This window comes from Novosphingobium sp. ERW19 (genome assembly GCF_012641315.1).
In the GTDB taxonomy this organism is placed as follows: Bacteria; Pseudomonadota; Alphaproteobacteria; order Sphingomonadales; family Sphingomonadaceae; genus Novosphingobium.
Map to the genome: position 1 here is coordinate 1 of NZ_JABAIC010000004.1, position 55,558 is coordinate 55,558.

Sequence of the window (55,558 nt, forward strand, 5' to 3'; positions counted from 1 at the left end):
GGGTTCATGCTCATCTTCACGTTCGCAAGATCAACCCCCGAACCATCCGCCTTCACACGAGGCTTCACGTTGTAGTCAATCACGCGCTTCACGCAGACCAGGGCTTTCATGGGCCTAAGCGTCCTTTCCTTGATTCCGTGGGTCTCGGCATAATTCGCGCTTACGTAAACGTCAACTGCACAAGTGGGCGACGGGACAGGCAAATGAAAAGGGGCGCCGGTTGCCCGACGCCCCTTGATCAAACCGCAGTCCGTCGAAGGATCAGGCGACCTTCCGGACTTCAGCGACGATCTTCTTGGCGGCATCGCCAAGGTCGTTTGCGGGGACGATGGGCAGGCCCGAATTGGCGAGGATGTCCTTGCCCTGCTGGACGTTGGTGCCTTCGAGGCGGACGACGAGGGGAACCTGCAGGTTCACTTCCTTGGCCGCGGCGACGATGCCGTCGGCGATGATGTCGCACTTCATGATCCCGCCGAAGATGTTGACGAGAATGCCCTTCACCGCCGGGTCCTTGAGGATGATCTTGAACGCCGCGGTGACCTTCTCGGTCGTCGCGCCGCCGCCCACGTCGAGGAAGTTCGCCGGGAATTCGCCGTTCAGCTTGATGATGTCCATCGTCGCCATGGCAAGGCCGGCGCCGTTGACCATGCAGCCGATGTTGCCGTCGAGCTTGATGTAGGCAAGGTCGTACTTGCTCGCTTCGATCTCGGCCGGGTCTTCCTCGGTCTCGTCGCGCAGCGCCATCACGTCGGGGTGGCGGTAGAGCGAGTTCGAATCGAAGCTCATCTTGGTGTCGAGGACGAGGAGGTTACCGTCCTTGGTTTCCACCAGCGGGTTGATCTCGAGCATGTCGCAATCCAGCGCGACGAAGGCGTTGTAGAGCTGCTCGGCGATCTTGCCGGCCTGCTTGTTGAGATCGCCGGTGAGCTTGAGCGCATAGCCGACAGCGCGGCCGTGGTGCGGCATGAAGCCTTCGGCCGGATCGATCGTGATCGTGGCGATCTTTTCCGGCGTCGAGTGAGCGACTTCTTCGATGTCCATGCCGCCCTCGGTCGAGACGATCATGGCAACGCGGCTCGACGCGCGGTCAACCACCATCGACAGGTAGTATTCCTTCGCGATATCAACGCCATCGGTGATGTAGAGGCGATTGACCTGCTTGCCCGCCTCGCCGGTCTGCACCGTCACGAGGGTGTTGCCGAGCATCTCCTTGGCAAAGGCTTCGACTTCCTCGATGCTCTTGGCCAGGCGCACGCCGCCCTTGGCATCAGCCGGCAGTTCCTTGAACTTGCCCTTGCCGCGACCGCCCGCATGGATCTGCGCCTTCACGACATAAAGCGGCCCGGGAAGCTGCTTGGCCGCAGCAACCGCTTCCTCAACCGTCAGCGCCGCAATCCCCGCCGGAATGCCGACACCAAACTTCGCAAGCAGTTCCTTCGCCTGGTACTCATGGACGTTCATGCGTTATCCCCGTTTCGAACAGGCGCGCCGCACTGGCGCAAAGGTATACGCCGCCATTGGCGCTTGACTCGGAATGCCTTAAGCACAGAGCGGGGAGCTTGAAAAGGAGCGTAAATGCGAGACTCGAAGCTATCTTTGATAACGTCTCGCAATTGCACGATACTATGCTCACCACTGTGCACGGAGGCGCGGAATGATCGACTATGACCGCCTCCACCAGATCGTCCGCGCTGCCGGGGACATGGCGCTGGGCCTATGGCCTGGACATGGCCACGCCCCCCAAGTGTGGGAAAAAACGCCGGGCAGCCCGGTATGCGATGCAGACCTTGCGGTCGATGCTTTCCTGAAGCGCGAACTGGGCGCCCTCCTCCCCTCGGCAGGCTGGCTATCCGAAGAAACGGTGGATCACCCCGAACGGCTGGAACGCGGCCTGTGCTGGCTGGTCGATCCGGTCGATGGCACGCGCGACTTCGTGCGCGGCCGGCCGGGCTGGTCGGTTTCGGTTGCGCTGGTGAGCGAGGGGCGGCCGCTGATCGGGGCGCTGAGCGCGCCCGCCCGGGGCGAGTACTGGTCCGCAGTGGCGGGCCAGGGAGCGGAGCGGAATGGCAGCAAGCTTTACGCCAGCACGCGCACCGTGCTGGCGGGATCGCGCGTTCCGGCCGACAGCCTGCCCAAGGCCGACGCCGATCTGGTGACCGTGGACAAGCCCAACTCGATCGCGCTGCGCATCGCGATGGTCGGCGCCAACGAGGCGGACCTGCTGGCAACGCTGCGCTGGGGTTTCGAGTGGGACATCGCGGCAGCCACGCTGATCGCGCGCGAAGCGGGGGCGGTCGTGTCCGATGCATTCGGCAAGCCGCTTGATTACAACAAGCGCGACCCCCGCGCCTTCGGCCTGCTGGTCACCGCGCCCGCCATCCACGCAGCTGCAGTCGAGCGGCTGGCCGACAGGGCGGCGAAACTGGCTTAGGCGAAGTCCTCGGTGTCAATTGTCGGGAGCATGACGCCGGCATAGCGATGGCCGGACACGGTCTGCTGGTTGATGAGATCATCGACCTCTGCGGCAACCGACGCGGGAATTTCCCAGTCCCAGCGCGCGATGTTTTCTTCAAGATGGGCGATCTTGCCGGTGCCGGGAATGGCGACGACATGGTCGCCACGCGAAAGCACCCACGCCAGCGACAGTTGTGCAGGGGTCACGCCTTCGCGGGCGGCAATGGCATTGAAGGCATCGACCAGCGCGAGGTTCTTTTCCCAATTCTCGCCGGTGAAACGCGGCATGGCTTTGCGAATATCGCCATCGGGCAAGCCTTGCGGATCGCGTACGCCATTGGCCAGCACCCCGCGTGCGACCGGGGAGAAGGCAACGAAGGTGGTGCCGAGTTCCTTGCATGCCTCGAGCACGGCGATTTCGGCTTGCCGGGTCCAAGGCGAGTATTCGGTCTGCATTGCGGCAATGGGGTGGACGGCCGCTGCCTTGCGCAAGGTTTCGGCCGACATCTCGGACAGGCCGATCCCGCCGATCTTGCCCTCTTTCACGAGGTCCGCCATCGCGCCCACCGAATCCTCGATCGGCACTTTGAAGTCCCGCCGGTGCATGTAGTAAAGATCGATGTGATCGGTCTTGAGCAGCTTGAGCGACACTTCGAGCTCGCTGCGGATCGTATCGGGATGGCAATCGATGCCGCGCCTCTCGCCGCTGGCGAAGATGCCCATCTTGGAGGCGAGGAAGACCTTGTCGCGGCGGCCCTCGAGCGCAATGCCGACCTGCGTTTCGTTATGGCCGAGGCCATAGAGGCGCGCAGTGTCGAAGTGATCGTAGCCGATGTCGACCGCGTGCTGAAGCAGGCGGATGCCATCCTCCTCACTGGGACGGCCCGCATAGGCCCAGCTCAATGACATGCAGCCCAGACCGATCGGGTTGGTTTCGCGGCCATTGATGGTGCGGCGCTGAATCGGCATCGAACTGGTCTCCTTTGCCAGAGCCGATGCCAGCCTCGGCCCGCACCGGTCAACGCCCAATCGTATGTTCCACATAGCAAACGGCGCCGCCCGTGTGGGCGACGCCGCTGGCTTGATTCTAAGCGTTTACTGGCCGGAGCGAGCGCGATTCACGTCATCCTGGCTGATCGGCACGATCTTGATTTCGACGCGGCGATTGGCCTGACGGCCCTGCTCGGTGTCGTTCGAAGCGATCGGCTGCGACTCACCGAAGCCTTGGCTGCGGATACGGGCATAGCCGACGCCGCGCGACGTCAGGTAATCCGCGACGGCACGGGCGCGGCGTTCGGACAGGGCCTGATTGTAGGCATCCGAACCGGTGGAATCGGTGTGACCATAGACGTCGATCAGCGAGTTCGGATACTGGACCAGCGACTGGGCGACGCGATCAAGCGTGGCGCCGAAAGCCGGCTTCACGGTCGAGCTGTCGACGTCGAACGTCACGCCATTGGGCAGGTTTACCAGAATGGCATTGCCGCCATCGGTTTCGGTCACATCCACCCCGGTGCCTGCGGTCTGTTCGCGCAGTTCCTTGATCTGCTTGTCCTTCTGGTAGCCGATCACGCCACCGGCGACGCCACCGATGCCTGCGCCGACGATACGGCCAGTCTTGCCGCCGATGAGGCCACCGAGCAGGGCGCCACCCAGCGCACCGCCGATGCCGCCGATGGCCGTGCGCGAAACCTTCTTTTCGCCGGTGTTGGGATCGGTGACGCAGGCCGACAAGCTGACCAGCGAAACCGCGCACAGGCTCGACATAAGAACACGACGGATTTTCATTTCCTGTCCCCTTTTACCAGCATCCGGACACGAGCTTAGCGCCGCAATGCCGCTTTGACAGGGTGAAATACGCCCACTTCGACTGAACGGTTCCCGAACGGGAACCCAGGCGAAGCGATCCTCAGGAACAATCCATGCGCTATTCGCCTTTTGTCCTAAATCTGTTAGGGGCCTTCGCGTGACACCTTTTCCATGGTCTGACGTCTTCGTGATCCTGGGCCTCGTTGTGCTCAACGGCCTGTTTTCCATGTCGGAACTGGCGATTGTCTCAGCACGTCCTGCCCGCCTGAAGGTGGCTGCGGAAGACGGCAGCAAGGGCGCGAAGGTTGCTCTTGCGCTGGCCGCCGACCCCGGAAAATTTTTATCGACCGTGCAGATCGGCATTACCCTGGTGGGCATCATCGCCGGTGCCTATTCGGGATCGAGCCTTGGCGGCCCGATGGCCGAGCGGCTGCAAGCATGGGGCTTTCCGGCGCAATATGCCGACGATGCCGGTTTCGTTGTCGTCATTGCGATCACCACATATCTCAGCCTCGTGGTTGGCGAACTGGTGCCCAAGCAACTGGCGCTGCGCGCGGCGGAGCCCATCGCCAAGCTGGCGGCGCCGGCCATGGCTCTGATGTCGAAGATCACCGCGCCGTTCGTGTGGCTGCTCGACAATTCCTCAAGCGCGATCATCCGCCTGCTCGGGCTGAAGCAAGGGACCGAGCAGGAGGTAACCGCCGAGGAACTCCACATGATCTTCGCCGAGGCCACCCGATCGGGCGTGATCGAGGAGGACGAGCGGGCGATCATGACCGGGATCATGCGCCTTGCCGAACGGCCGGTGCGCGAGGTGATGACGCCGCGCACCGAACTGCACTGGATCGAGCGCAAGGCGAGCGAAGCGGAACTGCGTGAAGCGATAGACGACAGTCCCCACTCGTTGCTGCTGGTGGCGGACGGGTCGGTCGATCGCATTGTCGGCGTGGTGAAGGTGCGCGACGTGTTCTCGACGTTGCTGCGCGGGCGCAAGGTGCAGCTCGGGCGCCTGATGAAGAAACCGGCGATCGTGCCCGATCAGCTCGACACGATGGATGCGCTCGGCATGATCCAGCAGGCCGAAGTGGCGATTGCGCTGGTCCATGACGAATATGGCCACCTTGAGGGCATCGTCACGCCCGCCGATCTGCTGGAGGCCATTGCAGGCAACTTTGTCGGCCATTCCGATGCCGGTGACGAACCGATGGTGGTCGAGCGCGAGGACGGGTCGTTGCTGATCTCGGGCGCCCTGCCCGCCGATGCACTGGCCGACCGGCTCGGGCTGGACCTGCCTGACGACCGCGAATTTGCAACCACGGCCGGGTACTGTCTGTCGGTGCTCAAGAAGCTACCCAACGAGGGCGAGCATTTCCACGATCAGGGCTGGCGATTCGAGGTTGTCGACATGGACGGTCGCAAGATCGACAAGCTGCTGGTGTGCCGCACAAAAGCCATGCCTGCGGTTGCGCCCGAAGGCGACGGCTGAAACCCAACGGAAAAGGGCGCCCTTGCGGACGCCCCTTCCCTTTTTCGGCAATGGCTTGCGATCAGCGCGGCAGTTCGCTCACGCCCATCAGCGCTTCGTCGACGGCGCGGGCGCACTGGCGACCTTCGCGGATTGCCCAGACGACGAGGCTCTGACCGCGGCGCATGTCGCCGCAGGCAAAGACGTTGTCGACGCTGGTCTTGTAATCAACGACGTTGCCCTTGACGTTGCCGCGCGGGTCCAGCTCTACGCCGGCCTGTTCGAGCAGGCCCTGCTTGCGCGGACCGACGAAGCCCATGGCGAGCAGGATAAGGTCGGCCTTGAGCACGAATTCGCTGCCCGGCACTTCCTGCATCTGGCCATTGACCCACTCGACGCGAACACATTCGAGGCCGGCAACGTCGTTTTCACCGACGACGCGCTTGGTCAGCACGGCAAACTCGCGTTCGCAGCCTTCCTCGTGGCTCGACGAAGTGCGCAGCTTGAGCGGCCAGTTCGGCCAGCTCAATGCCTTGTCTTCCTTCTCGGGCGGCTTGGGCATGATCTCGAGCTGGGTGACCGAAGCGGCGCCCTGGCGGTTCGAGGTGCCGACGCAGTCCGAGCCGGTGTCACCGCCGCCGATCACGACGACATGCTTGCCGGTGGCCGTGAGCGACCCGCGCGGCGCGGCACGCAATTCGTCGTCGCCGGCGTTGCGCTTGTTCTGCTGGGTCAGGAATTCCATTGCCATGCGCACGCTGGGAAGTTCGGCGCCGGGGATGTTGAGGCCGCGCGGATCTTCCGCACCGCCTGCGAGCACGACGGCATCGAAGTTTTCCTGCAAGCTCGCGAAGGAGACCGTCACGCCAACTTCCACGCTGGTGCGGAACTGGACGCCTTCGGCCTCCATCTGCATCGCGCGGCGATTGATGTGGGTCTTTTCCATCTTGAAGTCAGGAATACCGTAGCGCAGCAGGCCGCCGATACGGTCGTTCTTCTCGAACACCGTCACCGAGTGACCGGCGCGGGCCAGCTGCTGGGCAGCCGCCATGCCGGCCGGGCCGGAGCCGACGACAGCGACGGACTTGCCGGACTTCTTCGCAGGCACCTGCGGCTCGATCCAGCCTTCCTTCCATCCGCGATCGACGATGGCACATTCGATCGACTTGATGGTGACCGGCTGGTCCACGATGTTCAGCGTGCACGCCGCCTCGCACGGGGCGGGGCAGATGCGGCCGGTGAACTCGGGGAAGTTGTTGGTCGAATGGAGATTGGTCAGCGCTTCGCGCCAGTCGTTCTCGTAGACCAGGTGGTTCCAGTCGGGGATCTGGTTGTTCACCGGACAGCCATTGTGGCAGTACGGAATGCCGCAGTTCATGCACCGCGATGCCTGGCCCTTGAGGCCGGCATCGTCGTGCGGGATCACGAACTCGCGATAGTGCTTCAGGCGTTCGGCAGGCGCATCGTACTTGCGGTCCTGACGATCGATTTCGAGAAAGCCGGTTGCCTTACCCATTGTAATCTAACCCTTACTCAGCCGCGACCGAGGCGGCTTCGAGGCGCTCGGCCTCCATCTGACGGAGCGCCCGCGCATAGTCGCGCGGCATGACCTTGACGAACTTGCCCAAAGCCTCGGCCCAGTTGTCGAGGATTTCGCGAGCGCGCTTGCTGCCGGTGTAGAGGTGGTGCCGTTCCACCAGCACCCGCAGGCGTTCGGCATCGTGACGCAGCATGTCGCCCATGCCGTAGTCGTAGACGTCGACCCCGCGCTGTTGCGGACGGCCCGCACCGTCTTCCTCGTCACGCTCTGCCGAGATCGGCAGGACGTCGACCATCGCGCCGTTGACGAGCTGGGCGAAGTTGCCGTCGACGTCATAGACATAGGCAACACCGCCCGACATGCCTGCCGCGAAGTTGCGCCCGGTCTTGCCGAGAACGACGACGACACCGCCGGTCATGTATTCGCAACCGTGGTCACCGGTGCCTTCGACCACCGCGACGGCGCCCGAATTGCGCACCGCGAAGCGTTCACCGCCGACGCCGTTGAAATAGGCCTCACCAGCGATCGCACCGTAGAGCACGGTGTTGCCGACGATGATGTTCTCGGTGGGGTCACGATCGACATGGCTCGGCTGACGCACGATCACGCGACCGCCCGACAGGCCCTTGCCGACGTAGTCATTGGCATCGCCGACGAGATCGAGCGTTACGCCGTGGGCGAGGAACGCGCCGAACGACTGGCCTGCCACACCCTTGAACGAGATGTGGATGGTGTTGTCGGCCAGGCCCTTGTGCCCGTACTTCTTGGCCACTTCGCCCGAGAGCATCGCGCCGACCGTGCGGTTGACGTTGATGACCTTGCGCTCAAGCCGGACCGGCTCGCCCTTGTCGAGTGCCGGGGCACTGGCAGCGATCAGGTCCTTGTCGAGCGCGGCTTCGAGGCCGTGATCCTGCGTCTCGCTCCAGTTCAGGGTCGTGCCTTCGACCGGCTCGACCTTGTGCAGCAGCTTCGACAGATCGACGCCCTGCGCCTTCCAGTGCGAGACAGCCTTTTTCACGTCGAGGCGATCCACGCGGCCGACCATCTCGGCAACCGTGCGGAAGCCCATTTCGGCCATGATCGCGCGCAGCTCTTCGGCGACGAAGAAGAAGTAGTTGATCACGTGCTCGGGCTGGCCGGTGAAGCGCGCACGCAGGACCGGGTCCTGGGTGGCGACGCCTACCGGGCAGGTGTTGAGATGGCACTTGCGCATCATGATGCATCCGGCCGCGATCAGCGGCGCGGTAGCGAAGCCGAACTCGTCAGCGCCGAGCAGCGCGGCAACCGCGACGTCACGGCCCGTACGCAGGCCACCGTCGGCCTGCACGCAGATGCGGCTGCGCAGGTTGTTGAGCAGCAGGGTCTGCTGGGTTTCGGCAAGGCCGATTTCCCACGGAGAGCCGGCGTGCGTCAGCGAGGTCAGCGGCGAAGCGCCGGTGCCGCCTTCGTAGCCCGAGATCGTCACATGGTCGGCACGTGCCTTGGACACGCCCGCGGCCACGGTGCCGACACCCACTTCCGAGACCAGCTTGACCGAGATGCGCGCGCCGGTGTTCACGTTCTTGAGATCGTGAATGAGCTGGGCAAGGTCTTCGATCGAGTAGATGTCGTGGTGCGGCGGCGGCGAGATCAGGCCGACGCCCGGGGTCGAGTGACGGGTCTTGCCGATGGTCTTGTCGACCTTGTCACCCGGCAGCTGACCGCCTTCGCCGGGCTTTGCGCCCTGCGCCATCTTGATCTGCACGTCGTCGGCATTGACGAGGTATTCAGCGGTCACGCCGAAGCGGCCGGACGCCACCTGCTTGATCGCCGAACGCATCGAATCGCCATTGGCGAGCGGCTTGAAGCGCGCCGGGTCTTCGCCGCCCTCACCCGTGTTCGACTTGCCGCCAATGCGGTTCATCGCCACGGCGAGCGTGGTGTGCGCCTCCCACGAGATCGAGCCGTAGCTCATCGCGCCGGTGGCGAAGCGCTTGACGATCTCGCTCGCCGGTTCGACTTCATCGATGGAAATGGCCTGATCGGCCTTCTTCAGCTCCATCAGGCCACGGATGGTGAGCATCCGTTCCGACTGGTCGTTGATCGACTGGGCGAACTCGCGATACTTCTCAGGCGTGTTGCCCCGGACCGCGTGCTGCAGATTGGCGATGTTCGACGCCGTCCAGGCGTGCTCCTCGCCGCGCAGGCGCAGCTGGTACATGCCGCCCACATCGAGCATCTTCTTGTAGATCGGGTTGTCGCCATAAGCCGTGGCGTGACGGCGCACGGTTTCTTCCGCGATTTCCTTGAGCCCGACGCCTTCGATCGTCGTCGCGGTGCCGGTGAAATAGGCATTCACGAAGTCGGTCGACAGGCCGACAGCGTCGAAGATCTGGGCACCGCAATAGGACTGGTAGGTCGAGATGCCCATCTTGGACATGACCTTGAGGATGCCCTTGCCGATGGCCTTGATGTAGTTCTTCTTGACGTCCTTGGGCTCGAGCGGGAGCTCCTTGGCCACGCGGATCTGCTCCAGCGTTTCAAACGCCAGATAGGGGTTGATCGCTTCGGCGCCATAGCCCGCCAGCACGCAGAAGTGGTGCACTTCGCGCGCTTCACCAGTTTCGACGACAAGGCCGGTCTGCATGCGCAGGCCCTGACGGACGAGGTGCTGGTGCACCGCAGCCGTTGCCAGCGCAGCCGGCATCGGGATGCGCGATTCACACTGGGCACGGTCCGACAGGATCAGGATGTTCTTGTCGGCCAGCACCGCTTCGGTCGCCGCCCAGCACATTTCCTTGATGGCCATTTCGAGGCCATCGGCGCCGGTGGCGGCATCCCATGTCGTGTCGATGGTGCCGGTGCGGAAAGCGCCGTCGAGCGCGGCTTCGACCGAGCGGATCTTGGCGACGTCCTCGTTCGTCAGGATCGGCTGATCAACTTCCAGACGCTTGTGAGTGCCGGCATCGCGGCCGAGCAGGTTCGGGCGCGGCCCGATCATGCTGACCAGCGACATGACCAGTTCCTCGCGGATCGGGTCGATCGGCGGATTGGTGACCTGCGCGAAGTTCTGCTTGAAGTAATCAAACAGCAGGCGCGAGCGGTTCGAAAGCACCGCGATTGGCGTGTCGGTGCCCATCGATCCGATCGGATCATCGCCGGCAACGCCCATCGGTTCGAGGAACTTGGTGACGTCTTCCTGCGTGTAACCGAAGGCCTGCTGACGATCGAGCAGCGAGGTGGTTTCCACCGGCAGCGCAGCCAGCTCAGGCTCGATCACGTCGAGTTCCTTGAGCTTGTACTGCGCCTGGTCGAGCCATTCTTCGTATGGCTCGGCATTGGCCAGCTCGGCCTTGATTTCCTCGTCCTCGATGATCTTGCCCTGCTCCATGTCGATCAGGAGCATGCGGCCGGGCTGGAGGCGCCACTTGCGGACGATGTCTTCCTCGCGGAAGGGCAGCACGCCGCTTTCCGAAGCCATGCAGATCAGGTCGTCACGGGTGATCGAGAAACGTGCGGGACGCAGGCCGTTGCGATCGAGCGTTGCGCCGATCTGGCGACCATCGGTGAAGGCGACGGCAGCGGGTCCGTCCCAGGGTTCCATCAGGGCGGCGTGGTATTCGTAGAAGGCACGACGCTTGGAATCCATCAGCGGGTTGCCGGCCCACGCCTCGGGCACGAGCATCATCACCGCGTGGGCAAGGCTGTAGCCACCGGCGAGCAGCAGTTCGAGCGCGTTGTCGAGGCTGGCGGTGTCAGACTGGCCGTGCGGGATCAGCGGCCACATCTTGTCGAGATCCGGGCCGAGCAGCTCGGATTCCATGGTGCGGCGGCGCGCGTTCATCCAGTTCACATTGCCGCGAACAGTGTTGATCTCACCGTTGTGGGCGATGAAGCGGAACGGGTGTGCCAGCTTCCAGCTCGGGAAGGTGTTGGTCGAGAAGCGCTGGTGCACGAGGCCCAGAGCCGAAACGCAGTCCGGATCGCGCAGATCGTCGTAGAACGAGCCGACCTGCGTTGCCAGCAGCAGCCCTTTGTAGACGATCGTACGGGTCGAGAAGCTCGGCATATAGAGCTGCGTGACGCCCGGCAGGTTGTGCTTCTCGGCCATGGCGGCGAGCGGGTTCTGCGTCTGCTTGCGGATGGCGAGCAGCTTGCGCTCGAACGCGTCCTGATCGGGCGTGTTCGCCCCGCGCTTGATGAAGCACTGGCGGATCACCGGCATCGATTCGACGACAGCCTTGCCAAGGCCATCCTGCGTGGTCGGCACATCGCGCCAGCCGATCAGTTCCTGGCCTTCCTTGGCGATGAACTTCTCGAAGAATTCCGTCACGAACAGGCGAGCGGCTTCTTCCTGCGGCAGGAAGCACATGGCCACGGCGTAATCGCCCGGCTGCGGCAGGTCCTTGCCTTCGGAAGCGGCCCACTTGCGGAACAGCTGGTCGGGAAGCTGGATCAGGATGCCGGCGCCATCGCCCAGCAGCGGGTCGGCGCCGACGGCACCGCGATGGTCAAGATTGTGCAGAATTTCCAGCGCCTGGTCCACAATCGCATGGCTTTTCTGGCCTTTGATGTGGGCAATAAAGCCCACGCCACAGGCGTCATGCTCATTACGCGGATCGTACAGGCCCTGAAGCGGCGGAAATCCCATCTCGATGATCGTCCTACATCCAATAAGGCAATGGCCAAAAAGGCAGCGGCGCGCGAATCACCCTCGCGGAAAAGCGACGAAAATTGCGCGAAGTGCCCCCATGACTGCAGGAAAGTTATTTTGCAACCGCGCAAGGGCATCAAGCGCGCGGTTAATGCCGTAAATACGGTTGCGACATGGCAGAAAGTGCGGCTTCGCCGGGTCTTTCTGCCCGAAAGTGCCGCCAGGGACGTGGAAAACTATCCCTGAGCAGTCATCCGCTGAAGTGTTGCCAGTGCGGCGCGAAGCGCGCGATCGGCCTCTTCCGGATCAGCGAGCGCGCCGGACGCAGCGGGCGATGCATCGGGCAGGACTTCTGCCGGGGTCGAGGGTGCAGCCTGCCCCGGCGCAGCCAGGGGCGAGCCCTGGACCGGCAGGATCGAAGGCCGTTCAAACCGGCGCAGGCCACCTTGCAGCGCAGAAACCTGCCCGGGGAACACCACGGTCGGTTCAACATCTGAAGCGTCCGCTTCCTCGTCCAGCGCAAGGCCATCGTCAATGCGGGGCGAGTGCTGGCGGAGCGAGGCAGGACCCATGTCGAGCAGCGAGGGGTAGCGCTCCTCGGCAACCTCGGGCTCGGCCGGATCATCGGTCGTGGGCACGGACGCCTCCGGCGTGGCGACAGCCGGTGCGCGCAGGAAGCGGGCAAGCTGCGCGACACCCTCCTGCTCTTCGTCTTCGTCAAGCGGCGGCGCAATATCGACCGCGAGCGGACGCAGCCGGACGACGCGCAGATCGTCACGGACTTCATCAACTTGTACGGGTTGAGCAGCCACCACGTTTTCGACAGGAGCAGGGCTTTCCGGAGCAGCGGGGGCCGCATAGGCGGAGGTTTCAAGCGGCGCCGCATCGCGCACCGGCGGCGCGTGACGGGCTATCGCAACAGCCAGACGTTCGACAAGCTGGACCATGCCAAGGCCATCAAGCGGCGCACGCTCGATCGGAGTCACCTGTGCAGCCGGGGCCTGAAGCAGGGGCTTGGGTGCCAGAACCGAAGCAGCAGGCGCAGGCTCTGTGGGCCGTGTGAAATCGGGTTCGGCGTCGCCAGCAGCAAACGGCGCTTCAGGTTCCTGCGTGAAGGCAGCGGGAGGCGCAAAGGCAGCGATCTGCTCTTCATCTGACTTGGCAGGGGCGGAGAATGGCCCAGCCCCGACGGAGACCTCGGCAGCGCCTGCAGCCTCTTCAAGCAGACCTTCGAGGGCGAGCGGATCTTCATCACGAGCGACTGCGGCATAGGCCGGGGAAGCATTCTCCCAAGGCAGGAAGCCGGGGAGCGGCGCGTCCTGAGCCGGGACCAGCGGCTGCGCTTCATCGGTCAACGACAGTGCCCGCCGACGCAGCGGGGCGACCTGATCATCGCCAGGCGCATCAAGCGGCTCGCCAAGGTCCTCAGCCGGGTTCAATACGCGGCGAGGTTCGTCGAAACGATCGGCAGTCTCGTCAGAGCGCTGCCTGCGGGCGGCGGACATGTCGCGGCGGCGCACCGGGGCGGCCTCCTTCGGTGCGAGCTTGCGTCCCACCGCGAAGCCGATGAGCGCGCCCAGCAACAGCAGGCCAAGCGCCAGCAGCACACGCGCGGTAAAGCCGAGTGGCGGAGCGGCCGCAGGGACGATGGCCGGAATGCCCAGCGCAACGACCGGGCCTTCAAGCAGAGAGGGTGCAACGGCAAAGCTGCCGAGCCCGAAGAACGCCGCAAACCACAGGGACGTCACGACCGGAAACATCGGATGCGCGGTGATGGGCTTTGGCTTGCGCTTTGTCGCAGTCACGGGGGCGTCGTCCTGTCTGTTTCGGTCATCCTGCCGCCACCGGAATCGCGGGTTACGCCGCGACTGATGGCAGTTCGTGATTCGGTAACAGGGCTTGGTAAACAGGTAGATAACGCCTGACGTTGCTAGCCCAGTCGTGGCTATCACGGACGAACGCCCTGGCAACGTCGCGCTGGGTGTCCCAACCGGCGCGGGATCCGAGCAGATCGGCAAGCGCCGTGGCAAGCCCGGCCGGATCATCAGGCGGGAACAGGGTTCCGGTCCTGCCGTGCTGGATCAGCTCGCGATGTCCGCCGACGTCCGAAGCGCTGACCAGCTTGCCCTGCGCCATGGCCTCGAGCGGCTTCAGCGGCGTAACGAGATCGGTCAGCCGCATCGCCTTGCGCGGATAGCAGACAACGTCGACCAGCGAATAGTAGCGGTCCACCTCGTGATGCGGTACGCGGCCTACGAAACGGATCGCATCTGCCACCGCAGAGGCCTGTGCCTGCGCGCGCAAGTCCGCTTCGGCAGGGCCGCCGCCCACCATCAGCAGGCGCGCGTCGGGCACGCGGGCGACGATGGCCGGCATGGCTGCGATCAGGTCGTCGAGGCCTTCGTAAGGGTAGAAGCTGCCGAGGAAGCCGATCACCGGCCCCTCCCCCAGCCCGAGTTCGGTTGCCAGCCCGGCATCGCGCGGCAGAGCTTCGCCGAACAGGTCAAGGTCGACGCCGTTGGGCATGATCGACAGCTTTTCCGGCGCAAAGCCGCGCGCGGCAAGGTCGGCACGCAGACCCTCGCAAATCGTCACGACGCGGTCGGCGCCACTGACGACATCGTTCTCCAGCACGCGCGTCAGCCAGTATTTGGCCGAGCCTTCGCGCCCCGTTCCATTGCCAACCGCAGCGTCCTCCCAGAACGCGCGAATCTCGTACACCACCGGAATGCCGAGCTTGCGCCCGGCCCGCAGTGCCGCGAGGCCGCATAGCGCCGGCGAGTGCGCATGAAGCACGTCGGGCCGCCATTCACGCGCGATGGCGACGATACGCTCGGCCAGCGTCGCAACTTCCGACCATTCGCGCACCAGCGGAAGGCCGCCCGCAATGCCGCCAGCGCGGTAAAAGGTCAGGCCATCGACGACCTCGGGATCGCTCGGCATGGGCGCAGTGTGGCGCTGCCCGGTCACCGCGCGCACTTCCAGCCCCATCGCCGCCTGCGCCTTGAGGATGGCGCGAGTGCGGAAGGTGTAGCCGCTGTGCATCGGCAGCGAATGGTCGAGAACGTGGAGCACGCGTGTCATGGGCAACGCTCTGCCATGGAAGGCTTAACGCCGCGTCAACCTCGATCGGCTAGCGCAAGCCTGCAATGATCGACAAGTTCACGATAATCCTGCCGCACGTGCTGATGGCGATTGCCATCTGGCGCTTGCTGCATCGTGAAGATCTCAACGACGACCCATCCCTGCCGAGCCGCAAGACGCCATTCCGCAAGCGCCGCGAGCAGGCGCCGGGCGGTGGCGATGCTTGACCTGTTCCTGCTGTCCTGCGTGCTCGCCTTCATCGGCGCGGGCTTCCGCAAGCCGTTCATCTTTGTGCTGGCCTACAGCTACATTGACATCGTCGCGCCGCAGAAGGTCAGCTGGGGCATCCTCAGCCACATTCCGGTTTCGCTGATCGCGTTCCTCTGCGCGTTCCTCTCGTGGTTCGTGGCCGAGGACAAGAACGGTATCCGCATTTCCCTGCGCCAGTTCCTGCTGCTGACCCTGCTGGTCTACTGCGGGTTGACGACTCAGGCCGCCGACTTTCCGGTGGAAGCTGCGGAGAAGTGGGCCTGGGTGTGGAAGGCGCTGCTGTGGGCACTGTTCCTGCCCCTTACCCTGCGGACCCGCTTGAGAATCGAGGCCATCACGCTGATCCTGGCCCTGTCGATCGGGGTGATCGTGATCGGTGGCGGGATCAAGACGGCGGCAGGCGGTGGCGGCTATGGCGAATTGCGCCTGCTGGTGAACGACAATACCGGCCTTTACGAAGGCTCGATCATCTCGGCGGTGGCCATCGCGGTGATCCCTCTGGCGCTGTGGCTGTCGCGCTATGGCACGATCTTTCCGCCCGACTGGCGGGTGAAGATCTTTGCCTGGGCGCTGTGCTTTGCCTGCGCGCTGATGCCGATCGGTACGGGCGCGCGCACCGGCCTGGTCTGCGTCGTCGTTCTGGCAGCCATGATCCTGCGCACGGCCAGGCGACGCCTGCTGATCGTCTCGGTCATGGCCGCCGGCGCGCTGATCGCGGTCCCGCTCCTGCCCAAGGAGTTCACCGACCGGATGAGCACGATCAAGAACCACCAGTCCGATCAATCCGCCTCGACGCGCGTGGCGGTGTGGAAGTGGACGATCGAGTTCGCCAAGCGCCATCCCTTCGGCGGCGGCTTCGAGGCCTATCGCCAGAACAAGCTGACCTACGACACCGTCAAGGCGGACTACGCCGGCGACAACAATGCCGCGCTCGAATACCAGCCGATCGTCGAGGAAGGCCGCGCCTACCATTCGAGCTACTTCGAGATGCTGGGCGAGCAGGGCTACCCCGGTCTGGCGCTATGGCTGTCGCTGCACCTTCTGGGCGTGTGGCAGATGGAAGTCCTGCGACGACGCTATCGCAAGGAGACCTCGGAAGAATTCCGCTGGGTCGCGCCGCTGGCCGAAGCATTGCAACAGGCGCAGGTCATCTATCTGGTGGGCTCGACCTTCGTCGGCATCGCGTTCCAGCCGTTCTGCTACATGCTGGTCGGGCTGCAATGCGGATTGTGGGCCTATATCAAGCGTGTACGGACGGCACAGCCGCAACCTTTCCGCAAGCCCGCGCCCCAGCCGGCACCGCACCCGGCCACCGCTTAACCACCCAATTAAACGCGCTTGCTCCGCGTCCGGCTTGCCGCCATTGTATCGGCCAAGAGACATGAGCAGGAGAGCACATCGCCATGACGACATTCCTTCCGCCCGAGGAAATCAAGGCCCGGATCGGCCAGGTAGTCGGCACCTCGAACTGGGTCGAGATCACGCAGGAGCGCGTGAACAAGTTTGCCGAGGCAACCGGCGATTTCCAGTTCATCCACGTTGACCCGGAAAAGGCGAAGCTGACTCCGTTCGGCGGCCCGATCGCCCACGGGTTCCTGACGCTGTCGCTGATCCCGCTGCTGACCATGGAAAGCGATTGCCCGCGGCCCGAACATATCAAGATGGGCGTCAACTACGGCGGCAACCGCACGCGCTTCCTCGCCCCCGTGCGCGTCGGCAAGCGCGTGCGCGGCGTTTTCAAGCTGCTCGAGATGGACGAGAAGCGCCCCGGTCAGTGGCAGCAGACGATGGAAATCACCATCGAGATCGAGGGCGAGGCCAAGCCCGCGCTGCAGTGCGAATGGATCACGCAGTTCTTTGTCTGAGGCCGGCAAGGCTGGCGGAGATTGCGCGCCCCAGATGAAATAACAGGTGTCGCGCAATCGCCGGGGCCTTGGCCAGACTAAGCCCGGGGCGCGCCTTGCAGGCCTGCCACAGCATGCCCAGCCGCGCGTCGAGGCGGCTGGCGAGGCCGTGCTCCATCAGCACCCGCGCCCGCAGGCCGGCATCGTCCACCGCAGCAAGTTCGCGCCGGATGATCTGGCCAACGAGGCGATGAATCCTGAGCGCGCGAGTATCGGTCAGGCTGCCTTCATGGCGGCGGTAGAGGTAGAGGTCCTCATCCAGTGTGACAAAGTGGAACCTGCGCGCTGCCCGCAGCCAGAAGTCGTAGTCCTCGACGCCGAACAGCGCGGTGTCATACCCGCCGAGCGATTCGGTCACTTCCGCGCGATAGAGAAACGCCGCACCGATGCGGTTGCCGAACAGGATTTCCGAGGCTGGCCCCACTTTCTGGAAGCCGATCACGCGGCCCTGCCCGTCGATCACGCTGTAGTTGGCGTGGGCAATCGCCGCATCGGGGTTGGCGTCGAGCGTCTGGACCAGCCGTTCCAGCATATGAGGACGCGCGATGTTGTCGTCCGATGTCCAGGTGTGCAGTGGCCCGCGCGCGGCTGCGAAACCGGTATTGAGGGCGCCGGGCAGGCCCTTGTTCGGCCGGTTGGTGATGATGCGGATGCGATCGTCGGCTGCTGCATAACGCGCGAGGATCGCCGGCGTGGCGTCGGTAGAGCCGTCATCAACGCAGATCAGCTCGAAATCGGCGAAAGTCTGGCCGAGGACCGATTGCATCGCTTCATCGAGGAACGCAGCGCCATTGTGCACCGGCAGCACGATGCTGACGCGAGGCGATGCTCCACATCCCGGTTCAGTGGTACGATGCGCTTCCTTGTCCACAAGGCCACCTCTGCCAGTTCAAGGCATCCGCGATCTTGCCGGAAAGTTGCGCATTGTTGCAGAGACGTGGAAAGCCGACCTGTGCCGGATTGGCACGGTCGGCTTCGCAAGGTTTCTAACCAGTTTTTGCCGCTGTTCAGGCGACGACGCTGAGCTTGCGACCCTTGGCCTTCTTCTCGAACTTGCCGATCCACTGTTCGACCACCGGGGCGATCGACGCGCGCCAGCGCGAACCGTTGAAGATGCCGTAGTGGCCGACTTCGGGGGCGAGCAGATACTGCTTCATGTCCTCGGGCAGGTTCGGCGTGACCTTGAGCGCAGCCTTGGTCTGGCCGATGCCGGAAATGTCGTCACGCTCGCCCTCGATGCACAGGATTGCGGTGTCGGTAATTGCGCCAAGGTCTACGGCTTGACCACGGTGGATGAACTCGCCCTTGGGCAGGGCGTGGCGCTGGAACACGACATCCACCGTCTGCAGGTAGAACTCGGCCGGAAGGTCGCACACGGCGCGGTATTCATCGTAGAACGCCTTGGTGGCATCGGCGCTTTCGTCGGCCCCGGCGTTCATGTGCTGGAACAGCTTGTAGTGGCTCATCATGTGGCTGCCGAGGTTCATCGACATGAAGCTGGCCAGCTGCACGAAGCCCGGATAGACGCGGCGCCCCTCGCCCGGATAGTTGGTCGGCACAGTGGTGATCACATTGTGCTTGAACCAGACATAGGGCTTGGTGATCGCGTGGTCGTTGACCGCGGTCGGGCTCTCGCGGGTATCGATCGGCCCGCCCATCATCGTCAGGGTTACCGGGCGGCAGGGGTGCTTGTTGGCGCCCATGATCGCCGTCGCGGCAAAGGCCGGGACCGACGGCTGGCACACCGCCATCATGTGCGCACCTTCGCCGATGTGTTCGAGGAAGCCGGTCAGGTAATCGATGTAATCATCAAGGTCGAAGGTGCCTTCGGCAAGCGGCACATACTTCGCATCGGCCCAGTCGGTGATGTAGACAACGCAGCGCTCGAGCATGCGTTCGACCGTGCCGCGCAGCAGCGTGGCGTAGTGCCCGCTCATCGGTGCGACGATCAGCAGGCGCGGCGCGTTCTTGGGCAGGCCATCATGGGTGAACATCTTGAGGTCACCGAACGGACGCGTGACCACTGTGGTTTCCTTCACGGCGTGGGCGGTGCCGTCGACGTGGATGACCTTGAGACCGAAGGCCGGCTTGCCGCGCGGCGCTGCTGCATGCGCGAACACGTCAAGCGCGTTGGCGATGGTCTGCGAGGGGCCGACGCCGGCCCAGGGATTGCGCGGATCGGTCAGCGCGTCGGCCATCATGGAGGCCCAGGCGCTGCCCGCATTCATCAGCGAGCGCTGTATTTCGTAAGCCTTGTAGAGCACTGCGAACACCTTTTGATTATGGCCTGCCCGATGGGCGGGAGTCGTTTGTATACAGATTGCCGCGATTCGATCGTTTGTGCAACGCAACAAATATCCGGTCATCTTGCGGGTTCCCTAACCGCCCCCTTTCGGTAATCCCCGCCATCGGCTAGGCACGCGGCCATGGACGAGGAAACCCGGAACCCGCCGCCCGCTACCGAGCCCGCACCCAAGGCCAAGACCCTCGGGCCGCTGCGCATGATCTGGCGCGAGGCGCTGAAGTATCCCCGCCAACTGGTATTCGCCGCGCTGGCACTGCTGACGACCTCGGCGGCCACGCTTGCCATTCCATCCGGCTTCCGCCTGATCATCGACAAGGGCTTTGCCGCCGGCGCCAATGTCGATGATCTGGGGCGCTGGTTCCAGTATCTGCTGCTGATCGTGCTGGTGCTGGCGATCGGTACGGCGTGCCGCTTCTATTTCGTATCCTGGCTGGGTGAGCGCGTCGTTGCCGACATCCGCCTGCGCGTGCAGGAAAACCTGTTGCGCCTGCCGCCGTCCTTCTTCGAAACCAACAGCCCGAAGGAAATCTCCTCGCGGATGACCTCGGACACCGCGATCATCGAGCAGGTCGTCGGAACGACGGTCTCGGTCGCGTTGCGCAACACGATCACCGCAATCGGCGGCCTTGGTTACCTGTTCTATCTGGCGCCAAAACTGACGGCGATCCTGATGGTCGGCATCCCGCTGGTCGTCGGCCCGATCGTGTTCTTCGGGAGGCGCGTCCGCAATGTTTCCCGGTCGAGCCAGGATCGCGTGGCGGGCATCGGCGTCATCGTGGCCGAAGTGCTCGGCGCGATGAAGATCGTGCAGGCCTTCGGACAGGAGAAGCGTGAACTCGAGCGCTTCGGTGAGCGCGTCGAGGCAACCTTCCAGACCGCACTTCGCCGCATCAGCCTGCGCGCGGTGATGACTGCGATCGTCATCCTGCTGGTGTTCGGCGGGATCACCATGCTGGTGTGGGAAGGCGCGGTCGGCGTTGCCCAGGGCACGATCAGCGGCGGCACGATCTTTGCCATCGTCATTACCGCAGGCCTTGTCGCCGGTGCCGCAGGGGCATTGTCGGAAGTCTATGGCGATCTGCTGCGCGGCGCGGGAGCCGCCGGACGGCTCAACGAACTGCTGCGCGAGGAGCCGGAAATCTCGCCCCCCGCCCGCCCCACGGCCCTGCCCGTGCCGCCGCGCGGCCAGATCGCGTTCCAGAACGTGACCTTTCGCTACCCCTCGCGGCCCGAAGTCCTCGCGCTGGAAGACTTCTCGCTGACGGTCGAACCCGGCGAGACGGTGGCCATCGTCGGCCCCTCTGGCGCGGGCAAGTCGACCCTGTTCCTCCTCGCCCAGCGCTTCTACGATCCGCACGGCGGCACGATCCGCGTTGACGGCGTGCCGCTGACCAGCGCCGACCCGGCCGAAATCCGCGCCCGCACCGCACTAGTGCCGCAGGACGCAACGCTGTTCGCCGCCTCGGCGCGCGACAATCTGCGCTATGGCAACTGGCAGGCCAGCGACGAGCAGATCTGGGAAGCGGCCCGCGCCGCCAATGCCGAACAGTTCCTGCGCGATCTGCCGCAAGGCCTCGACACGTTCCTTGGCGAGGACGGCGCCCGCCTTTCGGGCGGCCAGCGCCAGCGCATCGCCATTGCGCGCGCCGTGCTGCGCAATTCCCCGATCCTTCTGCTCGATGAAGCGACCTCCGCGCTCGATGCCGAAAGCGAGCGGCTGGTGCAGGAAGCGCTCGACCGCCTGATGCAGGACCGCACCACGCTGGTCATTGCCCACCGCCTTGCCACGATCCGCGCGGCCGACCGCATTGTCGTCATGGATGCCGGCAGGATCGTGGAACAGGGCACCCATGCCAGCCTGACGGCGGCGGACGGGCTCTATGCGCGGCTCGCCCGCCTGCAGTTCGAAGGGCTTGCCGCCTAACGCCTTGACTTGATGCTGCGCTGCGGCAATCGCTTGGGACATCATGGACACGATCGTCACCGCCATCCTGCTCGGCATTGTCGAGGGCCTCACCGAGTTCCTGCCGGTCTCCTCGACCGGACACCTCATCCTTGCCACCGAGCTGTTCGGCTATGACGCGCACCAGTGGGCGATGTTCAATGTCGTGATCCAGCTGGGCGCGATCCTCGCCGTGGTGGTGCAGTACTGGCGCACGTTCTGGGCCGTGGGCATGGGCCTGCTCAAGCTTAACCCGATGTCATTGCGGTTCCTGCGCAATCTGCTGGCGGCGTTCGTTCCGTCCGCAATTCTCGGCCTTGCCCTCAAAGACTACATCGACGTGCTGCTGGGAAGCCCTGCCGTGGTGTGCTGGGCACTGATCGTGGGCGGGGTGGCGATCCTGCTGATCGAACGCAGCGCGAAGACAGGCGAACTGACCGGCATCGGCGAACTGCCGCTGCGCCAGGCCCTCGGCGTAGGTGCCGCGCAGTGCCTGGCGATGGTGCCCGGCGTCAGCCGTTCCGGCGCGACGATCATGGGCGCGCTCGCCATGGGCATCGAACGGCGCACGGCTGCCGAATTCAGCTTCTTCCTGGCCATCCCGACAATGCTCGGCGCAACCGCGCTTGAACTGCTCGACAATCGTCAGGCCTTGATGGACGGGACGATGGGCGTGGGCTGGACGGAAATCGCCATCGGCTTTGCCGTGTCCTTCGTGGTCGCGCTTGCCGTGATCCGCTTCTTTGTTGCCTATGTCAGCCGCTCGGGATTCAAGCCCTTCGCCTGGTACCGCATCGTGGCCGGCGCTGTCGCACTCGTGTGGCTCGGAACGCGCTGATCCCCCGATAGGCCCACAACGCCCCGCCGCATTTGCGGAACCAAGTTCGTCGTCGGGATTTTAACCGACAACTGAACTTCAAAGGGGTACTTACCATGGGCCTTATCATTCTTCTCGTCGTCGGCGGCATTCTTGGCTGGCTCGCCAGCATCGTCATGCGCACCGATGCGCAGCAGGGCATTTTCCTCAACATCGTCGTTGGCATCGTCGGCGCGCTGCTCGGTGGCTTCCTGCTTGCTCCGCTGATTGGCGGCGGTTCCATTACCGACGGCATTTCGGCCGGCACGCTGATCGTTTCGTTCCTCGGCGCCCTGATCCTGCTGGCGATCGTGAACCTCGTTCGTCGCGGTTCGGTTCGCTAAGCCGCGATTTTCTGACTTTCAACCCGAAGGCGGTCGCTCTGGCCGCCTTCTCCATACCTGAAGGGGACTGACATGAAGGCAATTTTCAAGGGCGCGATGATGGCGTCTGTAGTGGCGATGGGCCTTGGCCTTTCGGCTTGCGACAGCGCGCAGGAAAACGCCGCCGAGGATCAGGCTGGCGCCGTGCGTGAATCGTCGGAAGCAGCTGCCGACGCCATGGAAGACAAGGCTGACGCCATGGGCGGCGCTTCGGAAGACGCCATGGAAGCCAAGGCTGACGCCGTCCGCAATGCTGGCGAAGCCAAGGCTGACGCCATGGAAGATCAGGCCGACAAGATGGACAAGACCCCGGGCTGATCCCGTCGTCTGACCGCCTTAACGGCCTAGGAAAGCCCGGCGCACCCTGGAAGGCGCCGGGCTTTTTCGTATCTGTCAGACGGGCGTCGCGCCCGATCCCCGGCCCCCGCGCAGGTGGTATTCCAGCGTCCCACGGTGCAACACGTCGTCGATATCGATCACCGCCGTGTTGGCATAAGTGAAGCCCGCCCCAAGCCCGCGATAGAGCCGATCGAAATCACGCTCCACGGTCTGGTGATAGAGGTCCGCGAAGCTTTCGATCACGAAGTAGGTCGGCTGCAGATCATCGATCACGTAATCGGTCCGCATCACCCGATCGACATTCAGCATGATCCGGTTGGGCGATTGCCCTTCAAGTGCGAATACCGCCTCTGTCGGCCCCGACAGAATACCTGCGCCATAGACCTTGGGCGCACCGTCCTCCATCACCAGCCCGAATTCCACGGTATACCAGTAGAGCGCGCCAAGCGACTTGAGCCGGTTGTAGCGCATCGCCTTCCACCCGGCGCGACCGTACTCCTGCATGTAGTCGGCGTAAGTCGGGTCGGTCAGCATCGGCACGTGGCCGAACACGTCGTGGAAGACGTCCGGCTCCTGAATATAATCGAACGTCTCACGCGTGCGGATGAAGTTGCCTGCCGGGAAGCGGCGGTTGGCGAGGTGCCAGAAGAACACGTGGTCGGGGATCAGCATCGGCACCGGCACGACGCTCCACCCCGTCAGCGCGCCGAGTTCTTCCGAAAGGCGGCCGAAGTCCGGTACACCACCCCGGCCGAGGTCCAGCCGCTGGAGCCCCTGCAGGAAGGCCCTGCACGCCCTCCCCGGCAGCACCTCCATCTGACGAGCATAGAGTTCGTCCCAAATGGTGTGCTCGTCTGCCGTGTAGGCGTGCTGTGCCGGCTCAAGCCAGTCCTCGCCCACGCGCGCGGGGCGCTTGAGCGGCGCGGTGTAGACGCCGTCGGGCATCTCGGGCAGGCTGGCAAAGTCCGTGGCAAGGTTGGCAGGAGCAGTCATCGTCTCTCAATCTGGTTTCTTATGCAACCATTAGCACGAGGCGCCCGTTCCGGCAAATCTCGCTGTCGGTCTGTCCTCGCTTGACTTTGCCCTGATTCTCCCCCAACGGCCCCACCCTGTGACGGCGGCGTGGAAACGCGCCGCCACATTCGTTTTCAGTTTCGCGCGCGAAAGTTCAGGATAGAGCCATGGCAAAGCCCACCACCGTCAAGATCCGTCTGGTCTCGACCGCTGACACCGGCTTCTTCTACGTGACCAAGAAGAATCCCCGCAACACGACCGAGAAGATGACCTTCCGCAAGTACGACCCGGTCGTGCGCAAGCACGTCGAGTTCAAGGAAGCGAAGATCAAGTAATCAGCGCATCTGCGCTTTACCCGTGAAGCCCGTCCCGCCATTTTCGGAACCGGGACGGTTCACGGCGAGTTCAACGCCGACACTGCAAGGAACGGCGATGAACAATACAATCTTCTCGATTCGCAAGATGGGCCGCCCGGTAACCTATTCCGCTGCGGCCCTTTCGCTTGCCTTCGCTGCGGCCACGCCCGCAATGCTTCTCGCGCCCACCGTGGCGCAGGCGCAAGCCTCCGACATCGATCGCGCGGTCTCTGCGCTGCGCGGCATCACCACGCTGCGCGCAAACTTCACGCAGACCGATCGTTCGGGCCAGAGCGTTTCGGGCGTGCTGACGATGAAGCAGCCCGGCAAGATCCGCTTCCAGTATCAGAAGGGCGTGCCCCTGCTGATCGTGGGCGACGGCCGGGCGCTGACCATGATCGACTACGAAGTCCGTCAGGTTCAGCGCTGGCCGATCGGCAACAGCCCGCTGGGCGCGCTGCTCGATCCCAGGAAGGACGTGGCGCGCTTTGCCAAGCAACTGCCCACCGGCGATCCGGGCGTGATCAGCCTCCAGGTGCGCGACCCCAAGCATCCCGAATACGGCACGATCACCATGATCTTCGTGCGCAAAGCCGGCGCGCCCGGTGGCCTGCAGCTCGATTCGTGGGTCGCCCTCGATTCGCAGAACAAGCGCACCACCGTCCGCCTCTCGGGCCATCAGTACGGCGTGGCGGTGAACGACAGCACCTTCCGCTGGACAGATCCGCGCCGTCCCGTGACGCGCTGATCTAGCGAAACATCCACCCTCACTTCGTCATCCCGGGCTTGGCCCGGGATCCCGCTTCCTGAGCGTTCGCCAAATAGCGGGACCCCGGATCAAGTCCGGGGTGACGAATGAATTTTTGAAGGGGTTACTCGTGCCCCACCACCACCCATCGTCGCAAACCATCACCTCACCCCCCAACCGTTCACCCCCTGCGACAAGCTGCGACCAACCTGCAGACACCGTTCATCGGGGCGCAAGCGAGGCGGGCGTAGAACGGTTTTCGACGAGGCGGTCGAGGCGGGTTTCCCCCCTGTTGCCCGGTCTCCTGGAGACCGCCGCGTCAAGCGTGACGAACGCAAATGGAACCCTCGGACCAATGCCCCCGGTCCGAGGGTTTTGTTTTATCATCCGATCTTCGCCCCCTGCGCGGCTGCGGACGGCAGCCTTCTTGCGCTTCCGGTGCTCACGACCATCAAGGTCGCTGCGCGCCGGTTCTCGAAGACCACCATCCTCGCTCACGCAGGAGACGAAGCTCGAACGATAAAATCGCGCCTCAATCCTCCCCGTTTTTCCGGAGGACAAACGGGGAGGGGGACCGCCGGCGGAGCTGGTAGTGGAGGGGTGGAATCACGCGCCGAACGGTATAGGGTGCGGCCCATGACCATGATGTACAACCCTCCCCATCCCGGCGAACTGCTTCGTGACGAGGTTATCGAAGCGCTGAACCTGTCCGTCACCGAGGCGGCCAGCCGCCTCGCGATGTCGCGCGTCGCCCTCTCGCGCGTGCTGAACGGCAAGGCGGGCATCAGCCCTGATCTGGCGCTGCGGCTTGAACAGGCAGGGGCAAGTACAGCCCGGGCGTGGCTGGCGATGCAGGCCAACTATGACCTGTGGCGCGCGCGACAGCATGCGCAGCCTGCTGTTCGGCGGTTGCAGGAGGCAGCTTAAGAAGTGCTGTTATGCTAAGACAGGAGATGCGCTGGAATTCTGGTGGACATGCTGCAATGATCCTTGCCGCCGTCCTTTATGCAATTGCGCAAGCGGCCCTCGATTTCCCGGCTCCTAGCGTGTTTGCGTTGATTGGGTTGTTTATCGCGGTGCCTATTGCGGCTGCCGCCGCTATCATCACGCGCAAATCGGAAAAAGGCAGCTTCAAGCGCGGCTTCGCTACCTGGAGTGCGGCGGTTCACAGTGTATTCGCAGTTGTGTTTGCTGTCATGGCTTTGCGGTAGCTTTGACTGCACACCACATCCCATCTAGCAATCACCCCCCCGCAACCCTAAAGCAGCGCCATGATCTCGGTTGCCACATGGAACATCAATTCGGTCCGCTTGCGCGCCGATCAGGTCGAACGTTTTCTCCTGCACGAATCGCCCGACGTGCTGTGCCTGCAGGAGATCAAGACGCCGGAGAACCTGTTCCCGCACGAGGTGTTCGAGAAGCTCGGTTACACCCACCGCGCGGTCCATGGGCAGAAGGGCTACCACGGCGTCGCCACCGTCAGCCGCATCCCGTTCCGCGATTTCAGCAAGCATGACTGGCAGGACAATGGCGAGGCGCGGCACATCGGCGTCGAGCTGCTCGGGCCGGGCAACGGGCTGATCGTCGAGAACGTCTACATTCCCGCAGGCGGCGACGTGGCCGACCGCGCGGTGAACCCCAAATTCGGCCAGAAGCTCGACTTCCTCGAACGCATGACCCGCTGGGCCGAGAAGATCGAGCGCCCGACGCTGATCACCGGCGATTTCAACATCGCCCCGCTGGAATGCGACGTCTACGACCACAAGGCGCTGCTCAAGGTCGTCAGCCATACGCCGATCGAGGTCGAGACGCTGCAGCGCTTTGCCGATGCCCACGGCTGGATCGACCTTGGCCGCAAGCACATCCCCGCGCCCGAACGCAATTACTCGTGGTGGTCCTACCGCTCCTACTGGCGCGCCAAGGATCAGGGCCGCCGCCTTGACCACATGTGGGCCTCGCCCGAAGCTGCCGCGCAGACCCGTTCGCACCGCTTCGTCGAGGAAACGCGCAAGTGGGAGCAGCCTTCCGATCACATCCCGCTCATCACCGAGCTGGATTTGTGAGCGAATCCCGCAACGTAGCAAAGGCGCTCGACGCGCTGCGCCACGGCTGGGCGATCCGCGTGACCGGAACGGACGGCGCGCTCGATCTGCTGCCTGCCGAAACCGCCTTCGCCCAGCCCGGCATCTACGCCGCGCGCCTGCTGATCTCCGCCGCCCGCGCGGCAACGCTGAAACTTGCCAACCAGCGTGACGCTGCCGTTCCGGAAGCGCCGGTGATGATCCACGGCGCAGAGCCGTTCAGCCTCAACTCCGCGCGCAACCTGGCCGACCCGGCGCAGGATCTGGGCTCGCCCTTGCGCGGGCCGTTCAAGGCCGATCCGATCGAGGCGCACGATGCTGCCGTTGCGGCAATGGACATGGCGCGGCTGGCCGGAATCCTGCCCGCATTCCTGCTCTCGACCGGCGTGGAAATCGCGGCGGAGGTTTCGACCGACGACCTCGCGGCGTTCAAGGATCCGCTCAACCTCACCATCCAGGCCCGCGCCCGCCTGCCCGTTCACGCCTGCGAACATGCTGAAATCGTGGCATTTCGTGCGCGGGATGACTTGCGCGAGCACGTCGCGCTGGTGATTGGCACGCAGACCAGCGAGCGCGAGCCGGTGGTGCGCCTGCACAGCGAATGCCTGACCGGCGACATTCTCGGCAGCCTCAAATGCGATTGCGGCCCGCAGCTCGATGCCGCGCTGGCCCGCATGGCCGAGGAAGCCAATGCGGGCGGCTGGGGCGTGCTGCTCTACCTGCGGCAGGAAGGCCGCGGCATCGGGTTGATCAACAAACTGCGCGCCTACGAACTGCAGGACCAGGGCTTCGACACCGTCGATGCCAACGAGCGCCTTGGCCTGCCGAGCGAGGCTCGTGACTTCCCGGTGGCGGCGCGGATGCTTGATCTGCTCGGCGTGCGGTCGATCCGTCTGCTCACCAACAACCCGCAGAAAGTGGCGACTTTGCAGGCACTTGGAGTGGAGGTGACGGAGCGCGTGGCACACCAGCTCCCCGCCAACCCCCACAACCAGCGCTATCTCGACACCAAGCGGGATCGCACCGGTCACTTGCTTCGTTAGAAGGCGCGCCACGCGATCAGCAGCACGGCGAGCGCGATTATCACTGCAAAGCCGAGCGCATAGCCCATGTCCTTGAGTGTGAATTTGTCCACGTTTTCAGAGCGGAAGTGGCGGTAGCCGCGTTCGGCGGCGGGGTTGCTGGCGACGAGCGCAACATCGAGCGCGCTGGCTTCGGAGCGGAACCAGTTGACCATGAGCTGCCGCTCTTCCGGCGTGACATCGGGGTAAGCGGAGAGGAGCGCCTCGACGTGGGCGCGGCGGGCGTCGACTGCTTTCGCAATCGTGGAAGTGTTTGACATTGCTGTATTCCTGACATGTTTTTGAACTGCGCCGGAAGGGCGCGGGCTCAAGGTCAGGAACGTGGTGGCGCCCTTGGCGCAGGCAGCAGTGCGAGCGGCTGCGGTGCGGGGGGCGCGGTTTGCGGGGGCCAGAAACCCTCGGGCTGGAACAGCGCGGGCGCTGCCGGTTCGGGTGCGAGAGCAAGCGGCGGCGGCGGTGCCATCGGCACGGCAACACGTTGAATTTGCGCGCGATTGGCCGGGGCGACCGCCGTGTCCACCGTCGCCGCACTGAAGGCCGAGCCGTGACGCACGGTCACGGGTGCCTCGAACGGGGCAATTGCGTGGGTCAGGACGGTAAGGGCAAGAAGGAGCGCCCAGAGCCGCCCGCCCAGCTTCAGGAGCGGTGAATGCAACATTCCAACTCCAGATAGACTCTCGCGGGCAGAGCGACAACTCCACCCAAACTCGGCGGAACTCTAGCGGGACTCGAAGCGGCTGAGGCCCGCCCCGAGGGCGTTGGCGCCGAGCGCCAGTTTGTCGCCCGACCAGTCCGCGACGAATGCCGACGAACGACTCACTCCCGGCGCAAACCGCGCATCGTTTCCAACAATCGCAAGGCCGGTCGCCGGGTGCGTCTTGCCCTCGGCGGCGATCGCGATGAAGGCGCTGTAGTTTTCCTTGTCGAGGCCCTGGACGAAGACGTTGTCGGCGATGCGACCGGTGGCGCCAGCGGGCAAGTCGATCATGTAATTGGTTGTTTTTCCGGCGGTATCGTCAAAGCTCGACTGGATGACCTCGACGCGGCCCGCGCGGCTTTTCACATAGTGGCCGCCACGCCCAGCTTCGAAGCGGCTGCGGCGGATGGTGACGCTGCCGTAATCGCCGAAGTAGACCGAGTGGGCGCAGGACAATCCGCGGTCGCACCGGCCGAGCCGTGAAAAGGTCGACTTTTCAATGAGAACGGCACCCGCAGGATCGTCGGCGGAGAGAATGCCCTGCTCGCTGTCACGGAACCAGGACTGTCGCACGGTGAGGTTGCCGCGTTCAAGCCGGATCCCCGAGCCATTGGCATCGGGCACGCGGATGTTCTGGAAGATCAGGCCCTCGACCGTGGTGGAGCGGCCGCGCGCGACGATGGCGGCCTTGCCTTCGCAAGCCGCGCCATCGAACACCGTCTGGCCCGGGACTTGCGCGATGAAGCCGACGTCGCCTGCCTGCTGCACCGCGCAATCGCGATAGACGCCCGGTTCGATGCGGATCGTGCCGCTGCCTTCGCCGATGGCGTTCACCGCCTGCTGGAGCGCGGCATAGCTCCGGCCCGTCTCGACCACGGTGTAGGGCGAGCGCTGGCCCTGTGCGAAGAGCGCGGTGGCCGGAATCGTTGCGACCACCGCTATTCCCAGCAGGAAGACGGCAAGGCGCTGGCCACGGTGGCGGCGCTCTCGGGAGGCGAATGGGTTCATCATGCGCATATCTGGTCCCCGGCGATTTCGAACACCGGGGTAGCGCGGAATGATTGACAGGCCCTTATGTTCCGTTGGGAACCGCGGGCCTGTCCGAAGTCACAGGGGCAATCTGCCCGATCAATCGCTCTTGCCCCAGCGCCACTTCCAGCCACCGCGCGTGCGCCTGGCCGAGATCGAGAAGACGACCGCCGTAGCGACGACGAACAACGCAAAGCCAAGCGTGCGAAGGCGTCCGTCGCCGCTGTCGTCGAGCCACTTTACCAGCAGCAGCAGTGCGACGTAGCCGACGATCAGCGCCCAACCCTGCCAGCGGATCGGCAGGCCGGAGCCGAGCCCGAAGCGCTTGGGGGCGAACCAGGCGCCGTCATCGGCGGGCAATTCCGCCTTGGGCGGGCGGGTGGTGTAGCGAGGATCAACCATCACTGTTCTCCGTTTTTGCTGGCCTTCCGCGCTTCACGGGCTCGGCAGCGGCCAGCTTCACGCCGCGTCGGGTCAAGGCCTCGCGCAGCAGCACTTCGATCTGGGCATTGGCTGAGCGCAAGTCGGCCGAGGCCGTGCGCTCGATCGCGGCGAACAGAGCCGGATCGATGCGCAATGGAAAGGCCTTCTTCGGACTTGGCGCCATGGCTCGCGCGCCTTACTGGTAAAGCGTGCCGGTGTTGACGACCGGCTGGGTATCACGCTCGCCACAGAGCACGACCATCAGGTTCGAGACCATGGCGGCGCGGCGTTCGTCATCCAGTTCGACCACGTTCTTTTCCGAAAGCTGGGTAAGCGCCATTTCGACCATCGAGACTGCGCCTTCGACCAGCTTCTTGCGGGCCGAGATCACGGCTTCGGCCTGCTGGCGGCGCAGCATGGCCCCGGCAATTTCGGGCGCATAGGCAAGGTGGGTGAGCCCGCATTCGTCAACCGTGATGCCCGCCAGAACCAGCCGCGCGTTGAGTTCGGTGCGCAGTTCGGCGTTGATCTGATCGTGGTGGCCGCGCAGCGTGACCTCGTGATGCTCGATATCGTCATAAGGGTAGCGCGAGCCGATCGAGCGCACCGCGCTTTCGATCTGGACGAAGACGAAGGCCTTGTAGTCATCGACATCGAACAGGGCCTGCGCGGTATCGGACACGCGCCACACGACGTTGGCAGCGATCTCGATCGGGTTGCCGCGCAGGTCGTTGACCTTGAGCTTTTCCGAAACGACGTTGTTGGCGCGGACCGAGATCTTGGTCTTGGTCATCCACGGCCAGACCCAGCGCAGCCCGTGGTTGCGGTCCGTGCCGCGATAGGAGCCGAACAGGTTGATCGCCGCGGCCTGGTTGGGCTGGATCATGTAGAAGCCCGAAGCGATGAACACGATGACAACCGGCAGCGCGGCGATCGTGGCGATGAAGCCGGGCACGGCATCTTCCGACGGGTTGCCGCTGGCAAAGCCCAGCACCCGTGCGCCGGTGAGGATCACCAGCACGACCATGAGGACCAACATGAGATAGCCACTGATCGACCAGGCGCCCCTTTCGGTGCTGGCAGAATGCGTCTTCGACTCGGACATCGGAGATTCCCCTTAAATCTGATATCAAATTAATATCAAATCTGGTTGCAGGTGCAAGCGGATTTGGAGAGAGGTTTATGCCGTGCCGCTTGCCCACCCCCGACCCCTCCCGCCTGCGGGAGGGGGGCGTTGCGTCCTGCAGGTCTGACGTGCGGCACGATCCTTTACGCGCCCCAGCACATCCCTCTTGCAATCCGGACCGAATCACTCCACATTATCTGAGCGGACCGGGCCCCTCTGGCGCGGCGTTCTGGCCATAGTGGCAGTTCGCTTCGTGATGTCGGACCGCATCGGGTAATGCCGATGCCATGCGGGTCCGGGTCTCTTTCCCCTCGTTTCGGACTTTGGCCTCGCGGGCTTCGGCATTCCCGATCGTAGCAATTGCTCGACTAGGGAGCTTTTCATGTCCGCGTGGCTGAAGATGTCGCGCTCGGCCCAACCGGCAAGGTCGAGCCGGGCACGCATCGGCAGAAAATCGAAGCAGGCCTGCGCCATCGCCGTGCGGCCTTCACGCTCCAGCCGCTCGACCAGGATCGTGTGCATGGCATGAAGGTGGCGCACGTCGGATGCGGCGTATTCCTGTTGCGCATCGGACAGCACCGGCCCGCCCCAGTCGCTTGACTGCTGCTGCTTGGAAATCTCCTTGCCGAGCAGTTCGCGCACCAGATCTTTGAGACCGTGGCGGTCGGTATAGGTGCGCACCAGCTTCGAGGCGATCTTGGTGCAGAACACCGGTGCCGCAACGACGCCGAGGTAATGCTCGATCGCCGCCAGGTCGAAGCGCGCGAAGTGGTAGAGCTTGATCCGCGAGGGATCCGCCAGAACCGCTTTAAGGTTGGGCGCGGCAAAGCTGCTGCCCGGCGAGAAGCGGACGAGATGTTCGTCGCCGCGGCCGTCGGAAATCTGCACCACGCATAGCCGGTCGCGCGGGGTGATAAGCCCCATGGTTTCGGTGTCGACGGCGACGGGACCCGGCGCAAGCACGCCCTCGGGAAGGTCTTCTTCGTGGAAATGAACTGCCATCCCTGTCGCTTAGGCGGTTGGGCAAGTGCCCGCAAGCTTTCAGTCCCCCAACGAGCGGCGGCGCGTGCCTATCAAGCTGTCGTTTCGAGGGAGAAAGTATTGCCTGCGCGCCATGCTCCCAAATGGGAGCGCACGGGGTACTGCAAATCGCGCAAGGAGCGGCAACGCAATTACGGAGCGAGAGCCGTGGCATTCGACGCCAAGACCCTGACCCACCTCGAACGCCTGGAATCCGAGGCGATCCACATCATGCGCGAGGTCGTCGCCGAGGCGACCAATCCGGTGATGCTCTATTCCGTCGGCAAGGACAGCGCGGTGATGCTGCATCTCGCGCGCAAGGCCTTCTACCCCTCGCCGCCGCCGTTCCCGCTGCTCCATGTCGATACCACGTGGAAGTTCAAGGACATGTACGCGCTGCGCGACAAGATGGCGGCAGAGAGCGGCATGGAACTGCTCATCTACCAGAACCCGGAAGCCGCCGAGAAGGGCATAAACCCGTTCGACCATGGCTCGCTCCACACGGACATGTGGAAGACCGAAGGGCTCAAGCAGGCGCTCGACAAGTACGGCTTCGACGCGGCCTTTGGCGGCGCGCGGCGCGACGAGGAAAAGAGCCGCGCCAAGGAGCGCATCTTCTCGTTCCGCACCGCCAGCCACGGCTGGGATCCCAAGAACCAGCGCCCCGAACTGTGGAACTTGTACAACGCACGCAAGAACAAGGGCGAATCGATCCGCGTATTCCCGATCTCGAACTGGACCGAGCTCGACATCTGGCAGTACATCCACCTCAACGACGTGCCGATCGTCCCGCTCTATTTCGCGGACGAGCGCCCGACCTACGAGTGGGAAGGCCAGCTGTTCATGGCCGACGATATCGAGCGCCTCGAGAAGGTGCTGAGCTATCGCCCCGAAATCACCATGAAGTCGGTCCGCTTCCGCACATTGGGCTGCTTCCCGCTGACCGGGGCAGTCGAAAGCACTGCCAAGACGCTGCCCGAAGTCATTCAGGAAACCCTGCTGACCACCACCAGCGAACGCCAGGGCCGCGTGATCGACAAGGATGCCGGTGGCGCCGGCATGGAAGTTAAGAAGCAGCAGGGGTACTTCTGATGACGGAAACGACACTTGGGCAAGACGTCATCTACAAGACCGAAGCCCTCATCGCCGAGGACATCGACGCCTATCTCGAACAGCATCAGCACAAGACCATGCTGCGCTTCATCACCTGCGGGTCGGTGGACGATGGCAAGTCGACGCTGATCGGCCGCCTGCTCTATGATTCGAAGATGATCTTCGAAGACCAGCTCGCCGCGCTCGAGAACGATTCGAAGAAGGTCGGCACGCAGGGACAGGACATCGACTTCGCGCTGCTGGTTGACGGCCTCGCCGCCGAGCGCGAGCAGGGCATCACCATCGACGTCGCCTATCGCTTCTTCAACACCGAGAAGCGCAAGTTCATCGTCGCCGATTGCCCCGGCCACGAGCAGTACACCCGCAACATGGTCACCGGCGCCTCCACGGCCGACCTCGCGGTGATCCTGATCGACGCGCGCAAGGGCGTGCTGGTGCAGACGCGCCGCCACTCCTACCTGTGCCACCTGATCGGCATCCGCAACATCGTGCTGGCCGTGAACAAGATGGACCTGGTGAACTACGATCAGGCCACCTTCGACGCCATCGTCAAGGACTACGGCGAGTTCGCGAAGTCCATCGGCATCGAGAGCTTCACCGCCATGCCGATTTCCGGCTTCAAGGGCGACAACATCACCACGCCTTCGGCCAACACGCCATGGTATCAGGGACCGACGCTGGTCGAGCACCTCGAAACCGTCGAAGTGCTGTCCTCGGTCGATGCCGACAAGCCGTTCCGCATGCCGGTGCAGTGGGTCAACCGCCCCAACCTCGATTTCCGCGGCTTTTCTGGCCTGATCGCTACCGGCTCGGTCAAGCCGGGCGACGAAGTGCGCGTCCTGCCTTCGGGCAAGACCAGCAAGGTCACCCGCATCGTCACGCTTGACGGCGATCTCGAACAAGGGGTTGCCGGACAGTCGGTCACGCTGTGCCTGGCTGACGAAGTCGATTGTTCGCGCGGGGACGTGATCAGCCTTGCCGACAATCCCCCGCAGGCCGCAGACCAGTTCGAGGCGACTCTCGTCTGGCTCAATGACGAAGCCATGCTGCCGGGGCGCGCCTACTGGCTCAAGCTTGCCACGCAGACCGTTTCGGTCACCGTGCAGCAGCCGAAGTACGTCGTGAACGTCAACACGATGGAGCAGCTTGCTGCGAAGACTCTGGAGTTGAACGCCATAGGCGTGGCCGAGATCGCCACCGACAAACCGCTGGTGTTCGAGGCCTACGGCGACAACCGCACGCTCGGCGGCTTCGTGCTGATCGACAAGATGAGCAACGCCACAGTCGCCGCCGGCATGCTCAACTTCTCGCTGCGCCGCGCCCAGAACGTGCACTGGCAGGCGCTCGACATCAGCCGCGAGGCCCATGCCGCGCTCAAGCGCCAAAGCCCCAAGGTGCTGTGGTTCACCGGCCTGTCGGGCTCTGGCAAGTCGACCATCGCCAACCTGGTCGAGAAGCGCCTGCACGCCGTGGGCAAGCACACCTTCCTGCTGGACGGCGACAACGTGCGCCATGGCCTCAACAAGGATCTCGGCTTTACCGAGGCCGACCGCATCGAGAACATCCGCCGCGTCGGCGAAGTCGCGCGCCTGATGACCGATGCCGGCCTGATCGTGCTGACCGCCTTCATCAGCCCGTTCCGCGCCGAGCGCGAGATGGTGCGCGGGTTGATGGCGACGGGTGAATTCGTCGAAATCTTCGTCGACACCCCGCTGGAAGTAGCCGAGGCGCGCGACGTCAAGGGCCTCTACAAGAAGGCGCGTTCCGGCCAGCTCAAGAACTTCACCGGCATCGACAGTCCCTACGAAGCACCCGAAAACCCGGACTTCCGCGTCGATACCACCCAGGAATCGCCCGAGGACGCAGCCGAGCGCATCGTGAATGCCCTTCTCGGCTGGGCTCCGACGATCTAGGCAAGCATCTCTGGCCGGGAGGGAACCGCCAATGATTCTGTTTCACGGACACGAGGCGCACACCCGCTCGATCGTCAAGGCGATCAGCTGGCGGACGCTGGGAAGTATCGACACGTTCCTGCTTGGTTGGCTGTTCACCGGCAGCGCCAAGGCTGCCGGCGCTATCGCCGGGACCGAAGTGATCACGAAGATCGGGCTCTATTACTTCCACGAGCGCGTGTGGAGTTCGATCCACTGGGGCACCCAGCGTCCCGCTGTGGAAGATGAGGACGCCGCCATCAGCGCCGAGGCAGGCCTGGTCTGACCTTCTCAGACCCGGCCGATGCTGCTGTAGGCAAAGCCTGCCGCACGCGCCTCGGCCGGGTCATAGACATTGCGCAGGTCCACCAGCACCGGCGCATTCATCAGGCTCTTCACCCGGGCAAAATCAAGCGCGCGGAACGCATCCCATTCGGTGACCAAGGCGACCGCGTCAGCTTCCGCGACGGCTGCATAAGTCGATGCTGCCATCGTCACCTCAGGCATGATCTCGGCCGCGGCCTCCATGCCTTCCGGATCGTAGGCCACCACTTCGGCCCCCGCATCGAGTAGCGTCTGCACGATCGCAATCGAGGGGGCATCGCGCATGTCGTCGGTGTTGGGTTTGAACGTCAGCCCGAGCAGCGCCACGCGCTTGCCCCGCGCATCGCCGCCAAGCGCCTCGATCACCTTGCGGCCCATCGCGCGCTTGCGGCTGTCGTTGACCTTTACCACCGCTTCGACCAGCCGCACCGGGCTGTTGTAATCCTCGGCGGTCTTGAGCAGCGCCAGCGTGTCCTTGGGGAAGCACGATCCGCCATAGCCCGGCCCGGCGTGCAGGAATTTCGAACCGATGCGGTTGTCGAGGCCGATGCCCCGCGCCACGTCCTGCACGTCGCCGCCGACCTTCTCGCACAGATCCGCCATCTCGTTGATGAAGGTGATCTTGGTGGCGAGAAAGGCATTGGCGGCGTACTTGATCAGCTCACTGCTGCGGCGCGAGGTAAACAGGATCGGCGCCCGGTTGAGGAACAGCGGGCGATAAACCTCGCGCATCACGCCGCGCGCCCATTCCTCCTCGGCACCGATGACGATGCGGTCAGGCCGCTTGAAATCGCCGATCGCGGCGCCCTCGCGCAGAAATTCAGGGTTGGATACCACGGCGAACCGCACATCGGTTCCGCTCTCGCGAATGATCCGCTCCACCTCGTCGCCGGTGCCTACCGGCACAGTCGATTTGGTCACCACAACAGTCGGCGTCCTGATGTTCTCCGCCAGTTCCTGCGCCACGGCATAGACATAAGTCAGGTCGGCGTGGCCATCACCCCGGCGTGAAGGCGTGCCCACGGCGATAAAGATTGCCGCAGCATCTTCGATGGAACTGGCAAGATCGGTCGAGAATGACAGGCGTCCGGCCTTGACGTTGGCGGCGACCAGCTCGGCAAGGCCCGGCTCGTAGATCGGCATGACGCCGGCGCGCAGCCGCTCGATCTTGCTCTCGTCCTTGTCGATGCACACCACATCGTGGCCGAAATCGGCAAAGCAGGCTCCCGAAACCAGCCCGACATAGCCCGAGCCAACCATTGCGATCTTCATCAAAGCACTCCGTACAGCCATGCGCTGTTAGCAAGCACCGGCCCGTCCCGGAACCCTGCTTGCGGGTGGGCCTCCTAACCGTCTAACCTTTCGCCAAGATGACCATCATTTCCTTGCCCGAAAGCTGGCGACCGAGCCTCGAACCGGTCCTGCATTCCCCCCCCTTGCGCGATCTGGACGCCTTCCTCGACGCCGAAGAGCGGTCGGCCAAGGCCATATACCCGCCACGCGATGCGCGCCTCGCCGCGCTGGAACTCACGCCGCTCGATCAGGTGCGCGTGGTCATCCTCGGGCAGGACCCGTACCACGGCCCGGGCCAGGCGCACGGCCTCGCCTTCTCGGTACAGCACGGCGTCAGGATCCCGCAGAGCCTGGTGAACATCTACAAGGAGCTCGAAGCCGACCTCGGCATCCCCCGCGCCCCCCACGGCAACCTGACGCGCTGGGCGCAGCAAGGCGTGCTGCTGCTCAACAACGCGCTGACTGTCGAGGCGGCCCATGCCGGCTCGCATCAGGGCATGGGCTGGGAACTGCTCACCGATGCCGCCGTCGAAGCTGTCGCCTCGCGGCCCGATCCCACCGTGTTCATGCTGTGGGGCAGCCATGCGCAGAAGAAGGCAGCGCGGATCGGCGCCCTGCAGAACGGCCCGCATCTCGTGCTGAAGGCGCAGCACCCCAGCCCGCTCTCGGCCTACAAGGGCTTCTTCGGTTCGAAACCGTTCAGCCAGGCCAATGCCTTCCTCGAAACCCATGGCCGTGGTGCGATAGACTGGCGCGTCTGACGCAAAAAGCCCCGCCGGAGCGGGGCTTTCACATCACACGCAAGCCGAAAACTCAGCCCGGGATAGAAGCCGAAGCGGCCTGACCGTCACCTTCCGGCGCGGCGAGGATGTCGCGCACGACTTGGCCCTTGGCCACGGTCTGCGTCGCGGGATCGCCCACGGTCGAGCGGATCGAGGCGGCGGCCGTGCCCGCACGATTGAGAGCGTCGGTCTCGACGCTGGAGCGCGCCGAAGGACCGCCGAACAGGGTTTCGAGCGTCTGCTTGCCGGTTTCCGAATCCTGCGGACGCGGCGCGCCGGGGCTCGGCGGGGTCAGCGCGAAATCGGGCGGCACCACCAGCGGCGCAGCGCGGGTCACTGCCATTTCATCGGGACGGTCACGGTTGAACAGCGAACCGCCGCCACCGCAGGCCGAGAGCAGGGTCGCCCCCGAGACGACAAGAGCAAGGGCGGCAGCTTTACGCATCATGCATTCTCCGTGGCGGTATGGTCGCCGCTATCGTTTGGCTTTTCGCGCGATTTGAACGAGCGGGCAAGCAGTATCAGGACGCCGAACGTGATCGCCACGTCGGCCAGATTGAAGATGGCGAAAGGCCGCCATCCGCCGATGTGCAGGTCGGCATAATCGATCACATAGCCCAGCGTCAGCCGGTCATAGATATTGCCGAGCGCTCCGCCCAGCACGAGCCCCAGCGCCAGGATATCGCCCCGCAAGGTCTCGCGCAGCATCCACACCGTCACGCCCAGTGCGATGAGCGCGGTGACGATGATCAGCCCGTACCGCATCTCCATCGATGTCGCCGTGAACATGCCGAACGAAACGCCGTAATTCTCAGCATAGCGCAGGTCGAAGAACGGCAGCAGGTCAATCACGCCAATGTCGCGCAGCATCAGCGGGCCGACCATCACCGCCTTGACGATCCGGTCGACCACCGCGACCAGCAGTGCAAGGCCAAGGCCCTCGATGCGCGGGCGCGCCAGCATCAAGCGACCGCGCCTGCGTCAATCGCCGTCACGACCGCGTCGCAACGGTTGCACAGGTCGCCGTCTTCCGAAACTTCCGGAAGCAGGCGCCAGCAACGGCCGCACTTGTGGTCGGTGGAACGGGTGACGGTCACGTCACTGCCCTGCCCGCGATTGACTGTCGCGGTGATGAACAGCTCTGCGAGATCGGCCTCCGGCGCGCTGTCCGGCACGGTCACCACAGCTTCCAGCCCCGAACCCAGCACCTTCTCGCGGCGCAGCGGCTCGATGGCTTCATTCACCGTCTGGCGCAGCGCGCGAAGTTCACTCCAGCGCGCTTCGTCCACCGAAACCGCGGGCACCTCCGGCCATTCCAGCAGATGCACGCTGTCGCTGCCCGGATAGCGCGAGGCCCATACCTCTTCCGCCGTGAACACCAGCACCGGCGCGCCATAGCGGACCAGCGCGTGGAACAGGGTGTCGAGCACGGTGCGATAGGCGCGGCGCTTGGGGTCCGTCACCGCGTCGCAGTAGAGGCAGTCCTTGCGGATATCGAAGAAGAAGGCCGAAAGGTCCTCGTTGCAGAAGTCGGTCAGTGCGCGGACATAGGTGTTGTAGTCGAAGTCCTCGACGGCCTGCTTCAGCGTGGCGTCCAGCTTGCCGAGCAGGCCGAGCATGTACTGCTCCAGCTCGGGCATATCCGCCACCGGCAGCCGCTCGTCCTCGCTAAAGCCGTCCAGCGCGCCGAGCAGGTAGCGGTAGGTGTTGCGCAGCTTGCGGTACTGGTCGGCAACGCCCTGGAGGATCTCCTTGCCGATGCGGTGGTCCTCGGTGAAGTCGACCGAGAGCGCCCAGAGCCGCAGGATATCCGCGCCGTAATCGCGCATCAGGTCGATCGGGCTGATCGTGTTGCCCAGGGACTTGGACATCTTCATGCCCTTCTGGTCCATGGTGAACCCGTGCGTCAGCACCGCGTCGTAAGGCGCACGCCCTCGCGTGGCGCAGGATTCCAGCAGCGAAGACTGGAACCAGCCGCGATGCTGGTCCGACCCTTCAAGATAGAGATTCGCCGGCCATTGCAGGTCCGGCCAGCGCCCCGATTCCAGCACGAAGGCGTGGGTGGAGCCGGAATCGAACCACACGTCGAGAATGTCGGTGACGCGCTCGTAATCCTCGAGCTTGTACTTCTCGCCCAGGTACTCCTGCGCCCGTTCCTCGTCCCACGCATCCACGCCCTCGGCCATGACCGCCGCGACGATGCGCGCGTTGACGTCCGGATCGTTGAGGTACTGCCCGGTCTTGCGATCGACGAACAGCGTGATCGGCACGCCCCAAGCGCGCTGGCGGGAAAGCACCCAGTCAGGGCGGCCCTCGACCATCGCACCGATGCGGTTGCGGCCCTTCTCGGGGACGAAGCGCGTGTCGGCGATGGCTTGGAGGGCGATCTCGCGCAAAGTAGCCCCTCCGTCAGCGCTACGCGCTGCCACCTCCCCATTTGGTTCCACAAAATGGGGAGGATTTGATCCTCCCTGTTTCTCCGCAGGATAAACGGGGAGGGGGACCGCCGCCGCAGGCGGGGGTGGAGGGGTAATCGCCCGATCCATCGGCACGAACCACTGCGGCGTGCAGCGATAGATCACCTTGGCCTTCGAACGCCACGAATGCGGGTAGGAATGCTTGTAGTCGGCACTTGCCGCCAGCAGCCCGCCAGCGTCGCGCAGGGCCTCGCAGATCGGGCCGTCGGGCGCGTTGAACTTGGGATTGATGACCGATCCCTGTCCGCCGAGCCAGCCCCAGTCCTCACGATACTTGCCATCGCCCTGCACCGCGAAGACCGGCTCGATCCCGTGCGCCTTGCACAGCGCAAAATCGTCCTCGCCATGATCGGGCGCCATGTGGACAAGGCCGGTGCCGCTGTCGGTGGTGACGAAATCGCCGGGCAGCATCGGGCGCGGCTTGGCGAAGAAGCCGCCGAGCGCGTGCATCGGGTGGCGGCAGACGGTTCCGGCGAGATCGGAGCCCTTGATTGAGGCATCTACATCCGAATCTGGATCGACGAACTCTTGGAGAGATGGTGCTCCATCGTCACCGAATTCGAGCGCCTTTGCTGCCTTGTTCAGGCGATCCGAGAAGGAGGTCGCCAATTCTTTCGCAACAAGAAACTTGGAAATCCGGTTGGTATGGAAAGGCAGACCGGCTGCCGCCAACACCTCGTTGACCCGCTTGTCGCCACTCGCGCCAACTCCAACAGTATCCGCTGTGACAGACAGCAGCACATACTCAACCTCAGGCCCATAAGCCAAAGCCTGGTTCACCGGGATCGTCCAAGGCGTCGTCGTCCAGATCACAGCATGCGCGCCGACCAGTTCGGGGATCGGCGACTCAACAATCTCGAACGCCACGTCGATCTGCGTCGAGACGATGTCCTCGTACTCGACCTCGGCCTCGGCCAGCGCGGTCTTTTCGACCGGGGACCACATCACCGGCTTGGCCCCGCGATAGAGCTGGCCGCTTTCGGCAAACTTCAGCAGTTCGCGCACGATGGTGCCCTCAGCCTGACTGTCCATCGTCAGGTAGGGGTTGTCCCAATCGCCATTGATGCCGAGGCGCTTCAGCTGCTCGCGCTGCACGTCGACCCACTTCTGGGCATAGGCGCGGCATTCGGCGCGGAATTCCTTTGGCGGAACCTCGTCCTTGTTCTTCTTCTTCTTGCGGTACTCTTCCTCGACCTTCCATTCGATGGGCAGGCCGTGGCAGTCCCAGCCAGGCACATAGGGCGCGTCCTTGCCCAGCAGCGTCTGGGTGCGGCAGACCATGTCTTTCAGGATATGGTTCAGCGCATGACCGATGTGCATGTCGCCATTGGCATAGGGCGGGCCGTCATGCAGGATGAACTTTTCGCGGCCTTTGCGGCTTTCGCGGACCTTCTGATAAATCCCTTCATCCTGCCAGCGTTGCAGGATCACCGGCTCCTTCTGGGGCAGGCCAGCCTTCATCGGGAAATCGGTCTTCGGCAGGAAGACGGTCGGGCGGTAGTCGCGTTGCTCGGTCATGACCGGCGGGCCTTAGCGCTGCTGTGGGCTTTGCGCAATTTTTCTGGCGTGGCGGGAGAGTCGTTTCGCGCAGAGGCGCAGAGGGGGCAGGGATCGCAGAGAAGTTTGCGGGCTTCGCCCGGAATGTCTCACGCAAAGACGCAAAGACGCAAAGAGATCGGTAGCGCCGCAGGCCTTGATTGCCTATCGTCTGGAGCGCCAGCGGGTCAAGGCGGCTTCGCCGCAAAGCGCTACACCTTCGCGTCTTTGCGTCTTTGCGTGAGAATATTCTACTCTTCTCCGCGCCCTCTGCTTTCTCTGCGCCTCTGCGTGAAACAGAATCCGCCGCTACGCCAGCAACTCGCGCGCCCGTTCGCAATCGCGCTCCATCTGCGCCACCAGCGCATCCAGCCCATCGAACTTCGCCTCGGGCCGCAGGAAGTGGTGGAACGCTACCTCGATTTCCTGCCCATAGAGATCGCCGGCAAAATCGAAGAAGTGCGGCTCGAGCAGTTCCTTGGGCGGATCAAACGTCGGGCGAATGCCCAGATTGGCAGCGCCCTTGAGCACGCGCCCGTCAGGCAGACGCCCGGTCACCGCGTAAATGCCATAGCGCGGGCGCAGGTACATGCCGATGTCGAGGTTGGCGGTGGGGAAGTTGATCGTCCGGCCCAGCTTGTCGCCATGCTGCACCATGCCCCTGATCGCGAAGGGCCGCGTCAGCAGCTTCGTCGCCGCCTCGCAATCGCCCGATTTCAGGGCGTCGCGAATGCGGCTGGAGGAGACAACCTCGCCCTCCAGCGTGACCGGCCCCACCGCGCGCGCGCGCAACCCGAAGCGTGGCCCGTCTTCGCGCAAGACCTGCGCATTGCCGCTGCGGCCCTTGCCGAAGGTGAAGTCCTCGCCTGTGACAACGCCCACCGCACCGAGATGCCCGACCAGCCCCGCCTCGATCCACTCGAGCGCGGTCATCCCGGCAACGTCCGCGCTGAAGTGGATCACCAGCATGGCATCGGCCCCCGCCGCGCCGAACAGCTCCTGCCGCTGATCCAGCGTGGTCAGGCGGAACGGCTCGGCATCGGGCTTGAAGTGCCGCACCGGATGCGGATCGAACGTGGCGACGATGGCCGGACGCCCCTCCGCCTTGGCCCAGCGGATCGCCTCGCCCACCACGGCCTGATGCCCGAGGTGGAACCCGTCGAAGTTGCCGAGCGCCACGATCCCGCCGCGCATGTCTTCCGGCACTGGCTGCAGGCTGTCGAGGCGGATCATGCGCCAGCCTTGGCGTAAGTGACGAAATCGAAAGCAGGTCTGCCAGACTCAGCCGGATGCACGTCGCGCGATACCTCTGTCCACTCCGGTCCGAGCGGCTCCATCACGGTATCGCCCTCGAACTTTCCGTGTATCTCGGTCAATTCCACGCGTTCGGCAAGGGGCATGAACAGGCGGTAGATCTCCGCCCCACCGACGACAGCGACTTCGCCCGCTCCCGCAATCGAGAGCGCCTGCTCGACGGAGGTCGCCACTTCCGCCCCGTCAGCGCTCCACCCGCCATCGCGCGTCAGCACGATATGACGGCGACCGGGCAGCAGGCCCGGCAGGCTCTCGAAGGTCTTGCGGCCCATGATCATGGGCTTGTTCATGGTCAGCGCCTTGAACCGCTTCAGGTCCGCAGGCAGCCGCCACGGCAAGGCATTGTCCTTGCCGATCACGCCATTGGTGGCGCGGGCATAGATCAGGAAAAGTCCGGGTCGAACCCCGCTCACAGCACCAGCCGCGTCACGTGGCCCATCTTGCGCCCCGGCCGCACTGCCGCCTTGCCATACAAGTGCAGGTGATTGGCGGGGTCGGACAGGATCGCTGGCCAATCGTGCGCGTCATCGCCGATCAGGTTGTCCATGACCACGCCCTTGGCCGCCAACGCGGTCGATCCCAGTGGCAAGGCGCAGATCGCCCGCACGTGGTTCTCGAACTGGCTGGTGAGCGCGCCCTCGATAGTCCAGTGCCCGGAATTGTGCACGCGTGGCGCCATCTCGTTGAACACCGGGCCGTCCGCCGTCGCGAAGAATTCCAGCGTCAGCACGCCGACATAGTCCAGCGCATCGGCCACTTTCGCTGCCAGCGCCCGTGCCTCTTCAACCTGTGCGACAATCACCGGCGAGGCCGGCACGGTCGAACGATCCAGAATGCCGCCCTTGTGCACGTTCTCGGCGCTGTCCCAGAAGCGCACCTCGCCCGCTTCGGTGCGCACGAGGATCACCGAGAACTCGGCGTCGAAGGTCACGAAGCCTTCGAAGATGAGCGGCTTGCCAGGCAGCTCTACCGCGTCGACGTCCGACGCCTGCATGATCCGCCACTGGCCCTTGCCGTCATAGCCATCGCGCCGCGTCTTGAGGATGCCCGGTGCGCCGATGCTGGCCACCGCCGCGCGCAGGTCCTCCATCGTATCGACCGTCGCCCAAGGCGCGGGCCGACCGCCCAAGCCTTCCACGAACGACTTCTCGTTCACCCGGTCCTGCGCCACTTCCAGCGCCCTGGCCGGAGGATGCAGCGGCGCATGCGCGGTCACCGCAGCCAGAGGTGCCGCAGCCACGTTCTCGAACTCGTAGGTCACGACCGCACACTGCGCGGCAAAATCCGCGAGCGACGCCTCGTCGTCATACGCGCCTTGCGTGAACGCCGCACAGACATCGGCGGCAATCGAATCCGCTTCCGGCGCATATACGTGGCAGCGATAGCCCAGGTTCGCCGCCGCCAGCGCGATCATCCGGCCAAGCTGGCCGCCCCCGAGGATGCCGATCGTCTCGCCGGGAGGGATCATCAGACCGGCTTCTCCGCCACCGAATCGGTCTGCGCGGTGCGGAAGGCGATCAGCCGCTCGGCCAGTGCCTCATCCGACGTCGCAAGAATCGAAGCGGCAAGGATGCCCGCATTCGTCGCCCCCGGAACGCCGATCGCCAGCGTGCCGACCGGTATGCCACCCGGCATCTGCACGATCGACAGCAGCGAATCCATGCCCTTCAGCGCCTTGGACTCCACCGGCACGCCGAGCACCGGCAGGTGGGTCATTGATGCGACCATGCCTGGCAGGTGCGCCGCGCCGCCAGCGCCAGCGATCACCACCTTGAAGCCTTCAGTGTGCGCGCCCTTGGCAAAGCTCACCAGCCGCTCGGGCGTGCGGTGGGCCGAGACGATGCGGCATTCGTGCGCCACGCCGAGCTTCTCCAGCACGGCAGAGGCGTTCTTCATCGTCTCCCAGTCGGACTGGCTGCCCATGACGATGGCGACCAAAGGCTTCTCAGACATCTCCCGCCCCCTTCAGGCTGTCGTGCGCTCAGCGCTCCGAGAGGTAATAGCGTTCAATCTCGGCGAGGTTGTCGTCGAGTTCATAGACGATCGGCTGGCCGGTCGGAATTTCCAGCCCGGTGATGTCCTCGTCGGAAATGCCCGACAGGTGCTTGACCAGCGCGCGCAAGGAATTGCCATGGGCCGAGACGATCACCGTCTCCCCGGCGCGCAGCGCAGGCGCGATCTTCTCTTCCCAGCACGGCAGCACGCGCGCGATGGTGTCCTTGAGGCTTTCGGTGGCGGGCACCGCGATCCCGGCATAGCGCGGGTCGGACGACAGATCGAATTCGCTGCCCGCTTCCAGCACCGGCGGCGGCACGTCGAAGCTGCGGCGCCAGACCTTGACCTGATCGTCGCCATGCTTGGCCGCGGTCTCGGCCTTGTCGAGCCCGGTCAGGCCGCCATAGTGGCGCTCGTTCAGGCGCCAGTCCTTGTCTTCCTGCACCCACAGGCGCCCGGCTGCCTCAAGCGCCAGATGCAGCGTCTTGATCGCGCGGGTCTGCAGCGAGGTGAAGGCCAGCGTCGGCAGCACACCCTTGTCCTTGAGCAGCTTGCCGGCGGCGAAGGCTTCGGCCGCGCCCTTTTCCGTAACGTCAACGTCCCACCAGCCGGTGAAGCGGTTCTCGAGGTTCCACTGCGACTGGCCGTGGCGAATCAGGATCAGGCGAGGCATCGGGGCATCCTGTAACTGACAAAGAAAATGAACCGCGCCCCTAGCGTCAGGCGGCCGGATTGGAAAGCCCGGTTTCCGGCGAATCGGGCGATTCGACTGCCATCACATCAGCAGCACCCATCGCCCTGGCCTGCGCCTTGCGACGCTTCAGGTTCTCGCGCAGGCGGGCCGCCAGGCGTTCTTCGCGGCTTATCGGGGATTTGGGGTCGCTCATTCCGGTGTGAATGCCGATTGCGCCATGTTCCTGCAAGTCTTGTCGAAGATGAGGCTGGAACGTCGCTTGACAAAGGCCCATGCCCCCGTCATTAGCGCGCCCCTGCCCACCCCGCCCGTCCAGCGGCTCCGGAGTGGTAGCGCGGAAATGGTGTGCTGCTGTAGCTCAGTGGTAGAGCGCATCCTTGGTAAGGCTGAGGTCGGGAGTTCAATCCTCCCCAGCAGCACCATTTCCCCGCATACACGGCATGATCTGCCGTAAAATCTTACTTTCGATATATGGAACTTCAGGTTCTGTTGCGGCTTTATCGCCAGAGACAAGTACGTGGGGCTCCTGATGCTTTCGAAAGCAGAACTCTCTCCTGAAAGCTTGTCGCACGTTCTTGAACAGAGCACGGACTGCGTCAAACTCGTCGATCCTCAGGGCAATCTCTTGTGGATGAATCCGAACGGCCTTTGCGCCATGGAAATCGATGACTTTGAACAACTTAACGGGAAGGAATGGGCCAACCTCTGGCCGCAGCAAGCCCAACCGATGATCCGCTCGGCCCTTGAAGGTGCCCGCTCCGCCGGTGTGGTTCGACTCGAAGCGTTCTGTCCCACCGCCAAGGGCACGCCGCGCTGGTGGGAAGTAAGCCTTTCAGCCGTTCGTACGCCAGACGGCGCACATGCGGGCTACATCTCCATTTCGCGGGACGTGAGCCAGTTGCACGCCGATCGCGAGGCGCTGAAAGTTTTGCTGGCCGAGATGCGCCACCGCCTCAAGAACAGTTTCGCCATGGTCTGCGCCATGTTGCGCACCGTGGCGCGTGGAGACGCGGCAAATACTGCGTTCGCCACAGACATGGTGGCCCGAATATCGGCGCTCGCCACGGCACAGACCCTGTTCGATGGCGAAAGCGAGCAGTCCGACCTCCAGGAGCTGCTGTCCACGTTGCTCCTGCCCTTCCGCAAGGCCCAGGGCATGCAGGTGGACCTCGATTGCGCGCCGAATCAGCAAATCGATCGACGCGAGGCCGATGTGATTTCGCTGGTGGTCGGCGAATTGACCGTGAATTCGACCAAGCACGGCGCCATCGGCCACGGTGGCAGCATAGCACTGCGCGCAGCAGTCGAAGGCGACGCGACTGGCGGTCGCCACACCATCGTCTGGGAGGAGCAATCGGCCCAACCGGTTTCCGCAACATCGCGCGCAGGCGGGCAAGGCCTCTCGCTCATCGAACGCATCTGCACCGCCCGTGGAGGCACATTCGGCATCGACTGGCAAGAGCGCGGCCTCGTCGCCACGCTATCGCTGCCCCGAAACCTCTGATCAGGCGCGCAAGTCGGCCCACTCCGGGTGGCGGCGGAACGCGGCCTCGACATAGCTGCACTGCGGCACGATCCTGAAGCCGAACTGGCGGGCATCGTTGACCAGCGCCTTTACCAGTTCGGCCGCCACGCCGCGCCCGCCAATCTCGGTCGGCACCAGCGTGTGATCGGCCACCACCATATCGCCCTGGCGTTTATAGGTCAGCCGCCCGATCGCATCGCTGCCTTCCACCCTTGCATGATATTCGCCGCGTGCGCCCTGATCGAGGTGGGTGATGGTGACGTCCGACATTGTTGTTCCTTGGCCTTTTGTGACTGCTTGACCCGAAACGCCGCTGCCGACATTGCGGTTTCCGATGAAATTTCTCTCCGACAACACCGCCGCTGTCCACCCGAAGATCTGGGACGCCATGCGCGCTGCCGACGCGCCCGATTCGGGCTATGACGGCGATGCCCTGTCGCGCCATCTGGACGAGGCGTTCTCTTGTCTGTTTGGCACCGAATGCACGGCGCTATGGGTTGCCACCGGCACGGCAGCCAATTGCCTCGCACTTGCCGCCATGGTCCCGCCCCACGGCGGCGTGGTCTGCCACCGCGAAGCCCATATCGAAATGGACGAAGGCGGTGCGCCCGGCTTCTACACCCACGGCGCCAAGCTGATGCTCGCCGATGGCAAAGGCGCGAAGCTGACCCCGCAGGCGATCGAGCGCGTGATCGACCCGATCCGCAACGACGTCCACCAGGTCCAGCCTCACGCCATCTCGATCACCCAGGCGACCGAATATGGCCGCGTCTATACGCCGGAAGAGGTCGCCCGGATCGGCTCGCTTGCGCAAGGGCGCGGCCTTGGCCTGCACATGGACGGCGCGCGTTTTGCCAATGCGGTCGCGCACCTTGGCTGCCATCCCGCCGAAGTGACGGCGCAAGCCGGCGTCGACGTCCTGACCTTCGGCTGCGTCAAGAACGGCGGCATGAACGCGGAAGCGCTGGTGTTCTTCGACATGGAACTCGCTGACGTCGTTCGCTACCGCCGCAAGCGCGCCGGGCATCTTCAGTCGAAGGGCCGGTACCTCGCAGCGCAGGTTCTTGCGATGATCGAGGGCGACCTCTGGCTCGACAATGCCCGCGCCGCCAACGCCGCCGCGCAGGAAATCGCGCAGGCTTGCGGATCGCGCGTGTTCCACGCCGTCGAAGCGAACGAGATCTTCGTCGTGCTCTCCCCGGCAGAGCAGGCAACGCTGCGCGCGCAGGGCTTCGACTTCTACGACTGGACTGCGCCTGAAGGCGCCCCCGGTGCCGCGCGGCTGGTCACCGCGTGGAACACCGACCCGGCTCATGCCTCTGCGCTGGCGCGGGCAATCTCTGCGCTATGACCGAGGCAGAGCAGCCGGGTCAGGCCCGGTTCTGGCAACTCGACGTTGCCGGCCCGTTTTTCCTCGTCGCGCTGATCTGGGGCTCGACCTGGCTGGTGATCAAGGACCAGATCGGCAGCGTGCCGCCAAGCTGGTCGGTAACCTGGCGCTTCATCGCAGCGGCCATCGGCATGGCCGCAGTTGCCATGTTTCGCCGGGAATCCCTGCGCGTCTCTAACACCACGCTCAAGGTTGCCGCGCTGCTCGGCCTGCTGCAGTTCGTGATGAACTTCCAGTTCGTGTACCGCGCCGAGCACCACCTGACGTCGGGCATCGTCGCCGTAGTCTTCGGCCTGCTGGTCGTGCCCAATTCGCTGATGGCTTGGATCTTTCTCAAGCAACCGGTAACCCGCGCCTTTCTTGGTGGATCGGTGGTGGCAGGAGCCGGAATCGTGCTGTTGCTGCTGCACGAATACCGCATGGCGCCCCCCGAAGGGCAGGTCCTTGTCGGCATTGCGCTGACCACAGCCGCGCTGTTCAGCGCGTCGTCGGCGAACGTCCTGCAAGCAAGCCGCATGGCGCGCGGCATTCCGATGATCCCGATGCTCGCCTGGGCCCTGCTGTTTGGCGCCATCCTCGATGCCGCCTTTGCCTGGATCGTGGAAGGACCGCCGCAGTTCGATTTCCGGCCGGGCTACATCTTCGGGGTACTTTATCTCGGGATAATAGGGTCTGTCCTCACCTTCCCGCTCTATTTCCGCCTGCTCCAGCGCCTCGGGGCAGGACGTGGGGCCTACAACGGAGTGCTGGTGCCGGTTGTCGCGATGCTGCTGTCGACCGCGTTCGAGGGCTATCGCTGGTCGGTGCTGGCACTCGCAGGATCGGCGCTGGCCATGCTCGGGCTGGTGCTGGCGTTGAGGGCGCGCAGTCCGTCGCGGTAAGTCGGAAAGCTAAGCTTCCACCCGAGCAGGCGCTTGGCCTTGCCATTGGCCACACGGCGGTTCTCGGCATAGAAGGCCAGAGCCATTGGCGAGAGATTGGCTTCTTCCAGCGACTGCATCGGCGGCGGCGCAACGCCCAGAAGCCGTGCCGCCTCCTCGATTACCGCGTTCTGGCTGCACGGCAGGTCGTCGGCGAGATTGTAGACGCCTGCTGGCCCTGCAAATCCGGCGATCACCCCGCTGGCGATGTCCTCGACGTGGACGCGGCTGAACACCTGCCCCGGAATATCGATGCGATGCGCCCTGCCCTCGGCCACCCGCTCCAACGCGCTGCGCCCCGGCCCATAGATGCCGGGCAGGCGGTAGACCCGCACTTTGGGCGATAGCGCCTGCCAATCAAGATCCGCCTGCGTCCGCGCCGAACGCCGCCCAGTGCCGACGATTGAGCTTTCATCCACCCACGCCCCACCCGCATCGCCATAGACGCCGGTCGAGGAAAGGTAGCCGATGGCCTCGAGTGACGCGGCGGCAATCGCCGCGGCATAGGTCTGCAGCACCGGGTCGCCCCCCTCGCGAAACGGCGGCACCGAGGACAGCACATGCGTTGCCTGCGCCAGCGCGGCCTCGACCGAGGCCCTGTCGACAAAGGCGATATCGCCTGCACTTCCAGTTCCGCGCACCGTCCAGCCCTGCTCCCGCAGCCGCGCCGCGAGGACCTGCGCGGTGTAGCCCATTCCGAAGATCAGCAAGTTTCCCATCAAAAGCCTGATAACCGCGATTGCCCCGCCGCGCACGCGTTCCTAAGTTCAGCGGCATGAACGATCTCTCCGGCCAGCCCGTCATCGCCCCCACCGTGATCCACCGCGCGGATTACCGCCCGCCCGAATGGCTCGTTCCCGAAATCGCTTTGGATTTCGCGCTTTCGCTGAATGCCACGACGGTTCAGGCGACCCTCAAGGTCACGAAAAATCCCGCAGGCGCAGGCACTTCACTGCTGCGGCTCAATGGCGATGCGATCGAGCCCAAGGGGATCACCGTCGATGGCCATGCCCACAACGATTGGCACATGGACGGCCCCGACCTCGTCATCGAACTGCCCGGCGATGCCCATGACGTCGGCATCGAGACGCTGATCGATCCTTCGGCAAACACCCAGCTTTCCGGACTTTACGCCTCGAACGGCCTGCTCTGCACCCAGTGCGAGGCCGAGGGCTTCCGCCGCATCACCTTCTTCCCCGACCGGCCCGACGTGCTCTCGGTCTATTCGGTGCGGATGGGCGGGGACAAGGCGCTGTTCCCGGTGCTCCTGTCAAACGGCAACCCCGTCGCGTCCGGCGAGAATGGCGACGGAACGCACTGGGCGGAGTGGCACGATCCCTGGCCCAAGCCCTCATACCTGTTCGCGCTGGTCGCCGGTGACCTTGTGGCAAACCACGACAGTTTCACGACAAAATCTGGCCGCAAGGTCAACCTCGCGATCTACGTCCGCCCCGGCGACGAGGCGCGGACCGACCATGCCATGCGCTCGCTCATTGCCTCGATGCAGTGGGACGAGGACGTCTATGGGCGCGAGTACGACCTTGATGATTTCAACATCGTGGCGGTCAGTGACTTCAACGCCGGCGCGATGGAGAACAAGGGCCTTAACGTCTTCAATACGCGCTATATTCTTGCCGATCCCGAGACCGCGACCGATGGCGATTATGACGCGATCGAGGGCGTGGTGGCGCACGAGTACTTCCACAACTGGTCGGGCAACCGCGTGACCTGCCGGGACTGGTTCCAGCTTTCCCTCAAGGAAGGCTTTACAGTCCTTAGAGATCAACAGTTTAGCGCCGATCGCGGGTCTGCCCCGGTCAAGCGGATCGAGGATGTGCGGATCCTGCGTGCCGTGCAGTTTCCTGAGGATTCGGGGCCGCTGGCGCATCCGATCCGCCCGGATTCCTATCAGGAAATCAGCAACTTCTACACCGCGACGGTCTATAACAAGGGCGCCGAGGTGATCCGCATGATGACCGTGCTGGCAGGCATGGAGCGGTTCCTCAAGGGCACCACGCTCTACTTCGATCGCCACGATGGCGAGGCGGCAACCTGCGAAGACTTTGTAAAGTCTATAGAAGATGGTGCGGGGCTGGACCTGAAGCAGTTCCGCAACTGGTACGAACAGGCCGGAACCCCGCGTGTGAGCGTTTCCATGACGCTCGAAAATGCAAATCCAACTCTCGAGGGCAGAGAGGCAACTCTCGGAGGCAGAGTGGTAACTCTCACGCTCAAACAGGCAACTGCCCCCACACCGGGACAACCGGAGAAGAAGCCCTTCGTGATCCCGCTGCGCATCGCGCTGTTCGACCGCGAGACCGGCAAGCACCACGGCGAGGAACTGATCGTCCTGACCGAGGCCGAACAGTCCTTCACCTTTGATGGATTCACGTCGCTCCCCGTGCTTTCCATCAATCGCGGCTTTTCCGCGCCGGTCGAGATCGTCGCGCCGGTGACGACGGAGGACCTTGTCTTCCTCGCCCGCCACGATGACGATCCCTTTGCCCGCTACGAGGCGATGCAGCAGCTGATCGTGCGGCATCTGGTAGGCGCGGTGGCGGGGACGCTGGAGAACCGCGAGGAATCGCAGGCCACCATCGGCGCGGCGATGGGCGCAATCCTCGATGATGCCGCGCTTGATGACCTGATGCGCGGTGAACTGCTGATCCTTCCGGGCGAGGCCTACCTTGCCGAGCAGCTGAACCGCGCCGACCCGACGCGCATCTTTGCCGAGCGCGAGGGCCTGAAGCGCTGGCTGGGCGAGACGCTGAAGGACAAGTGGCTCGCCCTGCACGACCGCGTCTCCGCCGTGCCCTACAGCCTTGAAGCCGAGGCGCGGGGGGCGCGCAAGTGCAAGACTCAAGGCTTGGTCTATCTGGGAGCGGCCGATCCGGCAGAAGCCGCGCGCCGCGCCAAGGCGCAGTATGATGGTGCCACCAACATGACCGACCGTCAGGGCGCGCTGATGGTGCTGTGCAGCCTCGATTGCCCAGAGCGCGAAGCGGCGCTGGCCGATTTCCACGCGCGCTTTGCCGGGAACATGCTGGTGATCGACAAGTGGTTCTCGCTGCAGGCAGGCTCGCTCAATCCCAAGGCGACCGAGCATGTGAAGGCGCTGGCGCAGCACCCCGACTTCACCATGACCAACCCCAACCGCGTCCGCGCGCTGTGGATGGCGTTTGCGGCGAACGCGCAGGCGTTCCATCGGGAAGGCGGCGAAGGCTACCGCCTGATCGCCGACCTGATCCTCAAGCTGGACCCCATAAACGGCAATGTCGCGGCGCGCTTCGTGCCCTACCTCGGCCGCTGGAAGAAGGTGGAGGAAGGCCGCGCCGCGCTGATGCGGGCAGAGCTTGAACGGATCGCGGCGGAGCCGACGCTGTCGCGCGATGTGCGCGAGCAGGTGAGCAAGAGTCTGGAGGCGTGAGCACAGAAGCGCTGACCCATCCGCTTATTGCAGGCGCGGCGCATGGTTTCCTTGGCCGCAAGGGCGGGGTGAGCACGGGCGAGCTGGCGGGGCTGAACGTCAGCTACAGCGAGGACGATCCGGCGCTCACCAGTGAAAACCGCCGCCGTGCGGTGGAAGCGGTGCTGCCGGGCGGAACCTTGCAAACCTGCTTCCAGATCCATTCGCCCGATGTGGTGACGGTAACCGAACCGTGGGCCGATGCCGATCGTCCACGTGCCGATGCCCTGGTGACGAATCGCCCCGGCGTTGTCCTTGGCGTGCTGACGGCGGACTGCGCGCCGGTGCTGTTCTGCGATGCGCAAGCCGGCGTAGTCGGCGCGGCGCACGCCGGGTGGAAGGGCGCGTTCACCGGCGTGACCGATGCGACGATTGCCGCGATGGAAGCGCTGGGGGCCAGCCGCGACAGGATCGCCGCCGTGGTCGGACCATGCATCGCGCAGAAAAGCTACGAGGTGGACGCAGGCTTCGAAGCGCGTTTCCTTGAGCAGGCGGCGGAGAACGAACGCTTCTTCCGGGCCGGACGCGACGGCCATGCATGGTTCGACCTTGAGGGCTATGTCGCCTCGCGTCTGCGCGATGCGGGCCTTGCCAAGGTCGGCATGCTGGGCGAGGACACTTATGCGCAAGAGGCGCGGTTCTATTCGTTCCGCCGCGCCACGCACCGCAAGGAACCGGGCTATGGCCGGCAGATCTCGCTGATCGGCTTGCGCGGCTGAAGCCCATGGCATTGCCGGTCCTCTACAGCTTCCGCCGCTGCCCCTATGCGATGCGGGCGCGGCTGGCGATTGCGGTAAGCGGCGTGGCCGTGGAACTGCGCGAGATCAAGCTTTCGGCCAAGCCGCCCGCAATGCTCGAAGCCTCGCCCAAGGGCACGGTGCCGGTGGTGGTCCTGCCCGATGGCGGGGTGATCGAGCAGAGCCTTGAGGTGATGCACTGGGCGCTGGCGCAGGCCGATCCTGAAAGCTGGCTGGAGCGCGACGATGCGGCGCTGATCAACCGGAACGACGGGCCGTTCAAGCACGACCTTGATCGCTACAAGTATCCGGAACGCCACGGCAGCGATGCGACGGCGCACCGAGAAAGCGGGCTGGGCTTTCTGGCGGACCTAGACGCGCGGCTGGCGCTGCATGGCCAGTTGTGCGGAAGCGAACGCGGACTGGCCGATATGGCGGTCATGCCGTTCGTGAGGCAGTTTGCGGCGACCGACCCTGCTTGGTTCGCAAGCCAACCCTTGCCGCACCTCCGGCGCTGGCTGGCGGGGCACCTTGAATCCGAGCTGTTCGCGAGCGTGATGGGTAAGTTCGCGCCGTGGCGCGAGGGGGATTTGCCGGTGGTGTTTCCGGCTGGTTGAAAGTGCGGTCGGTGTTGGTGTTGGCCCACCCCCGACCTCTCCCGCCTGCGGTAGGGGGGAAGGAAAAGACGTCTCATTCCGTCCTTCTGTGATGCACGTCCCACTCGGTTCGTCGCACGCTTGGCGCTGCCAGTGCCCGGAATCGGGTTCCCGGGCGGGATCGTTCATGTGCGGGAAAGTTCCGTCGCAACACCGACACATTTTTGAAGGTCGCAAGGAGCGTTCTCGATGACTACCACTACCCCCCGGCGCGCCGGCATGATGCTGCTGGCAGCTGCTGCCGCATCGGTTTCCGCAATCGCTGTAGCCCAGCCGCAAAACGGCATGCAGGATCCCAACATCATCGTCGAAGGCGAAGTCGTGCCGGATACCTCGGCGATGACCAAGGGGCCCGAGGTCAAGGGCATCATCACCGCGCGCAAGGGTGACAAGATGAAGGTCACCGCCGATGATGGCACCAGCACGATCGTATTCTTCAACGATGCCACGACGGTCAAGGCCAGCACCGGACTGTTCGGTTCGAAGAAGCTGACGACGCAGAACCTGCTCAACGGTCTGCCGGTGACGGTCAAGACCATGCAGGCGGGCGAGGCGCTGCTGGCCAGCCAGATCACCTTCCGCAACGGCGACTTCAAGACCGCCAAGATGATCCGCAACGGCACCGCGCAGGGCTTTGCCGAGCAGACTGCTGCCACCGCAGCGCTCAAGGGCCGCATGGGCGACATCGACAAGTACAACATCAAGGCGACGACCAACGTCTACTTCGACACCGGCAAGCATGCCCTGACGCCGCAGGCCAAGGCCGAGCTGTGCCAGACCGCGTCGATGGCCAATAGCACCGAGAACGCGCTGATGCTGGTTGTCGGCTACACCGATTCGGTCGG

At 64.3% G+C, this 55,558-nt stretch carries 55 protein-coding genes, 1 tRNA gene and 2 pseudogenes (1 of these 58 cut by a window edge); 28 read left to right on the plus strand and 30 right to left on the minus strand.

The features are described 5' to 3' along the window. Positions 1–110 (minus strand): annotated as a pseudogene (locus tag HGI46_RS08565) (electron transfer flavoprotein subunit beta/FixA family protein); the annotation flags it as partial. A 151-nt stretch (positions 111–261) separates the two neighbouring features. After that, the gene (gene sucC, locus HGI46_RS08570) at positions 262–1,461 is read right to left on the minus strand and encodes an ADP-forming succinate--CoA ligase subunit beta (RefSeq protein ID WP_039337175.1); all 1,200 of its coding nucleotides are present in this window, start codon (positions 1,459–1,461) and stop codon (positions 262–264) included. A gap of 193 nt (positions 1,462–1,654) precedes the next feature. Here sucC and HGI46_RS08575 point away from each other — a divergent pair, with 193 nt between their 5' ends. Further along, positions 1,655–2,431, plus strand: coding sequence for a 3'(2'),5'-bisphosphate nucleotidase CysQ (locus tag HGI46_RS08575; RefSeq protein ID WP_168903863.1), 777 nt, complete (start codon positions 1,655–1,657; stop codon positions 2,429–2,431). On the opposite strand, the gene HGI46_RS08580 is transcribed toward HGI46_RS08575, so the two are convergent. Together HGI46_RS08580 and HGI46_RS08585 are read right to left on the minus strand one after the other, a co-directional pair. Further along, positions 2,428–3,423 (minus strand): aldo/keto reductase, encoded by a 996-nt coding sequence (locus HGI46_RS08580; RefSeq protein WP_168903864.1) that lies wholly within the window; start codon positions 3,421–3,423, stop codon positions 2,428–2,430. The two genes, HGI46_RS08575 and HGI46_RS08580, sit on opposite strands and share 4 nt — an antisense overlap. Positions 3,424–3,549: 126 nt before the next feature. Further along, entirely contained in the window at positions 3,550–4,242 is a 693-nt protein-coding gene (locus HGI46_RS08585; RefSeq protein WP_118072559.1) for an OmpA family protein, read from the minus strand. A gap of 178 nt (positions 4,243–4,420) precedes the next feature. Between HGI46_RS08585 and HGI46_RS08590 the strand changes: the two genes are divergently transcribed. Then, positions 4,421–5,749: a hemolysin family protein gene (locus HGI46_RS08590; RefSeq protein ID WP_168903865.1), complete on the plus strand. Its 1,329-nt coding sequence runs from the start codon at positions 4,421–4,423 to the stop codon at positions 5,747–5,749. Between the two features lie 61 nt (positions 5,750–5,810). On the opposite strand, the gene HGI46_RS08595 is transcribed toward HGI46_RS08590, so the two are convergent. Beyond that, on the minus strand, positions 5,811–7,244 hold the full coding sequence (locus tag HGI46_RS08595) for a glutamate synthase subunit beta (protein ID WP_168903866.1): 1,434 nt from the start codon (positions 7,242–7,244) through the stop codon (positions 5,811–5,813). A 13-nt stretch (positions 7,245–7,257) separates the two neighbouring features. Then, positions 7,258–11,898 (minus strand): glutamate synthase large subunit, encoded by a 4,641-nt coding sequence (gltB, locus tag HGI46_RS08600; protein WP_168903867.1) that lies wholly within the window; start codon positions 11,896–11,898, stop codon positions 7,258–7,260. Between gltB and HGI46_RS21880 the strand changes: the two genes are divergently transcribed. Beyond that, positions 11,800–12,147, plus strand: coding sequence for a hypothetical protein (locus HGI46_RS21880; RefSeq protein WP_206065682.1), 348 nt, complete (start codon positions 11,800–11,802; stop codon positions 12,145–12,147). The genes gltB and HGI46_RS21880 overlap by 99 nt on opposite strands. On the opposite strand, the gene HGI46_RS08605 is transcribed toward HGI46_RS21880, so the two are convergent. Continuing rightward, positions 12,138–13,706: a hypothetical protein gene (locus tag HGI46_RS08605; RefSeq protein WP_168903868.1), complete on the minus strand. Its 1,569-nt coding sequence runs from the start codon at positions 13,704–13,706 to the stop codon at positions 12,138–12,140. The genes HGI46_RS21880 and HGI46_RS08605 overlap by 10 nt on opposite strands. A gap of 52 nt (positions 13,707–13,758) precedes the next feature. After that, positions 13,759–14,985, minus strand: coding sequence for a TIGR04063 family PEP-CTERM/XrtA system glycosyltransferase (locus HGI46_RS08610; RefSeq protein WP_168903869.1), 1,227 nt, complete (start codon positions 14,983–14,985; stop codon positions 13,759–13,761). A gap of 65 nt (positions 14,986–15,050) precedes the next feature. On the opposite strand from HGI46_RS08610, the gene HGI46_RS08615 reads away from it, so the two are divergent. The 3 genes from HGI46_RS08615 (at position 15,051) to HGI46_RS08625 (ending at position 17,120) form a co-directional block, all read left to right on the plus strand. Beyond that, positions 15,051–15,212 carry a hypothetical protein gene (locus HGI46_RS08615; protein ID WP_162895826.1) on the plus strand — a complete coding sequence of 54 codons (162 nt, stop codon included), beginning with the start codon at positions 15,051–15,053 and terminating at the stop codon, positions 15,210–15,212. Next, positions 15,205–16,575 (plus strand): putative O-glycosylation ligase, exosortase A system-associated, encoded by a 1,371-nt coding sequence (locus HGI46_RS08620; RefSeq protein WP_168904167.1) that lies wholly within the window; start codon positions 15,205–15,207, stop codon positions 16,573–16,575. Before HGI46_RS08615 ends, HGI46_RS08620 begins: the two co-directional genes overlap by 8 nt. Positions 16,576–16,658: 83 nt before the next feature. Further along, positions 16,659–17,120: a MaoC family dehydratase gene (locus HGI46_RS08625; RefSeq protein ID WP_118072565.1), complete on the plus strand. Its 462-nt coding sequence runs from the start codon at positions 16,659–16,661 to the stop codon at positions 17,118–17,120. Here HGI46_RS08625 and HGI46_RS08630 read toward each other — a convergent pair. Together HGI46_RS08630 and phaZ are read right to left on the minus strand one after the other, a co-directional pair. Beyond that, on the minus strand, positions 17,101–18,030 hold the full coding sequence (locus HGI46_RS08630) for a glycosyltransferase (RefSeq protein ID WP_168903870.1): 930 nt from the start codon (positions 18,028–18,030) through the stop codon (positions 17,101–17,103). The genes HGI46_RS08625 and HGI46_RS08630 overlap by 20 nt on opposite strands. 136 nt (positions 18,031–18,166) lie before the next feature. After that, entirely contained in the window at positions 18,167–19,423 is a 1,257-nt protein-coding gene (gene phaZ, locus HGI46_RS08635) for a polyhydroxyalkanoate depolymerase (protein ID WP_118074562.1), read from the minus strand. 162 nt (positions 19,424–19,585) lie between these two features. Here phaZ and HGI46_RS08640 point away from each other — a divergent pair, with 162 nt between their 5' ends. From HGI46_RS08640 to HGI46_RS08655, 4 genes are all read left to right on the plus strand, one after another. Next, on the plus strand, positions 19,586–21,388 hold the full coding sequence (locus HGI46_RS08640) for an ABC transporter transmembrane domain-containing protein (RefSeq protein ID WP_168903871.1): 1,803 nt from the start codon (positions 19,586–19,588) through the stop codon (positions 21,386–21,388). A gap of 43 nt (positions 21,389–21,431) precedes the next feature. Then, positions 21,432–22,244, plus strand: coding sequence for an undecaprenyl-diphosphate phosphatase (locus HGI46_RS08645; RefSeq protein ID WP_118072568.1), 813 nt, complete (start codon positions 21,432–21,434; stop codon positions 22,242–22,244). A 95-nt stretch (positions 22,245–22,339) separates the two neighbouring features. After that, positions 22,340–22,606, plus strand: coding sequence for a GlsB/YeaQ/YmgE family stress response membrane protein (locus tag HGI46_RS08650; protein WP_039337201.1), 267 nt, complete (start codon positions 22,340–22,342; stop codon positions 22,604–22,606). A 72-nt stretch (positions 22,607–22,678) separates the two neighbouring features. After that, complete coding sequence (locus HGI46_RS08655; protein ID WP_206065633.1) at positions 22,679–22,963, plus strand: hypothetical protein; 285 nt, start codon at positions 22,679–22,681, stop codon at positions 22,961–22,963. A 75-nt stretch (positions 22,964–23,038) separates the two neighbouring features. Here HGI46_RS08655 and phhA read toward each other — a convergent pair whose 3' ends face one another. Beyond that, the gene (gene phhA / locus HGI46_RS08660; protein ID WP_240946670.1) at positions 23,039–23,977 is read right to left on the minus strand and encodes a phenylalanine 4-monooxygenase; all 939 of its coding nucleotides are present in this window, start codon (positions 23,975–23,977) and stop codon (positions 23,039–23,041) included. A 188-nt stretch (positions 23,978–24,165) separates the two neighbouring features. Between phhA and rpmG the strand changes: the two genes are divergently transcribed. The 6 genes from rpmG (at position 24,166) to ribA (ending at position 28,226) form a co-directional block, all read left to right on the plus strand. Next, positions 24,166–24,333 (plus strand): 50S ribosomal protein L33, encoded by a 168-nt coding sequence (gene rpmG / locus HGI46_RS08665; protein WP_011446825.1) that lies wholly within the window; start codon positions 24,166–24,168, stop codon positions 24,331–24,333. 97 nt (positions 24,334–24,430) lie between these two features. Further along, positions 24,431–25,102 carry an outer membrane lipoprotein carrier protein LolA gene (locus HGI46_RS08670; protein ID WP_168903872.1) on the plus strand — a complete coding sequence of 224 codons (672 nt, stop codon included), beginning with the start codon at positions 24,431–24,433 and terminating at the stop codon, positions 25,100–25,102. A 636-nt stretch (positions 25,103–25,738) separates the two neighbouring features. Continuing rightward, positions 25,739–26,029, plus strand: coding sequence for a HigA family addiction module antitoxin (locus HGI46_RS08675; protein WP_206065634.1), 291 nt, complete (start codon positions 25,739–25,741; stop codon positions 26,027–26,029). Positions 26,030–26,085: 56 nt separating this feature from the next. Continuing rightward, on the plus strand, positions 26,086–26,313 hold the full coding sequence (locus HGI46_RS08680) for a hypothetical protein (protein WP_168903873.1): 228 nt from the start codon (positions 26,086–26,088) through the stop codon (positions 26,311–26,313). Positions 26,314–26,373: 60 nt separating this feature from the next. Further along, positions 26,374–27,165, plus strand: coding sequence for an exodeoxyribonuclease III (locus HGI46_RS08685; RefSeq protein ID WP_168903874.1), 792 nt, complete (start codon positions 26,374–26,376; stop codon positions 27,163–27,165). Next, the gene (gene ribA / locus HGI46_RS08690) at positions 27,162–28,226 is read left to right on the plus strand and encodes a GTP cyclohydrolase II (protein ID WP_168903875.1); all 1,065 of its coding nucleotides are present in this window, start codon (positions 27,162–27,164) and stop codon (positions 28,224–28,226) included. Before HGI46_RS08685 ends, ribA begins: the two co-directional genes overlap by 4 nt. Here the strand turns inward: ribA and HGI46_RS08695 are convergent. From HGI46_RS08695 to HGI46_RS08725, 7 genes and pseudogenes are all read right to left on the minus strand, one after another. Next, positions 28,223–28,525, minus strand: a complete 303-nt coding sequence (locus tag HGI46_RS08695; RefSeq protein ID WP_168903876.1) for a hypothetical protein — start codon at positions 28,523–28,525, stop codon at positions 28,223–28,225. The genes ribA and HGI46_RS08695 overlap by 4 nt on opposite strands. Before the next feature lie 53 nt (positions 28,526–28,578). Next, on the minus strand, positions 28,579–28,923 hold the full coding sequence (locus HGI46_RS08700) for a hypothetical protein (RefSeq protein ID WP_168903877.1): 345 nt from the start codon (positions 28,921–28,923) through the stop codon (positions 28,579–28,581). A gap of 60 nt (positions 28,924–28,983) precedes the next feature. Beyond that, a complete protein-coding gene (locus tag HGI46_RS08705; protein WP_168903878.1) occupies positions 28,984–29,979 on the minus strand; it encodes a right-handed parallel beta-helix repeat-containing protein in 996 nt (331 codons plus the stop codon). Between the two features lie 111 nt (positions 29,980–30,090). After that, on the minus strand, positions 30,091–30,393 hold the full coding sequence (locus HGI46_RS08710; protein WP_118072575.1) for a hypothetical protein: 303 nt from the start codon (positions 30,391–30,393) through the stop codon (positions 30,091–30,093). After that, positions 30,386–30,598, minus strand: a complete 213-nt coding sequence (locus HGI46_RS08715; RefSeq protein ID WP_084279467.1) for a hypothetical protein — start codon at positions 30,596–30,598, stop codon at positions 30,386–30,388. Before HGI46_RS08715 ends, HGI46_RS08710 begins: the two co-directional genes overlap by 8 nt. A 12-nt stretch (positions 30,599–30,610) precedes the next feature. Next, the gene (locus HGI46_RS08720) at positions 30,611–31,519 is read right to left on the minus strand and encodes an SPFH domain-containing protein (protein ID WP_168903879.1); all 909 of its coding nucleotides are present in this window, start codon (positions 31,517–31,519) and stop codon (positions 30,611–30,613) included. A gap of 411 nt (positions 31,520–31,930) precedes the next feature. Next, positions 31,931–32,542, minus strand: a pseudogene (locus tag HGI46_RS08725) (ribonuclease D); the annotation flags it as partial. Positions 32,543–32,728: 186 nt separating this feature from the next. Here HGI46_RS08725 and cysD point away from each other — a divergent pair. Genes cysD through HGI46_RS08740 form a run of 3 tightly spaced genes read left to right on the plus strand, consistent with a single transcriptional unit; the run spans position 32,729 to position 35,890 of the window. Beyond that, positions 32,729–33,652: a sulfate adenylyltransferase subunit CysD gene (cysD, locus tag HGI46_RS08730; protein WP_118072577.1), complete on the plus strand. Its 924-nt coding sequence runs from the start codon at positions 32,729–32,731 to the stop codon at positions 33,650–33,652. After that, positions 33,652–35,586 carry a sulfate adenylyltransferase subunit CysN gene (cysN, locus tag HGI46_RS08735; RefSeq protein WP_118072578.1) on the plus strand — a complete coding sequence of 645 codons (1,935 nt, stop codon included), beginning with the start codon at positions 33,652–33,654 and terminating at the stop codon, positions 35,584–35,586. Before cysD ends, cysN begins: the two co-directional genes overlap by 1 nt. Positions 35,587–35,617: 31 nt before the next feature. Further along, on the plus strand, positions 35,618–35,890 hold the full coding sequence (locus HGI46_RS08740; protein WP_118072579.1) for a DUF2061 domain-containing protein: 273 nt from the start codon (positions 35,618–35,620) through the stop codon (positions 35,888–35,890). A 5-nt stretch (positions 35,891–35,895) separates the two neighbouring features. Here HGI46_RS08740 and HGI46_RS08745 read toward each other — a convergent pair whose 3' ends face one another. Continuing rightward, positions 35,896–37,200 (minus strand): UDP-glucose/GDP-mannose dehydrogenase family protein, encoded by a 1,305-nt coding sequence (locus tag HGI46_RS08745; RefSeq protein ID WP_168903880.1) that lies wholly within the window; start codon positions 37,198–37,200, stop codon positions 35,896–35,898. Between the two features lie 98 nt (positions 37,201–37,298). Here HGI46_RS08745 and ung point away from each other — a divergent pair, with 98 nt between their 5' ends. Continuing rightward, positions 37,299–37,982: a uracil-DNA glycosylase gene (gene ung / locus HGI46_RS08750; protein WP_168903881.1), complete on the plus strand. Its 684-nt coding sequence runs from the start codon at positions 37,299–37,301 to the stop codon at positions 37,980–37,982. 52 nt (positions 37,983–38,034) lie between these two features. Here the strand turns inward: ung and HGI46_RS08755 are convergent, their stop codons facing one another. From HGI46_RS08755 to HGI46_RS08795, 9 genes are all read right to left on the minus strand, one after another. Then, complete coding sequence (locus HGI46_RS08755; protein WP_082013469.1) at positions 38,035–38,451, minus strand: DUF3035 domain-containing protein; 417 nt, start codon at positions 38,449–38,451, stop codon at positions 38,035–38,037. After that, positions 38,448–38,966 (minus strand): signal peptidase II, encoded by a 519-nt coding sequence (gene lspA / locus HGI46_RS08760; RefSeq protein ID WP_168904171.1) that lies wholly within the window; start codon positions 38,964–38,966, stop codon positions 38,448–38,450. Before lspA ends, HGI46_RS08755 begins: the two co-directional genes overlap by 4 nt. Next, positions 38,966–41,998, minus strand: coding sequence for an isoleucine--tRNA ligase (gene ileS / locus HGI46_RS08765; RefSeq protein WP_168903882.1), 3,033 nt, complete (start codon positions 41,996–41,998; stop codon positions 38,966–38,968). Before ileS ends, lspA begins: the two co-directional genes overlap by 1 nt. A 327-nt stretch (positions 41,999–42,325) precedes the next feature. Then, entirely contained in the window at positions 42,326–43,249 is a 924-nt protein-coding gene (locus HGI46_RS08770; protein ID WP_206065636.1) for a bifunctional riboflavin kinase/FAD synthetase, read from the minus strand. Then, complete coding sequence (locus HGI46_RS08775) at positions 43,246–43,743, minus strand: dihydrofolate reductase (RefSeq protein WP_346766698.1); 498 nt, start codon at positions 43,741–43,743, stop codon at positions 43,246–43,248. The genes HGI46_RS08770 and HGI46_RS08775 overlap by 4 nt, the downstream gene beginning before the upstream one ends. Beyond that, entirely contained in the window at positions 43,740–44,798 is a 1,059-nt protein-coding gene (locus HGI46_RS08780; protein WP_168903883.1) for a 5-(carboxyamino)imidazole ribonucleotide synthase, read from the minus strand. The genes HGI46_RS08775 and HGI46_RS08780 overlap by 4 nt, the downstream gene beginning before the upstream one ends. Continuing rightward, a complete protein-coding gene (gene purE / locus HGI46_RS08785) occupies positions 44,798–45,283 on the minus strand; it encodes a 5-(carboxyamino)imidazole ribonucleotide mutase (protein WP_168903884.1) in 486 nt (161 codons plus the stop codon). The genes HGI46_RS08780 and purE overlap by 1 nt, the downstream gene beginning before the upstream one ends. A 28-nt stretch (positions 45,284–45,311) precedes the next feature. Beyond that, complete coding sequence (gene gpmA, locus HGI46_RS08790) at positions 45,312–45,998, minus strand: 2,3-diphosphoglycerate-dependent phosphoglycerate mutase (protein ID WP_168903885.1); 687 nt, start codon at positions 45,996–45,998, stop codon at positions 45,312–45,314. Positions 45,999–46,044: 46 nt separating this feature from the next. Continuing rightward, entirely contained in the window at positions 46,045–46,212 is a 168-nt protein-coding gene (locus HGI46_RS08795) for a hypothetical protein (protein WP_162895890.1), read from the minus strand. A gap of 154 nt (positions 46,213–46,366) precedes the next feature. Between HGI46_RS08795 and HGI46_RS08800 the strand changes: the two genes are divergently transcribed. Then, positions 46,367–46,441: transfer RNA gene (locus HGI46_RS08800), tRNA-Thr, on the plus strand. A gap of 107 nt (positions 46,442–46,548) precedes the next feature. Next, on the plus strand, positions 46,549–47,523 hold the full coding sequence (locus HGI46_RS08805; RefSeq protein ID WP_168903886.1) for a PAS domain-containing protein: 975 nt from the start codon (positions 46,549–46,551) through the stop codon (positions 47,521–47,523). Here HGI46_RS08805 and HGI46_RS08810 read toward each other — a convergent pair whose 3' ends face one another. Continuing rightward, on the minus strand, positions 47,524–47,814 hold the full coding sequence (locus HGI46_RS08810) for a GNAT family N-acetyltransferase (RefSeq protein WP_118072589.1): 291 nt from the start codon (positions 47,812–47,814) through the stop codon (positions 47,524–47,526). A gap of 64 nt (positions 47,815–47,878) precedes the next feature. Between HGI46_RS08810 and HGI46_RS08815 the strand changes: the two genes are divergently transcribed. Together HGI46_RS08815 and HGI46_RS08820 are read left to right on the plus strand one after the other, a co-directional pair. Further along, positions 47,879–48,895, plus strand: a complete 1,017-nt coding sequence (locus tag HGI46_RS08815) for a beta-eliminating lyase-related protein (protein ID WP_118072590.1) — start codon at positions 47,879–47,881, stop codon at positions 48,893–48,895. Next, the gene (locus HGI46_RS08820) at positions 48,892–49,815 is read left to right on the plus strand and encodes an EamA family transporter (RefSeq protein ID WP_168903887.1); all 924 of its coding nucleotides are present in this window, start codon (positions 48,892–48,894) and stop codon (positions 49,813–49,815) included. The genes HGI46_RS08815 and HGI46_RS08820 overlap by 4 nt, the downstream gene beginning before the upstream one ends. Here the strand turns inward: HGI46_RS08820 and HGI46_RS08825 are convergent. Further along, the gene (locus tag HGI46_RS08825) at positions 49,725–50,573 is read right to left on the minus strand and encodes an SDR family NAD(P)-dependent oxidoreductase (protein WP_168903888.1); all 849 of its coding nucleotides are present in this window, start codon (positions 50,571–50,573) and stop codon (positions 49,725–49,727) included. The genes HGI46_RS08820 and HGI46_RS08825 overlap by 91 nt on opposite strands. 56 nt (positions 50,574–50,629) lie before the next feature. Between HGI46_RS08825 and pepN the strand changes: the two genes are divergently transcribed. From pepN to HGI46_RS08845, 4 genes are all read left to right on the plus strand, one after another. Then, entirely contained in the window at positions 50,630–53,281 is a 2,652-nt protein-coding gene (gene pepN / locus HGI46_RS08830; RefSeq protein WP_168903889.1) for an aminopeptidase N, read from the plus strand. Beyond that, positions 53,278–54,039, plus strand: coding sequence for a peptidoglycan editing factor PgeF (gene pgeF, locus HGI46_RS08835; protein ID WP_168903890.1), 762 nt, complete (start codon positions 53,278–53,280; stop codon positions 54,037–54,039). Before pepN ends, pgeF begins: the two co-directional genes overlap by 4 nt. A 5-nt stretch (positions 54,040–54,044) precedes the next feature. Then, complete coding sequence (locus tag HGI46_RS08840) at positions 54,045–54,674, plus strand: glutathione S-transferase (protein WP_168903891.1); 630 nt, start codon at positions 54,045–54,047, stop codon at positions 54,672–54,674. Positions 54,675–54,902: 228 nt separating this feature from the next. Beyond that, positions 54,903–55,558, plus strand: the 5' portion of a protein-coding gene (locus HGI46_RS08845) for an OmpA family protein (protein ID WP_240946671.1). Its footprint extends 217 nt past the window's final position; 656 of the gene's 873 nt are visible here — the first part of the coding sequence; it begins with the start codon at positions 54,903–54,905; its stop codon lies beyond the right edge, outside the window.

Excerpts from the sequence above, each read along its gene's own strand:
- HGI46_RS08770 (WP_206065636.1), bottom strand. The coding sequence starts at position 43,249 with ATGATCCGCCTCGACAGCCTGCAGCCAGTGCCGGAAGACATGCGCGGC.
- HGI46_RS08695 (WP_168903876.1), bottom strand. The coding sequence starts at position 28,525 with ATGTCAAACACTTCCACGATTGCGAAAGCAGTCGACGCCCGCCGCGCC.
- HGI46_RS08795 (WP_162895890.1), bottom strand. The coding sequence starts at position 46,212 with ATGAGCGACCCCAAATCCCCGATAAGCCGCGAAGAACGCCTGGCGGCC.
- HGI46_RS08815 (WP_118072590.1), top strand. The coding sequence starts at position 47,879 with ATGAAATTTCTCTCCGACAACACCGCCGCTGTCCACCCGAAGATCTGG.
- HGI46_RS08585 (WP_118072559.1), bottom strand. The coding sequence starts at position 4,242 with ATGAAAATCCGTCGTGTTCTTATGTCGAGCCTGTGCGCGGTTTCGCTG.
- HGI46_RS08715 (WP_084279467.1), bottom strand. The coding sequence starts at position 30,598 with ATGGCGCCAAGTCCGAAGAAGGCCTTTCCATTGCGCATCGATCCGGCT.
- ung (WP_168903881.1), top strand. The coding sequence starts at position 37,299 with ATGACCATCATTTCCTTGCCCGAAAGCTGGCGACCGAGCCTCGAACCG.
- HGI46_RS08780 (WP_168903883.1), bottom strand. The coding sequence starts at position 44,798 with ATGATCCCTCCCGGCGAGACGATCGGCATCCTCGGGGGCGGCCAGCTT.
- purE (WP_168903884.1), bottom strand. The coding sequence starts at position 45,283 with ATGTCTGAGAAGCCTTTGGTCGCCATCGTCATGGGCAGCCAGTCCGAC.
- phhA (WP_240946670.1), bottom strand. The coding sequence starts at position 23,977 with ATGACTGCTCCTGCCAACCTTGCCACGGACTTTGCCAGCCTGCCCGAG.
- HGI46_RS08675 (WP_206065634.1), top strand. The coding sequence starts at position 25,739 with ATGACCATGATGTACAACCCTCCCCATCCCGGCGAACTGCTTCGTGAC.
- HGI46_RS08685 (WP_168903874.1), top strand. The coding sequence starts at position 26,374 with ATGATCTCGGTTGCCACATGGAACATCAATTCGGTCCGCTTGCGCGCC.
- HGI46_RS08620 (WP_168904167.1), top strand. The coding sequence starts at position 15,205 with ATGCTTGACCTGTTCCTGCTGTCCTGCGTGCTCGCCTTCATCGGCGCG.
- HGI46_RS08755 (WP_082013469.1), bottom strand. The coding sequence starts at position 38,451 with ATGATGCGTAAAGCTGCCGCCCTTGCTCTTGTCGTCTCGGGGGCGACC.
- cysN (WP_118072578.1), top strand. The coding sequence starts at position 33,652 with ATGACGGAAACGACACTTGGGCAAGACGTCATCTACAAGACCGAAGCC.
- HGI46_RS08655 (WP_206065633.1), top strand. The coding sequence starts at position 22,679 with ATGAAGGCAATTTTCAAGGGCGCGATGATGGCGTCTGTAGTGGCGATG.
- HGI46_RS08640 (WP_168903871.1), top strand. The coding sequence starts at position 19,586 with ATGGACGAGGAAACCCGGAACCCGCCGCCCGCTACCGAGCCCGCACCC.
- HGI46_RS08840 (WP_168903891.1), top strand. The coding sequence starts at position 54,045 with ATGGCATTGCCGGTCCTCTACAGCTTCCGCCGCTGCCCCTATGCGATG.
- HGI46_RS08720 (WP_168903879.1), bottom strand. The coding sequence starts at position 31,519 with ATGTCCGAGTCGAAGACGCATTCTGCCAGCACCGAAAGGGGCGCCTGG.
- HGI46_RS08615 (WP_162895826.1), top strand. The coding sequence starts at position 15,051 with ATGATCGACAAGTTCACGATAATCCTGCCGCACGTGCTGATGGCGATT.
- HGI46_RS08700 (WP_168903877.1), bottom strand. The coding sequence starts at position 28,923 with ATGTTGCATTCACCGCTCCTGAAGCTGGGCGGGCGGCTCTGGGCGCTC.
- HGI46_RS08645 (WP_118072568.1), top strand. The coding sequence starts at position 21,432 with ATGGACACGATCGTCACCGCCATCCTGCTCGGCATTGTCGAGGGCCTC.
- HGI46_RS08575 (WP_168903863.1), top strand. The coding sequence starts at position 1,655 with ATGATCGACTATGACCGCCTCCACCAGATCGTCCGCGCTGCCGGGGAC.
- HGI46_RS08705 (WP_168903878.1), bottom strand. The coding sequence starts at position 29,979 with ATGCGCATGATGAACCCATTCGCCTCCCGAGAGCGCCGCCACCGTGGC.
- lspA (WP_168904171.1), bottom strand. The coding sequence starts at position 38,966 with ATGCTGGCGCGCCCGCGCATCGAGGGCCTTGGCCTTGCACTGCTGGTC.
- HGI46_RS08745 (WP_168903880.1), bottom strand. The coding sequence starts at position 37,200 with ATGAAGATCGCAATGGTTGGCTCGGGCTATGTCGGGCTGGTTTCGGGA.
- HGI46_RS08710 (WP_118072575.1), bottom strand. The coding sequence starts at position 30,393 with ATGGTTGATCCTCGCTACACCACCCGCCCGCCCAAGGCGGAATTGCCC.
- ileS (WP_168903882.1), bottom strand. The coding sequence starts at position 41,998 with ATGACCGAGCAACGCGACTACCGCCCGACCGTCTTCCTGCCGAAGACC.
- HGI46_RS08610 (WP_168903869.1), bottom strand. The coding sequence starts at position 14,985 with ATGACACGCGTGCTCCACGTTCTCGACCATTCGCTGCCGATGCACAGC.
- rpmG (WP_011446825.1), top strand. The coding sequence starts at position 24,166 with ATGGCAAAGCCCACCACCGTCAAGATCCGTCTGGTCTCGACCGCTGAC.
- HGI46_RS21880 (WP_206065682.1), top strand. The coding sequence starts at position 11,800 with ATGGCTTTTCTGGCCTTTGATGTGGGCAATAAAGCCCACGCCACAGGC.
- HGI46_RS08595 (WP_168903866.1), bottom strand. The coding sequence starts at position 7,244 with ATGGGTAAGGCAACCGGCTTTCTCGAAATCGATCGTCAGGACCGCAAG.
- gltB (WP_168903867.1), bottom strand. The coding sequence starts at position 11,898 with ATGGGATTTCCGCCGCTTCAGGGCCTGTACGATCCGCGTAATGAGCAT.
- HGI46_RS08740 (WP_118072579.1), top strand. The coding sequence starts at position 35,618 with ATGATTCTGTTTCACGGACACGAGGCGCACACCCGCTCGATCGTCAAG.
- HGI46_RS08670 (WP_168903872.1), top strand. The coding sequence starts at position 24,431 with ATGAACAATACAATCTTCTCGATTCGCAAGATGGGCCGCCCGGTAACC.
- HGI46_RS08625 (WP_118072565.1), top strand. The coding sequence starts at position 16,659 with ATGACGACATTCCTTCCGCCCGAGGAAATCAAGGCCCGGATCGGCCAG.
- HGI46_RS08680 (WP_168903873.1), top strand. The coding sequence starts at position 26,086 with ATGATCCTTGCCGCCGTCCTTTATGCAATTGCGCAAGCGGCCCTCGAT.
- pepN (WP_168903889.1), top strand. The coding sequence starts at position 50,630 with ATGAACGATCTCTCCGGCCAGCCCGTCATCGCCCCCACCGTGATCCAC.
- HGI46_RS08810 (WP_118072589.1), bottom strand. The coding sequence starts at position 47,814 with ATGTCGGACGTCACCATCACCCACCTCGATCAGGGCGCACGCGGCGAA.
- HGI46_RS08825 (WP_168903888.1), bottom strand. The coding sequence starts at position 50,573 with ATGGGAAACTTGCTGATCTTCGGAATGGGCTACACCGCGCAGGTCCTC.
- HGI46_RS08580 (WP_168903864.1), bottom strand. The coding sequence starts at position 3,423 with ATGCCGATTCAGCGCCGCACCATCAATGGCCGCGAAACCAACCCGATC.
- HGI46_RS08805 (WP_168903886.1), top strand. The coding sequence starts at position 46,549 with ATGCTTTCGAAAGCAGAACTCTCTCCTGAAAGCTTGTCGCACGTTCTT.
- HGI46_RS08820 (WP_168903887.1), top strand. The coding sequence starts at position 48,892 with ATGACCGAGGCAGAGCAGCCGGGTCAGGCCCGGTTCTGGCAACTCGAC.
- HGI46_RS08650 (WP_039337201.1), top strand. The coding sequence starts at position 22,340 with ATGGGCCTTATCATTCTTCTCGTCGTCGGCGGCATTCTTGGCTGGCTC.
- sucC (WP_039337175.1), bottom strand. The coding sequence starts at position 1,461 with ATGAACGTCCATGAGTACCAGGCGAAGGAACTGCTTGCGAAGTTTGGT.
- gpmA (WP_168903885.1), bottom strand. The coding sequence starts at position 45,998 with ATGCCTCGCCTGATCCTGATTCGCCACGGCCAGTCGCAGTGGAACCTC.